The 44,158-nt window shown below is 68.8% G+C and carries 32 protein-coding genes and 11 pseudogenes; 23 read left to right on the top strand and 20 right to left on the bottom strand.

Annotation, left to right across the window (positions count from 1 at the left end; genetic code table 11):
• A partial coding sequence (locus GWI24_RS06660) for a lipopolysaccharide assembly protein LapB (protein ID WP_210944964.1) occupies positions 1–1,058 on the top strand: 1,058 nt, incomplete at its 5' end.
• Positions 1,059–1,767: 709 nt separating this feature from the next.
• On the opposite strand, the gene GWI24_RS06655 is transcribed toward GWI24_RS06660, so the two are convergent.
• Entirely contained in the window at positions 1,768–2,064 is a 297-nt protein-coding gene (locus GWI24_RS06655) for a hypothetical protein (RefSeq protein ID WP_210944963.1), read from the bottom strand.
• Between the two features lie 239 nt (positions 2,065–2,303).
• Here GWI24_RS06655 and GWI24_RS06650 point away from each other — a divergent pair.
• A pseudogene (locus GWI24_RS06650) lies at positions 2,304–2,504 on the top strand (IS5/IS1182 family transposase); the annotation flags it as partial.
• A gap of 22 nt (positions 2,505–2,526) precedes the next feature.
• Here the strand turns inward: GWI24_RS06650 and GWI24_RS06645 are convergent.
• Positions 2,527–3,447: pseudogene (locus GWI24_RS06645) on the bottom strand (NADP-dependent oxidoreductase).
• 1,021 nt (positions 3,448–4,468) lie between these two features.
• On the bottom strand, positions 4,469–4,819 hold the full coding sequence (locus tag GWI24_RS06640; protein ID WP_247615974.1) for an integrase: 351 nt from the start codon (positions 4,817–4,819) through the stop codon (positions 4,469–4,471).
• A 756-nt stretch (positions 4,820–5,575) separates the two neighbouring features.
• Here GWI24_RS06640 and GWI24_RS06635 point away from each other — a divergent pair.
• Both GWI24_RS06635 and GWI24_RS06630 read left to right on the top strand, forming a co-directional pair.
• On the top strand, positions 5,576–6,325 hold the full coding sequence (locus GWI24_RS06635) for an RNA polymerase sigma factor (protein WP_210944962.1): 750 nt from the start codon (positions 5,576–5,578) through the stop codon (positions 6,323–6,325).
• Complete coding sequence (locus GWI24_RS06630) at positions 6,322–7,269, top strand: CU044_5270 family protein (RefSeq protein ID WP_210944961.1); 948 nt, start codon at positions 6,322–6,324, stop codon at positions 7,267–7,269. The genes GWI24_RS06635 and GWI24_RS06630 overlap by 4 nt, the downstream gene beginning before the upstream one ends.
• A gap of 55 nt (positions 7,270–7,324) precedes the next feature.
• Here GWI24_RS06630 and GWI24_RS06625 read toward each other — a convergent pair whose 3' ends face one another.
• A complete protein-coding gene (locus GWI24_RS06625) occupies positions 7,325–7,633 on the bottom strand; it encodes a hypothetical protein (RefSeq protein ID WP_247615973.1) in 309 nt (102 codons plus the stop codon).
• A gap of 237 nt (positions 7,634–7,870) precedes the next feature.
• On the opposite strand from GWI24_RS06625, the gene GWI24_RS06620 reads away from it, so the two are divergent.
• The 4 genes and pseudogenes from GWI24_RS06620 (at position 7,871) to GWI24_RS06610 (ending at position 9,621) form a co-directional block, all read left to right on the top strand.
• Positions 7,871–8,506 (top strand): CBS domain-containing protein, encoded by a 636-nt coding sequence (locus GWI24_RS06620; RefSeq protein WP_210944960.1) that lies wholly within the window; start codon positions 7,871–7,873, stop codon positions 8,504–8,506.
• 246 nt (positions 8,507–8,752) lie between these two features.
• Positions 8,753–9,008: pseudogene (locus GWI24_RS44930) on the top strand (transposase); the annotation flags it as partial.
• A 20-nt stretch (positions 9,009–9,028) separates the two neighbouring features.
• Positions 9,029–9,259 carry a hypothetical protein gene (locus GWI24_RS06615; RefSeq protein WP_247615980.1) on the top strand — a complete coding sequence of 77 codons (231 nt, stop codon included), beginning with the start codon at positions 9,029–9,031 and terminating at the stop codon, positions 9,257–9,259.
• A gap of 77 nt (positions 9,260–9,336) precedes the next feature.
• Entirely contained in the window at positions 9,337–9,621 is a 285-nt protein-coding gene (locus tag GWI24_RS06610) for a hypothetical protein (RefSeq protein ID WP_210944959.1), read from the top strand.
• Positions 9,622–9,639: 18 nt separating this feature from the next.
• Here the strand turns inward: GWI24_RS06610 and GWI24_RS06605 are convergent, their stop codons facing one another.
• The 4 genes from GWI24_RS06605 to GWI24_RS06590 all read right to left on the bottom strand — a co-directional run bounded on the left by GWI24_RS06605 (position 9,640) and on the right by GWI24_RS06590 (position 13,655).
• Positions 9,640–9,867 carry a hypothetical protein gene (locus tag GWI24_RS06605; RefSeq protein ID WP_210944958.1) on the bottom strand — a complete coding sequence of 76 codons (228 nt, stop codon included), beginning with the start codon at positions 9,865–9,867 and terminating at the stop codon, positions 9,640–9,642.
• 497 nt (positions 9,868–10,364) lie between these two features.
• The gene (locus GWI24_RS06600; RefSeq protein ID WP_210944957.1) at positions 10,365–11,444 is read right to left on the bottom strand and encodes a LacI family DNA-binding transcriptional regulator; all 1,080 of its coding nucleotides are present in this window, start codon (positions 11,442–11,444) and stop codon (positions 10,365–10,367) included.
• A gap of 28 nt (positions 11,445–11,472) precedes the next feature.
• Positions 11,473–12,531 (bottom strand): Gfo/Idh/MocA family oxidoreductase, encoded by a 1,059-nt coding sequence (locus GWI24_RS06595; RefSeq protein WP_210944956.1) that lies wholly within the window; start codon positions 12,529–12,531, stop codon positions 11,473–11,475.
• Positions 12,528–13,655, bottom strand: a complete 1,128-nt coding sequence (locus GWI24_RS06590) for an FAD-binding oxidoreductase (RefSeq protein WP_210944955.1) — start codon at positions 13,653–13,655, stop codon at positions 12,528–12,530. The genes GWI24_RS06595 and GWI24_RS06590 overlap by 4 nt, the downstream gene beginning before the upstream one ends.
• 302 nt (positions 13,656–13,957) lie before the next feature.
• On the opposite strand from GWI24_RS06590, the gene GWI24_RS06585 reads away from it, so the two are divergent.
• The 3 genes from GWI24_RS06585 to GWI24_RS06575 are packed head-to-tail and all read left to right on the top strand — an operon-like array spanning position 13,958 to position 19,037.
• Positions 13,958–16,018, top strand: a complete 2,061-nt coding sequence (locus GWI24_RS06585) for a hydantoinase/oxoprolinase family protein (protein WP_210944954.1) — start codon at positions 13,958–13,960, stop codon at positions 16,016–16,018.
• Positions 16,019–16,020: 2 nt separating this feature from the next.
• On the top strand, positions 16,021–17,685 hold the full coding sequence (locus GWI24_RS06580) for a hydantoinase B/oxoprolinase family protein (protein ID WP_308343524.1): 1,665 nt from the start codon (positions 16,021–16,023) through the stop codon (positions 17,683–17,685).
• On the top strand, positions 17,685–19,037 hold the full coding sequence (locus tag GWI24_RS06575) for an MFS transporter (protein ID WP_210944953.1): 1,353 nt from the start codon (positions 17,685–17,687) through the stop codon (positions 19,035–19,037). Before GWI24_RS06580 ends, GWI24_RS06575 begins: the two co-directional genes overlap by 1 nt.
• Before the next feature lie 198 nt (positions 19,038–19,235).
• Here the strand turns inward: GWI24_RS06575 and GWI24_RS06570 are convergent, their stop codons facing one another.
• From GWI24_RS06570 to GWI24_RS46780, 4 genes and pseudogenes are all read right to left on the bottom strand, one after another.
• On the bottom strand, positions 19,236–20,111 hold the full coding sequence (locus tag GWI24_RS06570) for an aminoglycoside phosphotransferase family protein (RefSeq protein ID WP_210944965.1): 876 nt from the start codon (positions 20,109–20,111) through the stop codon (positions 19,236–19,238).
• A 141-nt stretch (positions 20,112–20,252) separates the two neighbouring features.
• A complete protein-coding gene (icmF, locus tag GWI24_RS06565) occupies positions 20,253–23,483 on the bottom strand; it encodes a fused isobutyryl-CoA mutase/GTPase IcmF (protein ID WP_210944952.1) in 3,231 nt (1,076 codons plus the stop codon).
• Positions 23,484–23,700: 217 nt separating this feature from the next.
• Positions 23,701–23,874, bottom strand: a pseudogene (locus tag GWI24_RS46785) (Tn3 family transposase); the annotation flags it as partial.
• 112 nt (positions 23,875–23,986) lie between these two features.
• Positions 23,987–24,079 (bottom strand): annotated as a pseudogene (locus tag GWI24_RS46780) (hypothetical protein); the annotation flags it as partial.
• Between the two features lie 45 nt (positions 24,080–24,124).
• Between GWI24_RS46780 and GWI24_RS44920 the strand changes: the two are divergent.
• A pseudogene (locus GWI24_RS44920) lies at positions 24,125–24,322 on the top strand (hypothetical protein); the annotation flags it as partial.
• A gap of 125 nt (positions 24,323–24,447) precedes the next feature.
• Here GWI24_RS44920 and GWI24_RS06555 read toward each other — a convergent pair.
• On the bottom strand, positions 24,448–24,894 hold the full coding sequence (locus GWI24_RS06555) for a DUF1772 domain-containing protein (RefSeq protein WP_210944950.1): 447 nt from the start codon (positions 24,892–24,894) through the stop codon (positions 24,448–24,450).
• A 91-nt stretch (positions 24,895–24,985) separates the two neighbouring features.
• On the opposite strand from GWI24_RS06555, the gene GWI24_RS06550 reads away from it, so the two are divergent.
• The 3 genes from GWI24_RS06550 to GWI24_RS06535 all read left to right on the top strand — a co-directional run bounded on the left by GWI24_RS06550 (position 24,986) and on the right by GWI24_RS06535 (position 27,849).
• Positions 24,986–25,564, top strand: coding sequence for a TetR/AcrR family transcriptional regulator (locus GWI24_RS06550; protein WP_210944949.1), 579 nt, complete (start codon positions 24,986–24,988; stop codon positions 25,562–25,564).
• Between the two features lie 645 nt (positions 25,565–26,209).
• A complete protein-coding gene (locus tag GWI24_RS06540) occupies positions 26,210–27,226 on the top strand; it encodes a helix-turn-helix domain-containing protein (RefSeq protein ID WP_210944948.1) in 1,017 nt (338 codons plus the stop codon).
• Between the two features lie 209 nt (positions 27,227–27,435).
• Positions 27,436–27,849, top strand: a complete 414-nt coding sequence (locus tag GWI24_RS06535; RefSeq protein ID WP_210944947.1) for a hypothetical protein — start codon at positions 27,436–27,438, stop codon at positions 27,847–27,849.
• An 893-nt stretch (positions 27,850–28,742) separates the two neighbouring features.
• Here the strand turns inward: GWI24_RS06535 and GWI24_RS44915 are convergent.
• From GWI24_RS44915 to GWI24_RS06515, 4 genes and pseudogenes are all read right to left on the bottom strand, one after another.
• Positions 28,743–30,044 (bottom strand): annotated as a pseudogene (locus GWI24_RS44915) (SLC13 family permease); the annotation flags it as partial.
• 207 nt (positions 30,045–30,251) lie between these two features.
• Positions 30,252–31,028, bottom strand: a pseudogene (locus GWI24_RS06525) (beta-galactosidase); the annotation flags it as partial.
• A 79-nt stretch (positions 31,029–31,107) separates the two neighbouring features.
• On the bottom strand, positions 31,108–32,028 hold the full coding sequence (locus GWI24_RS06520) for an alpha/beta hydrolase (RefSeq protein WP_210944946.1): 921 nt from the start codon (positions 32,026–32,028) through the stop codon (positions 31,108–31,110).
• Between the two features lie 136 nt (positions 32,029–32,164).
• Positions 32,165–32,641 (bottom strand): non-reducing end alpha-L-arabinofuranosidase family hydrolase, encoded by a 477-nt coding sequence (locus GWI24_RS06515; RefSeq protein WP_247615972.1) that lies wholly within the window; start codon positions 32,639–32,641, stop codon positions 32,165–32,167.
• Positions 32,642–33,514: 873 nt separating this feature from the next.
• Between GWI24_RS06515 and GWI24_RS06510 the strand changes: the two genes are divergently transcribed.
• The 3 genes from GWI24_RS06510 (at position 33,515) to GWI24_RS06500 (ending at position 37,895) form a co-directional block, all read left to right on the top strand.
• The gene (locus GWI24_RS06510) at positions 33,515–34,633 is read left to right on the top strand and encodes an arabinofuranosidase catalytic domain-containing protein (protein ID WP_210944945.1); all 1,119 of its coding nucleotides are present in this window, start codon (positions 33,515–33,517) and stop codon (positions 34,631–34,633) included.
• 185 nt (positions 34,634–34,818) lie between these two features.
• Positions 34,819–36,462, top strand: coding sequence for an RICIN domain-containing protein (locus GWI24_RS06505; protein ID WP_374103276.1), 1,644 nt, complete (start codon positions 34,819–34,821; stop codon positions 36,460–36,462).
• A complete protein-coding gene (locus GWI24_RS06500; protein ID WP_210944943.1) occupies positions 36,459–37,895 on the top strand; it encodes a glycoside hydrolase family 43 protein in 1,437 nt (478 codons plus the stop codon). Before GWI24_RS06505 ends, GWI24_RS06500 begins: the two co-directional genes overlap by 4 nt.
• Positions 37,896–38,003: 108 nt before the next feature.
• Here the strand turns inward: GWI24_RS06500 and GWI24_RS06495 are convergent.
• Together GWI24_RS06495 and GWI24_RS06490 are read right to left on the bottom strand one after the other, a co-directional pair.
• Positions 38,004–38,156: pseudogene (locus tag GWI24_RS06495) on the bottom strand (FCD domain-containing protein); the annotation flags it as partial.
• A gap of 145 nt (positions 38,157–38,301) precedes the next feature.
• On the bottom strand, positions 38,302–39,006 hold the full coding sequence (locus GWI24_RS06490) for a FadR/GntR family transcriptional regulator (RefSeq protein ID WP_210944942.1): 705 nt from the start codon (positions 39,004–39,006) through the stop codon (positions 38,302–38,304).
• 834 nt (positions 39,007–39,840) lie between these two features.
• Between GWI24_RS06490 and GWI24_RS06485 the strand changes: the two genes are divergently transcribed.
• The 4 genes and pseudogenes from GWI24_RS06485 to GWI24_RS06470 all read left to right on the top strand — a co-directional run bounded on the left by GWI24_RS06485 (position 39,841) and on the right by GWI24_RS06470 (position 42,487).
• The gene (locus GWI24_RS06485; RefSeq protein ID WP_210944941.1) at positions 39,841–40,152 is read left to right on the top strand and encodes a hypothetical protein; all 312 of its coding nucleotides are present in this window, start codon (positions 39,841–39,843) and stop codon (positions 40,150–40,152) included.
• A 320-nt stretch (positions 40,153–40,472) separates the two neighbouring features.
• Positions 40,473–41,906: an arabinofuranosidase catalytic domain-containing protein gene (locus GWI24_RS06480; protein ID WP_210944940.1), complete on the top strand. Its 1,434-nt coding sequence runs from the start codon at positions 40,473–40,475 to the stop codon at positions 41,904–41,906.
• Positions 41,903–42,028, top strand: a pseudogene (locus GWI24_RS46775) (hypothetical protein); the annotation flags it as partial. The gene GWI24_RS06480 and the pseudogene GWI24_RS46775, both read left to right, overlap by 4 nt.
• 174 nt (positions 42,029–42,202) lie before the next feature.
• Positions 42,203–42,487, top strand: coding sequence for a hypothetical protein (locus tag GWI24_RS06470; RefSeq protein WP_210944967.1), 285 nt, complete (start codon positions 42,203–42,205; stop codon positions 42,485–42,487).
• 371 nt (positions 42,488–42,858) lie between these two features.
• On the opposite strand, the pseudogene GWI24_RS06465 reads toward GWI24_RS06470, so the two are convergent.
• Positions 42,859–43,089 (bottom strand): annotated as a pseudogene (locus tag GWI24_RS06465) (ISL3 family transposase); the annotation flags it as partial.
• 234 nt (positions 43,090–43,323) lie between these two features.
• On the opposite strand from GWI24_RS06465, the gene GWI24_RS06460 reads away from it, so the two are divergent.
• The gene (locus GWI24_RS06460) at positions 43,324–44,142 is read left to right on the top strand and encodes an IS5 family transposase (RefSeq protein WP_210944939.1); all 819 of its coding nucleotides are present in this window, start codon (positions 43,324–43,326) and stop codon (positions 44,140–44,142) included.
• Positions 44,143–44,158: the final 16 nt, after the last annotated feature.

Raw genomic sequence — 44,158 nt, 5'->3', positions numbered from 1 at the left:
CCGCCCACACCCACCTCACCCACCCCGGCGACATCAACAATCTCGCCGACTCCGCCCAGGACAGATGCCGTCTGCAATGGGCCTATCACCTCCGCCTCCGAGCCGCAGACCGCGGCAACGCCGATGCACTGGTCACCCTGGCAGTGATGCGGAGGGAAGCAGGAGACCGTGAGGGCGCCGAAGCCCTCTACCGCCGAGCCGCTGAAGCCGGAAGTACCGACGCCCAGGCTTACCTGGCACGGGCACGGGAAAAAGCCGGAGACCTTGACGGCGCCGAAACCCTCTACCGCCAGGCCGCCGATGCCGGCGACACCCTCGCCCGAACCCACCTGGCGATGATGCGTGAAGAGGCTGGAGACCACGAGGCCGCCGAAGCCTTCGCTCGCCAGGCCGCAGACGCCGGCAACCCCATCACCCTGGCCATTCTGGCGATGATGCGGGACAAGGCTGGAGACCAGGAGACCGCCGAAACCCTCTACCGCCAAGCCGCCGACACCAGCGATCCCGTCGCTCTGTCCATTCTGGCGATGATGCGGGAGGAGGCCGGGGACCGCGAGAGCGCCGAGACCCTCTTCCGCCAAGCCGCCGATGCCGGCAGTACCGACGCCCTGGGCCATCTGGCAAGGATGCGGGAGGAGGCCGGGGACCGCGAGAGCGCCGAGACCCTCTTCCGCCAGGCCGCCGATGCCGGCAACCTCGTCGCCTTCTCCGACCTGGCATGGATGCGGGTGGAGGCCGGCGACCACGAAGGCGCCAAAACCCTCTACCGCCAAGCCGCCAGCACGGGGAACACACTCCCGCTGACGCACCTGGCCGAGATGCTGGTGACGGCCGGGAATCGTGAGGGAGCCGAAGCTCTCTACCGCCAAGCCGCCGATGCCGGCGACACCCGCGCCTTGGCCAGGCTGGCACGGATACGGGAGGAAGCCGGAGACCACGAGGGCGCCGAAGCCCTCTACCGCCAAGCCGCCGACACCGGTGACTGTTTCTTCCCGTCCGAAGGACGGTGGCCGTACGGATTGGATCCGGACGGTACGCCCACACCCCCTTGGTGGTGAACCAACGGCCCCTTCAACGTGGCTTTCGCGGAGTCGTGCTGTGTGGCGCCCTCATCCTGCCGGCCCACCTCACCGGCCACAGTGCCCTCGAAGTCCAGGACGCCGGCAACGGGTTCGCCATCAAGAGCTGGGCGCCCTTCACCCGGTACCAACACCGGCTCCCGGACCGCCCCTACGACAAGCCGCCGCCCCGGGATCATCCGGGGCCCGCGCCACCAAGCGCCCCGAGCTGGAGGCCGCCGTGAAACTCGCCGGGAGGAGCTGAAGGCCAGCGACGTCGGCCTGGAGTTCCGCACCGGCGAGCTGGCGGGCTCCCACGACCCCTCCGGCATCGTGTTCACCGTGCTCGCTGCGATGTCCGGCACGGAACGGCCGTGACTGATCACCGCGGAGGATTCATTGCGCTGTCGGCTGCGAGTTCCGAACCGACGGCCGAGATGCGGCGCACCAGCGGGCGGTGCCGGCACTGCAGCCGGTCAACGGAAGCGATGTGTCGGGCTATCCCGACATTCAAGCTCCCGGCGTCGGGCCGACCCGGCATAGGGCCGCGCTGTGCCGGGGTATCCCGGCACAGCGCGGCGATCGCGCCCAGGTACGCGGCGATCACCGCACAGGGCCTGCGAACGCACGGAGGCCCTGTGCGGCACATCAGTCGCGGTCTGCCCGCCCCTTGGCGCTCGGATGGCCTTGCACGCAGAGGGTGGCCTGTCTACACCCAGGCCACGGCAGTACCAGAGCAGCGCCGCTCACTGCCGTCGTAGATCGAGTGGTCGCAGATGAAGAACCGGATCTCCTGTCCGGACTTCCAGGTCGAGGGGATGGCCCGGCTCGTGGACTGGCTGGTTTGGCCGATCCAGCCGTGGTTGTGGGTGAACGAGCTGCCGGTGGCCACGTTCGTCACGTACAGGGTCGCAGCGCGGTCATTGTCGTAGGTGTTGCCCCAGATGGTGAACCGGTTGGCAGCGCTGTCGTAGCGCGCACCCGTGGCGTTGCCCGGTGACTGCACGTCGGTGATCGCTCCAGCGGACAGGCCTTCATCACCTGGGGCACCAGCACCGAGATCGTCAGCCGTTCCACAAGGCGGGTCGCGGCTCTGGTCGCACCGGGCCGGGCACCGGGGGCGCTGCCGCAAGGCGCTGGCCTTGGACAACGCGCCCCAGCAGCTCCCCGGCCACGCCGACTACTTCCCCGCAGCGCCCCCTGGCCGTGGGACTCCATCGGATAAGGGCCCCTGCCGCGCGGCGCCGGACGAGGGCGGTCGAGCCGACCTACGGCTGGCTGATGCTCCACCGCCGCCTGGCCCGCGACTACGAAACCCTTCCCGCCCGCTCCGAAGCCATGATCCACCTGGCTATGGCCGACCTCATGGCCCGCCGCCTCACCGGCGAGAACATCACCTCCTGGGACGACCCCGTAAAGACCCACCAACCGCAGATTCCAGGATGAAACGACGGGAGAGAACGACCTCTCAGTCTTCGGTGACGCGGATGATCGTCTTACCGGGGGTGCGCTTGTCCGGCGTGAACGCGGAGGCAGCCCCGGCGAGCGGCCGGACGGCGCCGACGATCGGCTTGAGGCGGCCGTCCCGCAGCCGCTGGGCGAGGTCGGCCAGGCGGGCCCGGTCGGGTTCGACGACGAAGAAGACGGCTCGCCCGTCGCGGGGGTGGACGGTGACCGGCTCGGCGATGGTGACCAGGGTGCCGCCGGGGCGGACCAGTGCGGTGGAGCGTTCGAGGATTTCGCCGCCGATCACGTCGAACACCACGTCGACCTCGCCGATGTCCGCCAATCCCTCGGCCTAGAGGTCGACGAAGGCGTCCGCGCCCAGGCCGAGGGCGGTGTCGCGGTCGCCGGCCCGGCCGGTGCCGATCACCCGGGCGCCGACCTCGCGGGCCAGCTGCACGGCGATGGAGCCGACGCCGCCCGCAGCGCCGTGGATGAGCACGCTCTGGCCGGTGATGAGGTGGGCGTGGTCGAACAGGGCCTGCCAGGCCGTGAGCCCGGAGATCGGCAGTGCGGCGGCCGTGAGGTGGTCGACATCGGCCGGGAGCGGGGCGAGGTTGCGGGCCTCGACCGCCGTGTACTGGGCCAGGGAGCCGTTGCGGGCCCAGTCGGCCAGACCGAACACGCGCTGCCCGACCGTCAGGCCGGTGGTGCCGTAGCCGAGCTCGGTGACCACGCCGGACAGCTCGTGGCCGGGCACGCTCGGGGTCCGGTCACGACCGGCCCGGTCGGTCCAGGTGCCGGGCCAATCCAGCTCGCCCGGGGTGAATCCGGCGGCGTGGACCTCCACGATCACGTCGTTCTCGGCGGCGCGCGGGTGGGGCAGCTCGGAGAGGGTCAGGCCGCTGACACCGGCCTCGCGGTCCTGGACGGTGATGGCTTGCATAAGGGGCACCTCTGAGTAGGGGGACGCTCAGGGAGCGGGCATCGCGCCTGGTGGGCGATGGCATCGGCCCCGCAGAAGGCCACCCGCCCGCCATGACCAATCCCAGCGCCGTCCGCCCCTGTCCGCCACCGCACACAGCGGCGGACGAAGGACGGCTGACAGGCACCGTTGTGGTCACGCCCTGAACCCTAGGAGGGAAGCGGCCCAAACATGTGGGCCACTTACATTGACTTCCCGTGGGCCATTTACGTAACTCCGGTTGCCCCCAGCCACACACGTTCTCGCGACCTCCCCACACCAGGGCGTCGAGACGATGGCCGACATGACACCGGCCTTGGATGGCGCGTACGACTTCGTCCCGGACGGCGACACTCGGCCTCGCCCGCCCCGTCCCGCACGGTCCTTCGGCATTCCGCGGCACCCGCGCGATCGGCGGTCCGCACGCCGATGCGACGGCGCTCTCCGTGCGAGTGGGGTGAGCCGATCAGGATCCGTCCCCGCATGCGACGCCACGAGTTCGGCTTTCTACTCCGTTCGAGTGAAAAACGATGGAGCCCGGACTAGAGCCTTCCCCGGCATTTACCATGCTGCAGGCTGGCTAACGCCTGGTCCCACGAACAGCTGGAACGCGCCCATCCAGCTGATGCCGCTGCTGACCGTCATCCCACCGATGGGCGGCAAACGGGGCCGGACCCGGCAGCGGCCGAGGGAGCTACGCCGACCATGGCCAGGGCGGCGACTGCTACCGCCGCCAGGTCTGGGCGCACGGCGCCAAGCCCATCTTCACCCGTCGGGAACCCGAACGAGCACGGACGAGAATCCGCCTCGCACACCGGCCTCAGCAGGAATTTCAGCGCGACCCGCACGACTCGGCCACGAACAGCGGAAATCGGAAGCGGACTTGACTCCCCCGGTCGGCCAGGCGCGGCAATGGACACCCGGCGTTCCGGGAACGGCCGACAACAGTCCTCTCCCAACTCCACGGCCGGCTCTGCGGGCGCCGATAAATCATCCGGCCTGGTCACCGCGGCACCTGGATCCGCCGGTGCCCCCACGTCGGATTCTCCCTCGCCAGCCGTAGCACGAGCTTCTTGATCGCTGCCGGGGTGGGTGGGCCTCCGGTGCCCCAGCGCGCGGTGTAGTCCCATTTCGCGGCGATGAACCTGCGGTGCCAGGCAAGCAGGGTGCCGGAGGTGACAGGGAAGATCTTGAGCCAGTGGCGCCGGGGTATCAGCCCGGACAGGGCGGCGAACCAGAACCGGTCGGCGGGCTCATAGCGGACCGAACCGGCAAACTGGCGACGCAGGACCGCGTTCTCGTGCCGCAGCGCCAGCAGTTCCGCGTCCTTCGCCGTCCCACGACGGAGGGGCACCGATGGATGCGTCAGCAGCGCCCGGGTCACCTTCTACAACAAGGACACGATCACGGAGGACATGATCCCATCGGCGGGCGGCACCCTGCCCACCAGCGGCGATGACTTTTCGAGCGGCACAGGGTCTTGCCCGCGTCGATGCCGGCCCAGATCGCGGCCATGTGGTGCCTCCGTGCGGTGTGGTGCTGGTGACTCCCGACGGACGACCTCGCTGTCGATTCCTTACGGAGCGATCATTCGCAATTCCTCATTGGCAGCCGAGTCGTCGTGGGACGTCGGGCGGCCAATCGATGCCAGCCACGAGTGGCAGAAGGTTGAAAGCCACACCCGACGTCCCTGGGTGGGTGAACCATACGAGGGGTTCGCCCGGTCCCGCAGAACAACGTAGGGAAGTTTGAGTGGTCGATGTGGCGGCCTCACTGGCCTACCGACAAAATCCGTCTGCCTGCGGTTTTGCCCTTTCCGGGCGTCCGGCTACCTGGGGACCAACGGCTGATTACGCCATCTCCATGAGCATGGGGCGTAGGCCGGTAGCGAGTGCCGGATCGGATCGTCCGAGTTCGTCCGTCGCGGCGGTGAGGGTTGCCCCGGCAACCGCCACGACACCTGTGCACGACGAGACCTGCCGAGACAGCAAGGTCGTGGCGTGTCCGCGTCGACTCTGCCACTAAAAGGAGAAATGCCCCGCGACTCCAAGGTGTGCGGGTGTGAGCGCCGTCACTGGGACGAGGGGCGCCGAGCGGACAGGGCTGGGGCGTGGAACTTTCCCTACGTGACCGGATACGAGCCGGTGACCCGGCGGCGTTCACCGAGCTGTTCGGCGCGCATGCCCGGGCCGTGTACAGCCACGCCGCCCGGCTGACCGGAGACCGGGACGCCGCCGAGGACGTGGTGTCCCTGACCTTCCTGGAGGCGTGGCGGCTGCGGGAGAAGGTGAGACCCGACGCCGCGGCTTTCGAAGGTGACGGCCAGGGTGACGGGCTGCGGCCCTGGCTCTACGGCGTCGCCACCAACGTCCTGCGCAACACCCGGCGCGCCGCTCGCCGTCACAGCGCCGCGCTCGCCCGGCTCCCGGATCGCCCGGCGGACCACGACACGGTGCCCGACTTCGCGGATGAACTCGTCGGCCGCCTGGAGAACGCCGAACGACTCGCCGCCGCTCGCACCGCGCTCGGCCGGCTCCGCAGATCCGAGCGCGAGGTGTTCGCCCTGTGCGTCTGGTCGGGGCTGAGTTATGCGGCGGCGGGCGAGGCCCTGGGCGTACCGGCCAGCACCGTACGGTCGCGGCTCTCCCGGGCCAGGCAGCGCCTGCGGCGCTTGGCGGAGGCGGAGTTGGCCCGGCCCGCCTCCGGGCGACGGCCGCCCGACCGTCTGGGGCCGCCAAGTGTCCCTGAATCAGGAGATATTCGAGCCAATCCAGAAAAACCGAGACTCCGTTCGCGCACCGGACAGGTACCAGGTGGCCGCACCGAAGCGGCCCGGTCGACACAGGAGAAGCACCGATGAACCCCGACGAGCGCGAAGCACTGGCCAGGCTGCTGCCAAGCCCGGGTGAGCCGGTCCTGCCGGACGACCGCCATGACCTGCTGCAGGAGCATCTGATGCGAGAACTCGCCCAGGAAGTACTGGACTCCCGTGAGACCGCGACGGCGCCCGGGGCGCGCAAGCCCGCCCCCCGTCGCCGGTTCGCCCTGATCGCCGTACCCCTCGCCACGGCCACCGCGGTCACCGCCGCGATCGTCGTCGGCACCGCCGGATCCGAGGCCCCGACCCCCGATCGCGAGGCGGCCGACCTCCTGAACCGCATCGCGACGGTCGCCGCCGAGAAGAAGCCCGTGACCGTCCGCGACGACCAGTACGTCTGCATCAGCACCCAGGGCTCCCAGAAGATCGAGGGTGACGGCGAGGACAGCGGCACCCAGATCTTCCGCCGCTCGGACTGGACCGCGGTCAACGGCAAGCGCCCCGGCCTGGCCCGGATCACCAGGCTGTCGGGCCCGCCCCTCCCGGGGCATGACGTCCCCAAGGGCACCCCGGAGGACATGACGCTGTACGCCGACCCGAACGTCACCACCTACCGCGAGCTGGAGGCGCTGCCCACCGACCCCGGCGCGCTGCTCAAGAAGATCTACGCCGACACGGGAGACAAGGGCTCGATCAACCGGGGTCAGGCACTGGAGAGGATCGGCGACATGCTCGCCGACGCGACGCTCCTTCCCAAGGTGAACGCCGCGCTCTACCGCGCCGCGGCGAGGATCCCGGGCGTCTCGGTGGTCGAGCACGCCAAGGACTTCGCGGGCCGCCCGGGCATCGGCCTGAGCTTCAAGGACCGTGATGACCGCGGCACATGGGTCTTCGACAAGAAGTCCCTCCATTACCTGGGCTCGGACGAGGTGGCTCTGCTCGGCGCCGGAGTCGTGGACAAGGTCGGCGAGGCTCCCCGAAACTGAGGCTCCGCCAAGCGGTGGGGCGGAGTCTTATGCGCCGCCCCACCAAAACCACGTGTCACTCGGCCACACCGTGCGACATGTCCCGCATCGCGATTCCACTCACTGTCAAAGGACTGAAGCCCATGGACTCGGCGTCCCCCAGAGGCCGCCGCCGGCACTGACGGGGGTCGTAGGTGGTCTGCAGGCGTAGGCACGGGGTGAACGCGGCGGCCGTGCCTGCGTCGGTCTGGGCGAACGTCCAGCCCTCGTCGAGGGGGAAGGCCCATGCGGTGCGAGGGTCGACGGCGCCGGGCCCGGCGAGGTGGCGGGGAAGGACCTGCACGGTCTGGGCCGGGTCGAGGTTCTCAAAGGGGTGGGTGATCACGGGCAGGGCTTCTGCTGGGAGAGTGCGGAACGCCGGGGACTCCCGGCCGTAGGACCGCCGGCCTTCCCCGCCAGGCCGAACGTCGCTGGTCGCCGGAGCGGCGCGGTGCTGTCATGGGTAGGGTGGGGAAGACGGCGTGGACGAGCCGGCCGGGCCGCGGAGGTCGGCGCACCGCGCGGGGGCCGCCCGGGCGGACCGACGCCGGCGCCCCGTCGCGAAGCGGAGGAGGCCGATGCCATGCTGCACCGCCGCACGGTCGGTGACGTGATGACCGAGGAGGTCGTCACCCTCCGGCCCGACACGCCGTTCCAGGAAGCCGCCGCCCTGCTGGACGCGAACGACATTGCCGCGGCTCCGGTCGTCGATGACAACGGCGCCCCCATCGGCGTGGTGTCCGCGTCCGACGTGCTGCGGCACGAGACCGGCATGCCCGATCCGCAGGGACAGGACGGGAACGACGAGCACGCCTGGGGCAAGGCCCGGGCCCGGACCGCAGGCGCGCTCATGAGCAGCCCCGTCTTCACCGCCCGCGCCGACTGGACCATCCCCCGGGCCGCGCGCGAACTCCGCAGGCGGCACGTCAAGCAACTGCCGGTGGTCGGCGACGACAGGCTCCTTGGCATCGTCAGCCGCAGCGACCTGCTCGACGCCTTCATCCGCTCCGACGTCGAGATCCGCGACGAGGTCGAGCAGGACGTCCTGGGACGCATCCTCGGCCTGGACGAGGGCACCGTCGCGGTCGAGGTCCGCGACGGGGACGTCACCCTTCGGGGCCACGTCCCGCAACCGCGTCTCATCCCGGTGGTCGTGGGCCTCTGCCAGGGCGTCGACGGTGTCGTCACCGTGGACGCCCACCTCGTCGCCACGGGCTAGAACCGTATGGAGGGTCGGCGCCTCGCTCGTAAGTTGGCGCGGGTTGCCGTCACATGGTGGTGACGGTGGAGCCGCAATTACGGGAGGGCGCCGGTGCTGTTCGAGCGTACGTGTGTCGGGCCGGCCGTTCATGCACGATCGATTGTGGCGTGCGCGGTCGACAGCCAGTCGGGGGAAGTCCGGCCGTTGCGGCTGTCGCCGAAGACGGACCTTGTGCTGGCGTGGGTGGCTTCGTTGGACGGTCCGGTAGCGGTGGTTTATGAGGCCGGGCCCACCGGGTTCGGGCTGGCCAGGGCATTGTCGGCGGCGGGTGTGCGGTGTGTGGTGTGTGGTGGTGGCACCGTCGAAGATCGAACGGCCGTCGAGGGACCGGGTCAGGACCGACCGCCGGGATGCCGAGCGGCTGGCGCGGCTGCTGCGGATCGGTGAGCTGCCGTGTGTGCGGGTGCCCAGCGAGGCCGAGGAAGCCGCCCGGCACCTGGTACGGGCCCGCGAGGACGCTCGCTTCAGTACCGGGAGGCCATGGAAGCCGTCACAGAAACCAAAGCCGAGGGGCACGCGCCACCTGAGATGGAGGCGCCGACCGAGCCGAAGGGCAAGGTTGTCGACCTCATGTCCGCCCTCCAGGACAGCGTGCGGGCCGCGAAGCAGGCCCGCGGCGAGGAAGGCGGCGAAGGCGAGGTGCGGGAGATACGGCCCAAGACGAAAGCCCCCGCCAAGAACGCTCCGGCGAAGAAGCGGCCCGCGTCCTGAACCCGTCCTGCGTCATCCGCCGAAGCATGGGCATACGAGGGTGGACCTGAGGGGGGACCTCCCGAAGGAGCACCGCCATGATCAAGAAGCTGCACGACATCGGCCTGCGCTCGGAGCACGCCTACACCGCCGCCGTCGCCTCCATCGGCCTGTCCATCTTCACCTGGGCCACATCCCTACGCGCCGAACCCGGTAAGGGTCTCGATCGGGCAGACCGGTGGGGCATCTTCGTCGGCGAGTGGGCGCCCACGTTTTTCTGCCTCGGCCTCGCCCTGTCCCACTACGAGCAGGAAGAAGGCTCGCTGATGGGCAAGGCGCACGCCGATGGGGAGCGGCAGCGGCAGATGGCGAGCGCCCCGTAACACGATGCTCCACAGCTCTCAGCGTGGGGCGAAGGAGGCCAGTGGCCCCGGCGCGTCAGCGGGCGGCGGCAGGCCGTAGTTCTGGGATCGCGCCCGGGAGCCGGACTCGGCCTTCACCATGCGTGCGCAGTGATCCATCTTGTCGGTGACCCGGCTGACCGCCTGTGGGGCGATGCGCTTCAGCGATGCCTCACAGTCGAAGTCGCTGAACGCGTCGGCCGGGCTTTCCGCCATCGGCAGTGTCACGTCGAATCTCGCGCTCCATCCCCGTCTCCACGGCGACCGAGCAGCAGGACGCGGCCTTCCGTGTCGGCCACTGAGCACCGGAGACCTCGTGTCGCCGCAGGGTCCCGGCGACACCAGCGCGCTCCGGACCAGGCACGGGTCAACTCATCGCCACGTCCGGTGAGGCGTCGGCGGACGTCCTTCCGCTTCCGGCGGCGCAGCGCCGTCCACCAGCTGATCACCCGGTGCCAGCGAAACTGGCCAGGGAGCTCCCCGAAGCGCGTTTCCCTTTCGGCCAGTCGTGCCTGCCGGCTGTCAGCCGGTGCGATCCGGGATCGGCGTGCGCAGCCGTGGCGAGTACATGAGACCGCCGGCGGCCCGTGAGATGGGTCGGTGGCCTGGGTGGTGTCCAAGCACGGCGATGTCTTGCGCCGCCTCCGGACGGCCGCCCACGCAGACTGCCGCCAAATGAATCGATCCCGCGCCACGCCGCAGCGGCCCGGGCGGGCGATGGAAGGTCAGCCGAGGTGGCTCGGGGGCGCGGTGGAGTCCCTGGTGATCAGCCGCGCGGGCAGCAGACGGGTCGCCGGTTCGCGGGTGGGGTCGGCGATGGCGGCCAGCAGGTCCTCCGCGGCGGTGACCCCGATGACCTCCGTCGGCTGGGCCACCACGGTCAGGCGGGGCCGGACCAGGGGTGCCCACTCATGGTCGTCGAAACCGATCAACGATACCTCCTGCGGACAACGCCGCCCGCTGTCCTGCAGGGCCGCGAAGGCGCCGACGGACAGCACATTGTCCGTGCAGTAGATCGCCGTGACCCGGGGCGTGGCCTGCAGCAGCCTGCGGGCCGCCGCATAGGAGGCCGTGCTGGAATAGGCGCTGTGCGCGACGTGCTCGGACCGCACCGTCAGACCCGCGTCGGTCATCGCCCGCACATAGCCGGCGAGCCGCAGGGTGCTGGGCCGGTCGACGGTGGGGGCGGGATCCGCCTTCCCGGCCGACGCGGCGTCGTACCGCGCCTCGCTGATGATCCCGATATGACGGTGCCCCAGCCCGATCAAATGGTTCACTGCCAGCCGGGACGCCTCGATGTTGTTGACGGAGACAAAGCTCGATCCGGTGATCTTCGGAGCCGGGCGGTCCAGCAGGACCAGCGCGGTACCGCTCTCGGCAAGCTGCCTCAGGTGGTAGGCGTCGGCCCCGCTCACAGGTGCCACGATCAGCCCGTCCACCCGCTTGGTGGCCAGCACCTCCACCGACCGGCGTTCCAGCGTGGGCTCCCCGTCGGTGCTGCTGACCAGCAACTCATAACCATGCTGACGGACCGTTCGGGCGATGCTCTGCAGTGCGGCGGAGAAGAACCGGTTGCTCATGTCCGGGATGACGACACCCACGGTCTCGGTGTTTCCCGTGATCATGCTGCGGGCCACACCGTTGGGCCGGTAGCCGAGCTCCGCCGCTACCCGGGCGACCTTCTCCCTGGTCCGCGCGCTGACCTCGCCGGCACCGGTGAGCGCGCGCCCGGCCGTGGACTTCGACACCCCTGCGGCCTTCGCCACATCGACGATGGTGACGGACTGCTGAGCGGGCCGTGTCACGACAGCTCCCACCTCCCTCCCCTACCCGTCACGCGGTCGGCCGCGCAGCCGGACCACATTCAACCACCGATCGCTGATGGATCTGCTCTATCAGCTCGATCACCCGGACCGCCTCCCTCGGGTCCACCGGCAGCGGACTGCCGGAGAGCAGGGCATCGGCCAGCCGGGCGTAGAACTGCGCATAGCTGCCGGCCAGCGTCGGCACGGGCCGGGCCGCGCCGTCGATGCCCAGTAGCCCCCACGCCGACTCCGGTTCAACGCCGAACGACGGGTCGGTGGGGGCGGCGCCGGCCTTGAGCGCCGCTTCCTGCGGATCCAGACCGTACTTGGTGTACGCGCCCCGCGAGCCCAGCACATGAAAGCGCGGGCCGACCTGAGCCGCCAGACCGTTCATCCACAGGTACGAGTGCACCCCCGAGTCGTGCCGCAGCACCACGAAAGAGTCCTCGTCGGCCGCCGCGCCCGGCCGGCGGGTGGCCACCTCGCTGTACACCGGCACGGCGTCACCGAACAGCAGCAGCGCCTGGTCCAGCAGATGCGCGCCGAGGTCATAGAGGATGCCGCCACCCTCCGCAGTGGTCGCGGTCGTCTTCCAGGAGTCCCCCCGGTCCGGCTTCCACCACTCGAAGCGCGACTCGAAACGCCACACCTCGCCCAGCTCACCGCGTTCGATCAGCCCCCGCAGGGTGCGGAAGTCACCGTCCCACCGACGGTTGTGGAACGCCGTCAGCGGCCGCCCCAGCCGTTCGCTCTTCTCCACCAGCGCCCGGCCCTCGGCCGCGGTCACACTGAACGGCTTGTCCACCACCACTCCGACACCCGCGTCCAAAAAGGCGTCCGCCAGTTCGGCATGGGTACCCGAAGGCGAGCCGATCACCACCAGGTCCACCTCGGCCGCCGACGTCAGCAGTGCGTCCACATCCGGCAGCACACGCACGGAGGGATAACGGGCGGCGGCCTCCGCCCGGCGGCCCTCGTCCCGGGTGACGACCGCGCTGAGCGCGTAGTGCGGATCAGCGGCGATGAAGGGGGCGTGGAAGACCCGGCCCGCCGTGCCGAAGCCGATGATCGCGGTACGGATGGTCATCGGCGGAACCTCTCCGGCCGGAAGGCGGCCAGCAGCACGTGCGGGCGGCCGGTGACGATCTCGTCGGCCAGGAGCTCACCGGCGATCAGGCCGAGGGTGGCGCCGCTGTGGGTGAACGCGACATGGCAGCCGGCGATCTCCTCCAGCTGTCCGAGCACGGGCTCCCCGTCCGCGGGAATCGGCTTCGGACCGGCCGCATAGGACTGGAGCGGGAGCCTGGGCGTGCCCGCGAGCACAGCTGACGCCTCAGCGAGAAGGCCCTCCACGGTGGACTGACGCACCTCGAAGGTGCCGTCCTCATGCCGGACGATTTCCTCCTCGGACCATCCCGAGTCCAGTACCAGGGCCCCGTCCGGGGTGGGCCGGATCGATACGCGCGGGGTGTTCAACACGGCGCGCAGCGGGGCGTTCACCCGTTCGGTGCGCACCAGCAGCGAAATGGGAGTGCGGTCACCGAGAGGCACACCGAGCCTGCTCAGCATGGCCGGTGTGCCGGCGCCGGTGGCCAGGACTACCGCGTCGCAGTCCCAGGTCAGCCCGGACCGGGTGGTCACGCCGGTCACCCGGCCGCCCGCGGTCCGTACGGTGGCCGGCCCCGCTTCGGTGACGACCTCGCCGCCGAGTCCGGTGAGCTCCTTGGCCAGCAGCTCGATCAGCGGCGGCAGGTCCACCCAGCCCTCGCCCGGATTGAAGATCGCTCCACATCCCGGCACCGCCGCCGGATTGACACCGGGCGTCACCGCCGCGATCTCCCCCGGGCTCAGCCAGTCCGCCTCGTAGCCGTTGGCCCTCTGGTGGGCGAGCCGCTCACGGAAATCAGCCTCCTGCTCCGCCGTACCCCAGGCCAGCCCGCCGTCGAAGCGCAGCCAGTCCAGGCCGGGCTCGCGGGCGGCCAGCGTGCGGTAGCGGTCGATGCCCAGCACCCGCAGCCGGTGGTACTCGGGCGAGCGGATGGCGGCGGAGTTCAGCCAGGCGAGCGAGCGCCCGGACGCTCCCCCGGCCAGAGCGCCGTCCGACACCAGCGTGACGGCCGCGCCGCGCCGGGCCAGCCGGTATGCCGTGGAGACGCCCAGAATGCCGCCGCCGACAACGGCGACGCGAATCTCCTGTGCTGTGGGAGTCATGCCTCTTCTTCCCTTGTCCGCCGGCTGCGGGACTGCCGTCCGGAAAACCTGTCCTCATTCCGGGAACGTTCCCGGACCCTCTGTGCTGACCATATACCGTCGCCGCCGAGAGCGGTCAAATGGCAGTGCCGTGATCGTTGTGTTATCGACATGTTTCGCTGCCCCACGGGGTCCAGCAAGGGTCTTGACCCCGCAAATCAGCTCTGCCTAAAGTGACGCCCACTCTTCCGGGAACGTTCCCGGAACGGAGGTCGGGCCACCAGTATCCCGGCGCATTGAAAATCTCACGAGGCAAGGCATCCATGAGCCTGAGAATCGGTGTGGACACCGGCGGCACCTTCACGGACGTGTGCGCGTATGACGAGGCGACCGGACAGATCCACGTACGCAAGGTCTCGTCCACGCCAGACGACCCCGGCCGGGCCATCGTGCGCGGACTTCACGAGCTGCTCGGCCAGATCGGCGGCCGGGACATGGCCGAGGTCGGCTATTTCGCGCACGGCACCACGGTGGGCACCAATGCGCTGCTCACCGGGCGAGGCGTGCGTACCGGCCTGATCACCACCCGGGGCTTCCGGGACCTGCTCGAACTCGGCCGCGGGCGCCGCCCGGACATGTACGACGCGCAGGCGGACAAGCCCGCTCCCTTCGTGCCGCGCGATCTGCGCCTGGAGGTGACCGAGCGGGTGCGGCACGACGGCCGGGTGGAGATCCCGCTGGACCCGGCCGAGGTGCGCCAGGCCGTGCGCGTGCTGAAGGAACAGGGCGTGGCAGCCATCGCGGTCTGTCTGCTGTACTCCTACGTCCGGCCGGACCATGAGCGGAAGATCGGCGAGATCATCCGCGCCGAGATGCCCGACGCCCACATCTCGCTCTCCTGTGAGGTGCTGCCGGAGTTCCGTGAGTTCGAGCGGCTGTCCACGGTGGTCACCAACGCCTACATAGGCCCCGTGGTCGCGGACTACCTGGCGCGGCTGCGCGGCGCCCTGGCCGCCTCCGGGCTGCGCTGCGAACCGCATGTCACCCAGTCCAACGGCGGCATCATCCCCTTCGTCACCGCCGAGCGGCTGCCGGTCCGGCTGGTGCTGTCCGGGCCGAGCACCGGGGTGGTCGGCGCCGCTGCGGTCTGCTCGGCGGCAGGCTTCGGCGACATCATCACCTTCGACATGGGCGGCACCTCCTCGGATGTGTCGCTGGTGCAGAACGGCGACCCCAAGGTCACCGCGAGTCTGGAGATCGACGGACGTCCGGTGCGCTCGCCGATGCTGGACATCCACACCGTGGGCGCGGGCGGCGGTTCGATCGCGTGGATCGACAGCGGCGGGCACCTGCGGGTCGGGCCGGCCAGTGCCGGAGCGTTCCCCGGACCGGCCTGCTACGGCCACGGCGAGGAAGCCACCGTCACCGACGCCAATGTGGTCCTGCGGGTGCTCAACCCCGAATATCTGCTCAACGGCCAGCTCAAGATCGATCACCATGCCTCCCACCGCGCCGTGGGGCGCCTGGCGGAGCGGCTCGGTCTGTCCGTACCGGAAACCGCGCAGGGCATCATCGATGTCGTCACCGCCAACATGGCCCGGGCGATCCGGGTGATCTCCGTCCACCGCGGCTATGACCCGCGCGACTACGCGCTGGTGCCGTTCGGCGGGGCCGGCCCGCTGCACGCGGCCCGGCTCGCCGCCGAGCTGGGCTGCACCACCGTCGTGGTCCCCGAGACCCCGGGCGCGCAGTCCGCGCTGGGGCTGCTGATGACCGATGTGCGCAGCGATTTCATGCGTACCTGTCGGCTGCCCGTGCACCAGGGCACCGCCGGTCAGCTGTCCGAGGTGCTGGACGAGCTGGTCGCGAGCGCGACGCAATGGTTCGACAGCGAGGGCATCGACCCCGCCCGCCGGTGCATCACCCGTGCGGTGGACATGCGCTACCGCGGCCAGAACTACGAACTCGGCGTGGACCTTCCGGACGACGGCCCGGTCACCGTGGACACGGTGCGCCGACTGCTGGCGGACTTCGGCGACGCGCACGACCGGATGTACGGCTACCGGCTGGCGGATGAGTCCGTCGAGGCGGTGACCTTCCGGGCACAGGCCGTGGGCGCGGTCTCCCGCGCCGAGCTGGTGCGCTCCGCCCCCCGGGGCGGCACACCCGAAGAGGCCGTCACAACCCGCCGCCGAGTGCATCTCAAGGAGGCCGGCGCCGAAGTGGACTGCCCCGTGTACGACCGGGCCCGGCTCGAGGTGGGACACCGCCTTACAGGGCCCGCGGTCATCGAGCAGATGGACAGCACCACCCTGCTGCTGCCCGGCGACATCTGCGAAGTGGACGAACTACGCAACCTGATCATTCGAACCCGAGGGGTCTGACCGTGACGACGCAGCGGGAACTGGACGGTGTGCTGGTCGAGGTTATCGGCTCGGCACTGGCGACCGTCGTGGAGGAGATGAGCGGCACCCTCGTCCGGGCCGCGTTCTCCACCAACATCAAAGAGCGCCGTGACTGCACGGCCGGGCTGTTCGACACCGCGGGCAACGGAATCGCCCAGGACGAGGGCGGCTCACCACTGCACCTCGGTTCGCTGATGGGAATTGTCGGCAGCATTCTGGAACGCTACCCGGTCGGGCAGATCGAGGACGGTGACATCTTCATCGGCAACGACCCGTACAACGGTGGCGGCTCACATCTGCCGGACATCGTGCTGGCCACCCCGGTCTTCGTGGACGGCGAGCTCACCGCGTGGGCGGCCACCCTGGCACACCACGCCGACTTCGGCGACCGCGGGCACGCGCACATCTTCCAGGAGGGGCTGCGCATTCCGCCGGTGCGGCTGGTGCGCGCGGGAGTGCAGCAGGACGAGTTGCTCGCGCTGATCCTGCTCAACTGCCAGGTGCCGGACGAGCGCCGCGCGGACCTGCGTGCGCAAGCGTCGGCGAACCGGCTCGCCGTGCTGCGCTACCGCGAGCTGTGCCACCGCTATGGCCGGGACATGGTGATGCGTGCCGGGGATGAGCTGCTCAACTACACCGAGCGGCGTACCCGCGCCGCGATCACCGCCATCCCTGACGGCTCCTATCGGTTCACGGATCTTTTCGACTGCCCGGAGCTGGACGAGGAACTGGAGCTGCAGGTGGCCGTGCGCGTGGCCGGCGACGAGATCTTCTTCGACTTCGCGGGCAATCCGCCGCAGGTGCGGGCGAGCGTCAACGTGGTGTGGACCGCGCTCTACGCCACGGTCTACTACTCGGTCAAGAGCCTGATCGACGCCGACATCGTGCCCAATGCCGGCATGTACCGGGCCATCCATATCGATGCGCCCACTGGCTCGATCGTGAACTGCGGCTACCCCGCGGCGGTGAACGGGCGCAGCGGAACCTGCCAGCGCATCGTCGACCTGATCCATGGTGCCCTGGCAACCGCGGTCCCGGCCCGGGTCACCGCGGCGAGCAATGGTGCGAACACCGGCGTGCACTTCTCCGGACACAATCCGCTGACCGGAAAGGAGTTCGTCTACCTGGAAACCATCGGCGGCGGCTCCGGCGCACGGGCCACCAAGGACGGGCTGGACGGAGTGCAGGTGCACATGACGAACACCTCCAATCTGCCGGTGGAGAGCCTCGAGACGGAGTACCCGCTGCTCATCGAGGCGTACGAGCTGATCGACGACTCCGGCGGCACCGGTGAGTTCCGCGGCGGCCTCGGCATCCGGCGACGGGTTCGCGTGGAGTGCGACGACGTGCACTTCTGGGTGGACACCAGCCGGCAGAAGTCCCACCCGTGGGGACTGTGCGGCGGTACGGAGGGAGCCACCGCGAACGTCGTCCTCAGCGACGGCGCCCGGCCGGTCGACCACGGATACACGGTATTGCAGCCGGGCCAGACCGTGACCATCGAGACGGCGGGGGCGGGCGGCTACGGCCGTCCGGAAGATCGCAGCCCGGAGGCCATCGACCGGGATCTCGCAGAAGGCAAGGTCTCCGGTCGCACCGCAGCACGCCACTACCCCGGGTACCGCACCTCCTCAAAGGAACTCTGATGGGCACCGACATCCCCGCGAAGAGCACCCGCCGCCGGGTGTACGCATCCGCCATGATCGGCAACATTGTCGAGTACTACGACTTCACGCTGTACGGCACCCTGGCGGCAGTGCTGGCCAAGCTGTTCTTCCCGTCCGACGACCCGACAGTCGCGCTCTTCTCCACCTATGTCGGGGTGTCCCTGTCCTACTTCATCCGCCCGCTCGGCGCCCTGTTCCTCGGCCCGCTCGCCGACCGCAGGGGCCGCCGGACGGTGTTGACCCTCACCATCCTGCTGATGAGCATCGGCACCGCCGGGATCGGTGTGCTGCCCACCTACGCGGCGATAGGCGCGGCCGCTCCGGTCCTGCTGCTGTTCTCCCGGGTGCTTCAAGGGCTGGGCGCCAGCGTGGAGTACACCACCGCCTCCCAGTTCATGCTCGAACACGAACCGGGCAGCCGCCGCCGCAACTACCTGGCGGGCCTGATGAACGCCACCTGCTCGGTCGGCTCCCTGCTCGGCTCCGCCGTCTCCTTCGTGCTCATCATCACCATGCCGGCGTCGGCCTTCGAGAGCTGGGGCTGGCGCATCCCGTTCCTGCTCGCCATCCCCATCGCGGCCGTCGGCTTCTACATCCGCAACAAGCTCGATGAGACACCTGAGTTCGAGGAGATGAAGCGCCAGATCGCCGCCGCCGAGGCGAAGCAGGCACCGCTGAAGGACGCGGTGCGCCTCTACTGGCGCGACATGCTCAAGGCCATCGGCCTCGGCGCGGGCCAGCGCATCGGCTCGTACACCATTCAGGCGTACTTCGTCACCGCCCTGATCACTGCCGGCTTCCCCACCTCGCTGGCGCTGCTGGCCTCCATGCTCACCTATGCCGTCGGGCCACTGCCCAGCGTCTGGGGCGGCGTACTCGCGGACCGCTACGGCGCCCGGCTGCCGCTGCTGGTCGGCTACGGCCTGTTCGTGGCGCTGACCGTGCCGACTTTCATGGCCATCAACAGCAAGTCCATCGTCCTTGCCGCCGGCGCCGTCGTGGTGTTCACCATCATCAACAATCTGGTGGCCGCGCCCCTGAACATCGCCTATGTACTGAGCTTTCCGCCCGAGGTGCGCTCCAGCGCGGCCGCGCTCAACTTCAACATCGGCACCTCACTGATCGGCTCGACCGCCGGCCTGGTCGCGGTCTGGCTGCACGACCTGACCGGCGATGACATCAGCTTCGGCTGGTACATGACGGCCGCGTGCGTGGTGTCCATCCTGGTCGCCCTCTTCGCCCTGCCGGCATCGGTCGACTACCGCGAGCCCGACTGGTCGTCCAAGGCCCCCCTGGCGATGCGAAAGCCCTCACTGGAGTCCAACTCCTGAAGAGCCGACCTTTGGGACTCTGCCGCCCGATTGAGTGGTGTGCATCATGAAGTCGCAGGTCACGGGTTCGGTCAGCGGGTGAAATCCGAGCCCTGCACCGAAGCAGGGTATCTGGGAGCGACCCGGCCGGGCGGCACGACACGTGGCTGACGAGAGCCGAGGTCACTCTGACCGGCATGAACTGATATTCGCGTGGGATCAGCAAGACAGGGCGAGTAGTTCGTCGATCACCGGCTCTGGACCGTCATAGGTGAGGTGCGCGATGGCTACCATTGGTGCGATCACTCGGCTCCAGGCATACAACCGGTCCCCATCGAGCCCGCACGCGGTCGCCACCCGCTGGCAACGGGCCTCGACACCCTCTTGTCCGGCGCCGGCCACCACGTAGTCGACGGCGTCGAAGCATGGGTCGCCTATGCATGCCTTGGGGTCGATCGCGATCAGACCGCGCGACGGGCCGCCGTCCAGGACGTTGCCGAGGTGCAGATCGCCGTGCAGCAACACGAGCCTGGCCTGACTGTCCAGCAACGTCTCACAGCGCAGTATCGCCCGCTGCCACGCGGCCTGGTCGATCCGTGCGCCGATGGCCGGCTCGGACAGCCGCCGGCCGATCCGGACGAAGGCCTCGTCACACCGACCACGCAGATCCCGTGGCCAGTGCGCGGGTGGGGCCACGGCGTGCAGTGCGGCAAGCAACTCTCCCCACTGCTGCGGCAATGACGTCTGCGGAATGTCCTCGGCCTCGGTGCCGGGCAGGACCTCCTCCAACACCATCGCCCCGGCCTCCGCGTCGGCGGACAATACGGCCGGCACCCGACCCGACGGCGCGAACACGCGCAGCATCTCCACCTGCTTGGTCAACAGTGTTCGATCCGGACTGAGTTTGAGAACCGCTGGCGTTCCGTCAGGCCATTGACAGCGCAAGACGACAGAGGAGGCTCCACTCCCGAACAGGTCACCGAGCACGAAACCCCACCGCGCGGCCAGCCGCGCAGCGAGGTTCGGAACCTCAGCGAGCCAACCCTCGACCTCGGGGCCGAATCGACCCACCAACCGCGCGCCGACCTCTTCCATATTCACCCCGGCAGCTTGCACCCCGAACTGCCGCCATGCACACACATATCGACAGAAGCGACGTTACGCGACGCGCCAGGCCGTGATCCGTACCCGCGCCACCTGTTCGTCAAGGTCGGTCCCACGTGCCTAACTTGCTGGTCAGACGTTGCGGCGGTACTGGCCACCGACCTCGAAGAAGGCGTCGGTGATCTGCTGCAGCGAGCAGACCCGGGCGGCGTCCATGAGGACGGCGAAGACGTTGCGGCCCTCCATCGCTGCCTCCTTGAGGGCGGCCAGGGCGGCGTGGGCCGTCTCGTGGTGGCGGGCCTGGAAGTCCCGCACCCGCGCCAGCTGGGACTCCTTCTCCTCCTCGGTGGCGCGCGCCAGCTCGATGGCATCGGGCTCGGCGGTGTCCGCGTGCGGGTTGCGGAAGGTGTTGACGCCGATGATCGGGAGGGTACCGTCGTGCTTGCGCTGCTCGTACAGCATCGACTCGTCCTGGATACGGCCGCGCTGGTAGCCGGTCTCCATCGCCCCGAGCACACCGCCGCGCTCGCTGATCCGCTCGAACTCCGCGAGTACGGCCTCCTCCACCAGGTCGGTGAGCTCGTCGATGATGAACGACCCCTGCAGGGGGTTCTCGTTCATCGCCAGACCCCACTCCCGGTTGATGATCAGCTGGATGGCCAGGGCCCGGCGGACCGAGTCCTCAGTGGGGGTGGTGACCGCCTCGTCGTAGGCGTTGGTGTGGAGGCTGTTGCAGTTGTCGTAGATCGCGATGAGGGCCTGCAGGGTGGTGCGGATGTCGTTGAAGTCCATCTCCTGGGCGTGCAGCGAGCGGCCGGAGGTCTGGACGTGGTACTTCAGCTTCTGGCTGCGCTCGTTCGCGCCGTACTTCTCCTTCATCGCCACGGCCCAGATGCGGCGGGCGACCCGGCCGAGGACGGAGTACTCGGGGTCCATGCCGTTGGAGAAGAAGAACGACAGGTTCGGGGAGAAGGCGTCGATGTGCATGCCCCGGGCGAGGTAGGCCTCGACGTAGGTGAAGCCGTTGGCCAGGGTGAAGGCCAGCTGGCTGATGGGGTTCGCGCCGGCTTCGGCGATGTGGTACCCGGAGATGGACACCGAGTAGAAGTTGCGGACCTTGTTCGCGATGAACCACTCCTGGATGTCGGCCATCATCCGCAGGGAGAACTCGGTGGAGAACAGGCAGGTGTTCTGGCCCTGGTCCTCCTTGAGGATGTCGGCCTGCACCGTGCCTCGGACGTTTGCCAGGGCCCCGGCGCGCAGTTCGGCCGTCTCCTCGGGCGAGGGGTCGCGGCCCTCGTCGGCGCGGAACCGCTCGATCTGCTGGTCGATGGCGGTGTTGAGGAAGAACGCGAGGATCGTCGGTGCGGGTCCGTTGATCGTCATGGAGACCGAGGTGGTGGGGGCGACCAGGTCGAAACCGTGGTAGAGGGCCTTCATGTCGTCGAGGGTGGCGATGGAGACACCGGAGGTGCCGACCTTGCCGTAGTTGTCAGGGCGTTCGTCCGGGTCACGGCCGTAGAGGGTGACGGAGTCGAAGGCGGTGGACAGCCGGGTGGCCGGCTGGCCCTCGGACAGCAGCTTGAAGCGCCGGTTGGTGCGGAACGGGTCGCCCTCGCCGGCGAACATCCGCGCCGGGTCCTCGCTGTCGCGCTTGAAGGGGAACACCCCGGCGGTGAACGGGAAGTGGCCTGGCAGGTTCTCCCCGCGCCAGAACCGCACCAGTTCCCCGTGGTCGGTGAAGCGGGGCAGGGCGACCCGGGGGATCTTGTTGCCGGACAGGGACTCGCGGGTCAGTTTGGTGCGGATCTCCTTGTCCCGGATCTTCACGACCTGCTCGTCGCCGGAGTAGGAGGCCACGACGGCGGGCCAGTTCCCGATCTGCTCCGTGATGTCGTACGGGAGCTGCCTGCGGGCGTCCTCGAGCAGCGACCGTACGTTCCCGGCGTCGGAGCCCGCCTCGACGAGCTCGGCCCCGACCGCCTCCAGACGCTGCACGCGCCTTGCCGCTTCGGCCAGCCGGGCGGTCTCGGCGTGGTATCCGCGGACCGTCTCGCTGATCTCGGCGAGGTAGCGCACCCTCTCCGCGGGAACCACCTGCCGGATGCCGGAGGAGTGGCGCACGTCGACCGGCACCAGCGTGCCCTCGGCCAGCGGCAGCCCCTGCTCGGCCAGGATGCTCTTCAGGTGCTGGTAGAGCGCGGTGACGCCGTCGTCGTTGAACGTGGCCGCCGAGGAACCGTACACCGGCATGTCCTCTGGCCGCATGGCGAATGCCTCGCGGTTGCGGACCAGTTGACGGCCCACGTCGCGCAGCGCGTCCTTGGCGCCGCGCCGCTCGAACTTGTTGATCGCCACGACGTCGGCGAAGTCGAGCATGTCGATCTTCTCCAGCTGCGAGGCGGCGCCGAACTCGGGCGTCATCACGTACATCGAGGTGTCGACGAACGGCACGATCGCGGCGTCGCCCTGGCCGATGCCCGGCGTCTCCACGATCACCAGGTCGAACCCGGCGGCCTTCACGACGTCGATCACGTCGGACAGGTGCTCGGGCAGCTCACGGCTGCCGCGGGTGGCCAGACTCCGGAAGAACACCCGGTTTCCGTCGAGGGAGTTCATGCGGATGCGGTCACCGAGCAGGGCCCCTCCCCCTCGGCGGCGGGTCGGGTCGACCGCGATCACCGCGACCCGCAGCTTGTCCTGCTGGTCGACGCGGAACCGGCGCACCAACTCGTCGGTGAGCGACGACTTGCCCGAGCCGCCGGTCCCGGTGATGCCGAGCACCGGCGTGACCCGCGCCCCGGCCGCGGCGCGCAACTGCTCCAGGAAGTCGGCCGGCAGCTGGCCGAGTTCGGCGCCGGTGATGGCGCGGGCGATCGCGAACCGGTCACCCGCCAGCACGGCGGCGACATTGGCCGGTTGACGATCCCAGAGGTCGAAGTCGCAATCCTTCATCACCGAGTTGACCATCCCGGCCAGGCCCATCCGCTGCCCGTCCTCCGGAGAGAAGATGGTCACTCCGCTGCCGCGCAGCCGGTCGATCTCCTCGGGCACGATGACGCCGCCACCACCGCCCACCACGCGGACGTGCTCCGCTCCCCGCGCACGCAGCGACGCCACCAGATACTCGAAGTACTCCACGTGACCGCCCTGGTAGGACGAGACCGCGACACCGTGTGCGTCCTCCTCCAGCGCCGCGTCCACGACCTCTTGCACCGACCGGTTGTGACCGAGATGGATCACCTCCGCGCCCTGGGACTGGAAGATCCGTCGCATGATGTTGATCGACGCGTCATGCCCGTCGAACAGCGCCGAAGCGGTGACCAGGCGGACGGGGTGCACGGGACGGTGCAGATCGCTCATGAGGGCCTTTCCAGACAGGTCAGAGGCGTCGGCTAAAGAGATAGTAGGACGTCCTAGTAAATTACTGGAGGCGAGGAGAGTGTGAAGAGGAGCACAGAAGCAGGGCGAGTTGCGCCCGCTCCTTCAGGGCACCGCGAACCAGCTCACCGCGTGGCGCAGAGCTGTTTCCGCATGTCGTGTGCCAGCAGCGGTGACGGGTGGTACCAGGCGATCAGCCGATGTCGGAATACGAGGCGGCATCCGTGGTGACGGTCTCCGGCTTCGGACCGCCGTGGCCGGGCGTGGATGGCATCCAGGATGAACAGCGAGTCGCGCAGCATGCCCGGCACGACCACCCCCCGCCCAGCCCCATCACCTGGTCGTTTACCACGTTCAGCCAGGTGGCGCCCTTGTGCCGCGGGCCGGAGTACGGGGATTCGAACCCGCGTTCTCCCCGGCAAGCAGCTTGGCACGGGGATCGCATCGGCGACGAACCGCACCACGGAGGCCGGGACCGCCGTGGGGTTCTCGATCAGGAAGGTGCCGAGCATCCGCACCGTGCCCCACCACACCGCCCACCCCAACCGGGTCGCCGGGCGGCGCTTTGCCCGCGCCAGGCCCAGGGCCTTGGCGTCCAGGCGGAAGAGCCGTTCCAGCCCCCTGACGCCGAGCTCTGCAAGGAGGGGAACACCGTCGAGCGCCTGATCAACAAGCTCAAGGCGTGGCGGGGCATCGCGACCCGCTACGACAAGACCCCGGAAAGCCACCTCGCCGGGCTTCAGCTGCGTGTCTCGGTGATCTGGATCAAAGACCTCACCCGAACCAGAGCCGAGAGCCGCGCAGGTCATCGAGGGGCGTAGCTTGTCGGGATCGCAGTTGTGGGCTGTCTGCGGCAGCCGCGTTCCCGGATGTCGGGAGTTCGGTGGCCCGCTGCCGCCCGGGGAGTGGGGATCGTGCGCCACCAGCGCGGTGTCGGCCCGCGGGCTCAGGCGAGGGCGGCGGCCAGCAGGGTGAAGGCGGCGATGATGACGGCGACGCGGACGTAGTGGAAGCGGTCCCAGCGGTTCATCTGCTCCTTCCAGTCGGCCGGGCGGCTGCCGGCGGTCCACGTCTTGACCCGGTTGTTGATCGGGACGAGCACCAGGATCGACATGAGCACGCTGACGATCAGCAGCGCGGCGGCGGTCATGACGAGGCCGGTGCCGTCGTCGTCCCATCCGGCGACGGCCCAGACCCCGACGAGGACGAGCGAGCCGATGTACCAGAACGGCATCACGGCGCCGCCCAGTCGGGCCCCGTGGACGCGGCCGCGCAGGCCGTTGTCGCCGGGGAGTGCGTTGAGGATCGGGTTGCTGAAGAAGGGGACGGAGAACTCCACCCCCACCATCACGCCGACGACCACGATGGTGACGACCTCGAGTGCATTGAGCATGATGACCCCTCCAGGGATCTAGCGCTGCTAGCCGATGAGGCAACGCTAATACTACTGCCGCTCGATTGTCTAGCGGTGCTAGGATCGAATCATGTCGGTACAGGAACGCAAGGAGCGCGAACGGGCGGGCCGCGAGCGCCTCATCGTGGCCACGGCCCGCGAACTCGCCGAGCAGCAGGGCTGGGACGCGGTCACCACCCGGCGGCTCGCCGAACGCATCGAATACAGCCAGCCCGTCCTCTACAGCCATTTCCGCGGCAAGCGCGAGATCATCGGCGCCGTCGCCCTCGAAGGCGCCACCGAGATGGCCGTGGCGATGCGGGCCGCGACCGCCGCCGCCGACGGCCCCCGCGCCCGGGTCACCGCGCTGGCCCGTGCCTACCTCGCCTTCGCCGAACGCCATCCGGCGGTCTACGACGCCCTGTTCCAGCTCGACGGCGGCCTGGCGTACGCGCAGGAGGACACCCCCGAACCGTTGAAGGACGCCTTCGCCGCGCTGCTGGAGTGCCTCAGCGAGGTCGCCGGGGACGGCGTGCGCCCGGAGCTGTTCACCGAGACGTTCTGGGCGGCCCTGCACGGACTGGCCACCCTGACCCGGGCTCGACGGCTCCCGCCGGAGGACACCGAGCGCAGGGTGGAGCTGCTGGTGAACCGGCTCGCCATGGTCTGACAGTCCATCGACAGCACCGAGCAGGCAAGCCCCTCACGCCACATGGGCACCTGCGACTTGGGCTTCGCCGCATCTTTGGGTGCCGACGGCGCGTCCGCATCCTGTGGATCCGGGGTGACCTCCGTGTCGGCGGTCTTGCCGCCGTCCGGAGCCAGCACCGTGTCGACCCGCCTGGGGGCGATCGCCCACTCCTGTCATTCCTGCTCGGCCGCGGCCGGCTCGGCCTGCATACGGTCGGCCTCCTCGCGCAGCCCATCCACTCGACGGCGAGCTGCGAGCTCGTGCTGTTCCAGCAGTCCGACAACCGACGGCATCCGCGACCTCCCGGAGAGCGACGACACGACAGGCCACGACTCCCACGGAATCGCCGATCCTATGCCTGACCAGCGGAAATGCCGTTCTCAAGTCCGGAAAGGCAACAGCTTCTCACACGGACCCGAGCCCCGCAATCGAAGACCGCGGTGACCCTCTACGACCACTTCCCAAGATCTGCGCCAGAACCCAGGTTCCATCAACAAAACCAGCAGCCGCCTCCGCCAGGGCATTCATCAGATGTGTATCTGTGGATGGTGTACTCGCGCCTTGCCCTCATCAAGTGGCAAGAGGAAAACCGTTCAGGGACTCGCAAGACGGGGAGGACGCGAGATGCTGATCGAAAGGGTATTCCGCAGTGCGGACTTGGCCCCGGCGGACCGGTTCGACTGCTGGCGTGAACTGGTCGGTCAAACGCATGCCCCACTGGAGCTGCGCAGTGACCACTGGGCGGATTTTCGGGCTTCTCAGCGCGTGCTGGACCTCGGTGCCGTATCGGTGTGGCCGACGACCTTCCAGCCAGTGTGCTTTCGGCGTACGCCAAAACTGATCCGGCAGTCCGATCCCGAGGGGCTGCACATCTCGCTGCCTTTGAGTGGGGCGCTGCGCGCCGTCCGGGGTGAGGAGGAGGCCGTGTACGGCCCGGACAGCCTGTGCGTCGTCGACACCTCGCGGCCCGTCGACATCCACGGGGGTGACGACGCCACTCCGCACACGGGAGTTGGGCTGGAGGTCCCCAAAGCACTGCTGCCACTGCCCCGGAACCAGCTGGACCAGGTGGCCCATCTGCGGCTGTCAGCGCAGGACGGGTTCGGCTTCCTGCTGGCACAACTGCTCACCCAGCTGGCGAGAGGCACGGATTCGTACCAACCGCCCGATGGGCCCCGGCTCGGGACTGTCGTGGTCGACCTGTTGTCCGCACTGATCGCTCATGCCCTGGACTCGGACAACTCGCTCCCACCGGACACCCGTCGGCAGGCGCTCGTCCTACGCATCCGTGCCTTCGTCCAGCAGCACCTGCACGACCCGCAACTGACCCCGCGCAGCATTGCCGCCGCACACCACATCTCCACCAGCTACCTGCACCGCCTCTTCCAGCACGAAGAGGAGACGATCTCAGCCTGGATACGCCACCAGCGCCTGGGCCACGCCCGCCGCGGCCTCGCCGACCCGGCTCTGCGCACCACCCCCATCCATACCATCGCCGCCCGCTGGGGCTTCCCTCGCGCTGCCGACTTCACCCGAGCCTTCCGCGCCGCCTACGGCATGCCGCCCAGCGACTACCGGAACCAAGCAGACGCTTCAGTCCGAGTAGACGCATCGACAAGCCAATCGAGGACTCAGCGCTAACGACGCCCCGCTGATCGCCCGGCATCCTGTAGGTGACTCCGATACGGACTCCCGGCCGCTCCAGCCGTGACGATGCCCTTCTTCCAGAACGCGCAGCGGATTCACCTCGAAGCCGCGCTCCGGATACCGCGGCGGTAACCCGCCGCCGTCCGGGCCACGGTCTGCTCAGACGCCTATGGCTGATTCAAAAAAGGGAAGGAAAGAAGAATATGCTTCGACTCTCTCGCCGGACGGTCGGCACCGCTCTGGTCTCCGTGCTCACCGTGGCCGGGCTGGCTTTCGCGCAGAGCCCCGCCGTGGCCGCGCCGGAAGAGGTCAGTGTCTACACGACCGACGACAACCCCGGCGGCATGTCCAACTGGAACGGGGACAAGAGCTCCAGCAGCTCAGCCGAAGTCTGGAACGCGTGCGACCACGACACGGACGGCTATCGGGCGGTGACGTTCATCACCTACTCGGGGACGAGGTGGGAGATCCAGGACGCCGACGGCGACAACGGCAACTGTGCGATCACCGATGACGTCAACTTCCCCGAAGGGGTGACGGTGACGGTGACGGCGTGTCTGCGTAACGGCGCCAATGGGACGCCGAAATTCTGCGCCTCGAAGCAGGGCCACGCCTGACCCAGAAACGACAAAGGCTCGCCGGTTTTCGGTGAGCCTTTTTCTGTTGGCCGATTTTCAGAGCCTTTTCCGATACGGACGGGGTACAGACCCGCGTCGGGCACAGCGTCATCCCACGCACGCCGAGCCCGGTCAGGTAGTCCACCGACTCCACGACGTTTGGCGTCGAGCTTCGCTGTGCTGTCGATCTCCTGGAAGTCCAGCAGGACCACTAAGCTGTAGAAAACGCCGCCCGCGCCCAGGATCGCAGCGACGAAGGTGAGTCAGGGCCCGGCCGACCTTCCACAGAGGCAGCTCCCGGTCATTACAAGTGAGGAAGACCCGGCGAGAGCGGGTCTCGCCGGGCCACTCGGTTGTCAGGGACGGTCAGTACAGCTGGATGCGGGTGAGGACGATGTACAGAGGATTGGCGTCAGCAACGATGCCCTACTCGGCGAGGCCGAGTACCCTGTCCCGGCCGAGCGGCATGCGTCTCCGCTGAGGACACTTCACCGAAGCGGTGCTGCCCGGCACTCCGCTCCCGCGTCTCCCGCCAGATCGGTGGGGCGCAGCTTTGTGCGGCCGGGTGCTGGATTGCGCCATGGTCGTCGGCCGGTTCCGGGGTGCGCGCGGCGGCGGGTCTCTGCCCCGTGGCGCAGCGTGACCTGCAGGGGCGTGACTGTGCGGGACGCAGCTACTGACCACTTGCCCCACGCCGCCGTTCTGGCCCGCACGATGGCCGCTTTCCTCGACCAGGAGGGCCACTTGGGCTGGGTGCGGCGGCGGACGGGCAACTCTCCAGAAGCTGACGAACTGGCCCAGCGGGCCTACGACCTCTACCACACCCTCGGCAACCGCCAGAACGAAGCCTGGGCTCTAGTTGAGTTAGGGCAGGTCAACAGAGATACGAGGGACTATCGGCTGCCGATCTTCTCGAGCGCTCCCGCGTCCGCTTCCACGAGCTCGGCGACCGTAAAGGGGAGGCGGAGGCCCTTACCGCCGCCGGCGACCCGCAGGCTGCCACTATCGGGCCGGTGCCCGCACTGGCCACCTACCAGCAAGCCCTCGCCCTCGCCCGCAAGATCCACAGCCCCCTGGACCTCCCATGTGCTCGTGCGGTCCGGAACCGGGGGGACGCGCCCAGAGCACGCCGCCCGCGTCGTGTCGCCCGGCGCGGAGCACCGAGCAGCCGGCCAGGGATGTTCCGCCGTCCCGCTGCCGGGACAGCCACTCCCAGCGGTCCGTTCCCCCGCTGCCGGGGACGTCGAAGAAGGACAGCAGCGGGCCCAGCGGCCGGGCGGGGCCGCCCGGCGCGGGCCCGTGCGGGAGGAGGACCAGTGCGCCACCGTCGAGGCGGGTCTCGACGCCCCACGGCACCGGCCCCTCCTCGACGCCGTGCCGGGCGGCCAGCTCCGCGGCCAGTTCTCCGTGCACCGAGAGCGGCCACGCGGCGAGCAGCTTCGCGCGCCACCGCGCCTTGGCGCGGGCGAGTTCCGCGTCGTCGGGGGCGTGCCAGTGCTCGCGCAGGAAGTCTGCGGCGTGCCCCGGTCGCGCCGCGTTGGCCGGGGCCGCCAGGCGGTGTCGAGGTCGTCCCGGAGGGTGCGCCAGGAGACGCCGTCGACCGCGAGGTGGTGCACTGTGAGGGTCAGCGCGCCCGCCGTCCCGGATCCGGGGTCCGACCAGCGCGCGTGCACCATCCGGCCGCGCTCCGGGTCGGTCGGCGGGCCCGGCCGGTTCAGCTCGACCGGCACGGTGGGCAGCACCTCCAGCGACCAGATCGGGCCCGTGGCGGTCAGGGAGAGCCGCAGCATGGGGTGGTGGTCGACGAGGGCCTGCACCACCGCGCGGACCTGCTCCTCGGAGAGCAGCAGCGGTACGGCGATGGGGATGATCGCTGCGAGAATCGCGGTGGAGGAGGCGAAGGCGGAGGGGATGGCCACGGTGAAGCACAGCAGCAGGGCGACGACGACTGGGGCGCCGAGGCCCGCCGCGTGTTCGGAGATCTCCTCGATGATGCCGGCCTTCTCCAGCATCGCGATGTACGTCATCATGCCCGCGACCAGAAGCAGGGTGGACCAGCTGACACCGTCCACGGCCTTCACCTGCCGCTCCATGTCCACCAGGGCCAGCAGCGCGCCGGCAGCCAGCGCAAGGAAGCCGATCTCCAGGTCGAAACCGAGCGCGCCGACGGCGAGGGCCACCAGACGGGCGAGGGTGAGCCACTGCCGCCAATCGGGCCTGCCGGAGACGGCGAGGTCCTCGTCGTCGGCTGCCTCCGCGGCGCCCTCGACCAGCGGGGCGGGACGCTTGGCGGACCGGGCTCGGCATCGGGAAGGCGACCTGGCCCCATGACCAGTTTTGCATGACGCGCAGCCGACTGCCGTCCCTGACGGTGGCCCCGGTCGAGGTGACCGGCGGGTGGCGGAGACGCCGGCCGCCGCAGCCAGGTGTCCGGGCTGGACGCCGGAACGCGCCCTGGCCTCGTGGTCGGCGTAGCCGGTGCGCGGACCGAGCAGGAGATGGCCGTCGGCTTGCGCGTATGCCGGCAGCCGGTCGAGGACCTGGTCCTCAGCGACGTAGTCCCACATGCTGCGGTGGTCGAAGAGGAAGGCCGCGTCGGTGTCCGGGTGCAGGCCCGCGACGAGACCGCCGACCGCATCCAACTCCTCCCCCCAGCACGCCAGTTCCCGGTAGACCCGGCCCGGGCGGCCGATGTGCGGGAGGATCCCGCCCCAGAAGGTGTCCGTGCCGAAGTGCAGGGTGTGCCAGTGCCAGTACTCGATCATGCACGCGCCGCGGGAGATCAGTGCCCAGGCGGCCTGGCGCCACTGACCGTCGTAGGCCGGGTAGTTCACGGTCCGGCAGCGGTCCTAGGAGATGCAGGTGGTGACGGACTGCCCCGGCCTGGCGTACTGCCGTACGAGGTCGGCCTGCCGGGCGATGAACTCGGTGGTCTGGCGGGTCCGGAAGTGCCGCCAGGCCAGGTCGTACTGCGGCTGTGCGTTGCCGTCGGGGCGCCACAGGTCCGCCCAGTCGCTGAGCCGGTGCGACACTCGCTCGGCGTGGAAGCGGAACGCCGGGTGGGTGAAGTCGACTTCGTGCCGGTGGCCCCACGCGATCCGCTCCCCCGCGATCTCGGGATACTGGCTGGCCGGCCACGGCGGAACCGCGTAGGTGGGAATGCCGATGATCACCGCTACAGGTTCTGCTCGTTGCCGTCCGGCAGCCGCGAGGCCATGGCCCCGAACAACCCCGACAGCAAGGCCTGACGGAGTCGTGTCAGGTGAGGGCTGCTTGCCAGGAGGTGCCGTTGCTGGTGGCGTCGCTTCGCAGGCGGTCGCGGGCGGCGGTGTCGCCGTACAGGCTCCAGCGGAACCAGTCCAGGAAGGTGTTCTTGGTCTGGGCGTAATACCGGTAGTCCGGGACCAGGTACTGGCCGTGGTCCGCCCCCACGTGAGTGAGGAACGCCTTGGGCGACGGGAGCTCCGCGTATGCGGCGCGCGCCGAGTTGTAGTCGCAGGTCGGGTCGTGGTCACCGTGGATGAACAGCACATTGGCGTGGAGGCCGGCGGGGTTGCCCATGTCCACGCAGGCGACCGGGACGGCGGCGACGATGCGGTTGTCCGGCCAGGCGGTGAGCAGGCCGTGGGTGGTCATCCCGCCCATCGAGTGACCGGACACACCGACACCGGCGCGGGTGTCGATGTGCCCGGCGAACGGGTCGCCCGCGGTGTTGTTGAGCGCCAGTGTCCGGGTGAGGACCTCGGAGACGTCCTTCGACCAGTTGCCGTTGTAGACGCTGCCGATGTTGGTGTTGTCGGAGAACGAGGGGGCGGGGCAGATGAAGCCCGCGGAGGCCAGATCGTGGGTCTGGGAGGAGTAGCAGTCGGAGTTGCACCCCATGCCGTGGCTCCATTCGGCGATGGGAAAGATGCCGTTCGCGATGGGCGCGTTCGGGATCGGGTTGCCGCCCGCGGTGCCGGAGGCCGGGTAGAAGATCTTCGTGGTCAGTTGGCGGTTGCCGCGCGACCAGTTGAACTGGCGCACGCCGATGGCGAACTGCGCGGTGGGAGCCTGCCGCGGTGAGGCCATCCGGGGTGACAGGGTGCCGGCGACCGCGCTGCCGCCGAGCAGGGACGTTCCCACGCCCGTGGCCGCGGCCGCGCCGAGACCCAGTAAGGTACGCCGTCGCATCGACATGGGTGACTCCTTGTTGTTGTAGGGGTGAGTGGGTCACACAGGCGGGTGCACCAGTGTGAGGGGATCGCGCGGGGGTTGCTCAGGGGGCCGAGCCCTCTGAACGGTCCCTGCCCCCATGAGAGAGGGGCCGGGGCGCTCAGCATCTGTTGTTGGTCTGGAAGTCCTTGGGTGCGGACCAGCTCTTCGGGTTGCCCGGGTCGCTGCTGGTGGAGTACGAGGGGCGGCCGGTCTGGTGGACGAGGTACCACTGGTTCTTCGGCGCGAAGTGGAACACCTGCGGTGCGGCGCGGTAGCCGGTGCCGATGTTGGGGTTGGTGTCCAGGTAGGTGAGCGGCGCCGAGGAGGCCCGCGACCAGTCGGAGAAGCTGGTGTAGGCCATGCTCCAGCCACGCGCGGTGTTCGCGGTCGTCATGAAGACGTGCCACCTGCCGTTCGCGTAGACCACGGACGGGTCCTTGACCGAGACGACGTTATGGCTCGCGTCGGGCTCGGGGGAGATCAGCCGGCCGCTGGAGGACCACGGGAAGCTGGAGGGCAGCGCCTGGGTGCCGGCTGCGGCGGTGTGCGATACGGGACCGGCCTCGGCAGGAGCGGCCAACAGCGCCGTCGTCAAGACGAGCAGGAGAGTTACCGCAGCGCAAACGTATCGCGAACGCGGTCGGCGTCCTGGACGCATGGAAAGCTCCATGGGGTCGGCCGGAGGTCCGCCACCGAATGTCGCCTGTGTCCTCGGTAACCAGCACGGCGGCAACGCATGGGGGCCTTACCGGTACGGATGGTGCGAGTACTGTCGTGGGCGATCTGGAGGAAGGGCATCGCGAGCGGGTCCAGTTCACCAGGGGTTCGAAATGTCGAGCTGCGATCGGCGCGCTGAACAGGAAGCGATGGCAGGCGCCCCCAAGGGCCGTCAGTCCGGCGGCGGCGCGGCAGCCGCCACCGTCGGAGGCGCGACCCCGGCGACAGGCCGAAGTGGCCGCCGTCCAGGGTGGTGATGGTCGTCGCGGTGCGGCCGACCCGGCATTGTCGCGCCCGAGACGGCATGGAAGACGCGCCTGTTCATCGTCATGACATGACCTTCCGGCGGCATGTGCGGAGGCGGGGAGTGCGGGCGCGGGACGGGCAGCAGGGCGCGCCGATACATCCCATGTCTCTCTAGGGGTCCCATGGGATCTTGGGGGCTGTCAAGAGGCTTGACGTCGAACGATGCGAGGGTCTGCCGCGGAACTCGGGACGACAGTCCTGCGGCATGGATGGCGGGATAGGTCAAACATCACATGTCGCCGACGATTCCGCCCCGCAGGACCACCTCCGGACTGCGGTTTTCGTCGCGGTCTCCACGCCGGTCCGGTGTGCGGTATTGACAGCCCCCGGGGCTCCCCTATCATCCATCTTTGTCCGATGCTTCGACAGTAGTCCGAGATATCGAACCACTGATTCCCGCACCTCACGCCATCCAGCGGGGCCTACAGCGCCGTATGTCATGTCCATGATCATTCTCCAGGAGGAGCCGGTGCAGTCTTCGTTGGTTTCCGTTCCGGGCGGGGCGTCCCGCGGACGGCGTTCACCCACCGCCATGGCCACGGGCTCGGCGCTGATGTTGATTGCGGTACTGGTGGCGGTGTTCGGCCGACCGGGGCCGGCGTCCGCCGCCGGCACCGGCCCCTGTGACATCTACGCGTCGGGCGGCACGCCTTGTGTGGCCGCGCACAGCACGGTGCGGGCGCTCTACGGCTCGTACACCGGCAAGCTGTACCAGGTCAGGCGCTCGTCCGACAACGCGACCCGGGACATCGGCGCCCTGACGGCAGGCGGCGTCACCGACGCCGCCGCCCAGGACTCGTTCTGCGCGGGTACCTCATGCGTCATCACCTGGGTCTACGACCAGTCCGGGCACGGCAACGACCTGGGCTACCAAGGGCCGGGCGGAGTCGGTGGCTCCGACACCGCCGCGAACGCGACGAGTGAATCGCTGACGGCCGGGGGCAACAAGGCCTACTCGCTGTACATCAATCCCAGGAACAGCTACTGGCGTGACGGCCACACGACGGGCGTCCCCACCGGCAGCGCACCTGAGGGCATGTACATGGTGACCAGCGGCACGCACGTCAACGGCGGCTGCTGCTTCGACTACGGCAACAGCGAGACCACCCGCAAGGCCGACGGCCCCGGAGCCATGGACGCGATCAACTTCAGCACGCAGTGCTGGTTCGGCGGATGTTCCGGGAACGGCCCATGGGTCCAGGCAGACCTCGAATGGGGCCTGTACTCCGGGGGCAGCCAGTCCTGGAACCCGAACCAGAGGGCCTTCACCAGCAAGTTCGTCACCGCGACACTGAAGAACAACGGGACGAGTCGGTTCGCGATCAAGGGCAGCAACGCGCAGTCCGGGAGCCTGACCACGCTGTACGCCGGCTCCCTCCCCAGTGGGTACAACCCCATGAAGAAGCAGGGGGCCATCATTCTGGGCAGCGGCGGTGACTGCTGCAACGGCAACACCAACCTCAGCGCCGGAACGTTCTACGAGGGAGCAATGGTCTCCGGCTACCCCTCCGACCAGACGGAGAACGCCGTACAGGCCAATATCACCGCGGCCGGCTACCGCTGAACCGGGGTGCTCCCCGTTCCCGATGACCGCTGCCCCCATCCGTGGCCATCCGCGGAAGAGGCCACCGCGCACCACCCGGTGCGACGGCCGTCATGCCGGATCAGCAGCTGCCCGGCATCCTCGGCCGCCGCATCGCGCACCGCAGGCGATCGCCTCTCCACACCCTTCCGAGAAGGAGCCATCTCGTGTGGAAACCATGCGGACGACTACTCCGCTTCCTCACGGCTGCCGCGCTGATCGGCACCGTCTTCACCACGGCCTCGGTCCACTCGACCGCCCAGGCGGCCCCGGGCAGTCCGGCGCTCACCCCGCCCCTGGGGTGGAACAGCTGGAACAGCTTCGGGTGCGGGGTCACCGAGGCACAGGTCCGTCAGGCCGCCGACGCGATGGTCTCCTCGGGCATGCGGGACGCCGGTTACCGATACGTGGTGGTCGACGACTGCTGGTTCGACCCACAACGCGACACCACAGGCAACTTGCGGGCCAACCCGACAAAATTCCCGAGCGGGATGAAGGCGCTCGGGGACTACATCCACGGGAAAGGCTTGAAGTTCGGCATCTACCAGGTGCCCAACGAGCGCACGTGCGCGCAGGGCGGGGGCAGTTACCCGGGGTCCACCGGCAGCAAGGGTCATGAGACCCAGGACGCTCGCACATTCGCCTCATGGGGTGTGGACTATCTCAAGTACGACTGGTGCTCCTCCGCCGGCACCCGGGACGAGCAGGTCGCGCAGTTCACGCTCATGCGCGACGCACTGCGCGCGACCGGGCGCCCGATCGTCTACAGCATCAACCCGAACAGCTACCACGCCATCACCGGCGACACATACAACTGGGGTGAGGTCGCCGACCTGTGGCGGACGACCGAGGACCTGCTCGACATCTGGCAGAACGGCAACACCAACAGCTACCCGATGGGCGTGGGCAACGTCGTGGACGTCACCGCGCCGCTGGCCGCGCAGTCGGGTCCGGGCCACTGGAACGACCCCGACATGCTCGTCGTCGGCCGCCCCGGGCTGTCGCTGACCGAGTCCCGCTCCCACTTCGCCCTGTGGGCGCTGATGGCCGCGCCGCTCATGGCGGGCAACGACATCCGCACCATGTCAGCCGATGTGAGCGCGGTCCTGCGCAACCCGCGCCTGCTGGCGGTGAACCAGGACCCGCTGGGCGCGGGCGGGCGCAGGGTGCGCGACGACGGCGACACCGAGGTGTTCGCCAAGCCCCTGTCCGACGGCTCGGTCGCCGTGGGCCTGTTCAACCGGGGGAACAGCACGGCGACCGTCGCCGCCACGGCGGCCCAGATCGGTCTGTCCGGCGGGTCGTTCACCCTCACCGACCTGTGGACCGGCGGCACATCGAGCACGACCGGACAGGTCTCGGCGAGTGTGCCCGCACACGGCGTCGCCGCGTTCCGGGTGACCGGCGGCACTCCGCTGGCCGCCACCACATCCCGGCTGCGCGGTGACGGGTCCGGCCGTTGCCTGGACGTGGAGAACGCCTCGACCGCGGCCGGGGCGAGGGTGCTGATCCGGGACTGCCACACGGCCGCCGGCCAGCTGTGGACCACCTGGGCCAACGGCGAGATACGCGTCTTCGGCGACAAGTGCCTGGACGCCTACGACCAGGGCACCGCCAACGGCACCCGCATCATCACCTGGCCCTGCAACGGGCAGGACAACCAGAAGTGGACACTCGACGCGAACGGTTCGATCCGCAACGTCCACGCCGGCCTGTGCCTGGACGTCGACCAAGCCGGCACCGCCAACGGAACCCCGCTGATCCTTTGGACCTGCAACGGTCAGGGCAACCAGAGGTGGACCCGCGCATGAGGAGACGACCACAATCCACTCGTACGAGACTCACGCGAGCGATCGCCTGGGCGGCGAGTCTCCTGCTGGCCTTCACCCTCGTGCCCGCCGCGGTGTCTTCCACGGAGGCCAGGGCGGACAACCCGATCGTGCAGCACGTCTACACCGCCGACCCCGCGCCTTTGGTCCATGACGGCCGCGTCTACCTCTACACCGGGCACGACGAGGACAACTCGACCAACTACACCATGAAAGAGTGGCGGGTGTGGTCCTCCGCCGACATGGTCAACTGGACCGACCACGGCTCCCCGCTCAGTGTGGCCTCCTTCAGCTGGGCGTCCGCCAACGCCTGGGCGGGCCAGGTGGTCAACCGCAACGGAAAGTTCTACTGGTACGTGCCGACAACGGAGCGCGCGACCGGCCGCATGGCCATCGGCGTGGCGGTGTCGGACAGCCCGACCGGACCGTTCCGTGACGCCCTCGGCCACCCGCTGGTGGGGAACGGCGAGATCGATCCGACCGTCTTCATCGACGACGACGGACAGGCGTATCTGTACTGGGGCAACCCGAACCTCTGGTACGTCAGACTGAACGCCGACATGATTTCCTACTCCGGCAGCCCGGCCAAGATCCCGCTCACCACGGCGGGCTTCGGCACCCGCACCGGTGATCCCAACCGGCCCACGCTGTTCGAGGAAGGGCCCTGGGTCTACAAGCGAGGCGGCCTGTACTACATCGTGTACGCCGCCAAGTGCTGCTCGGAGTTCATCGCCTACTCCACCGCCCCCGGCCCGACCGGGCCGTGGACCTACCGCGGAACGATCATGCCCACGCAGGGCGCCAGCTTCACCAACCACCCGGGCATCGTCGACTTCAAAGGCAATTCATATTTCTTCTACCACAACGGCGCGCTTCCGGGCGGGAGCGGCTACACCCGCTCGGTCGGCGTGGAGAAGTTCTCCTACAACCCCGACGGCACCATCCCGACGATCAACATGACCAGTACGGGGGCGCCCCAGGCCGGCACGCTCGACCCATACATCCGTCAGGAGGCCGAAACGATCGCCTGGGAATCCGGGATCGAGACCGAGCCGTCCAGCGAGGGAGGCATGAACGTCGGGTACACCGAGAACGGCGACTACATCAAGGTCAAGGGTGTCGCTTTCGGCACGGGACCGTCCTCCTTCACCGCACGCGTGGCCTCGGCGACCGGCGGCAGCGCCATCGAACTGCGCCTGGGCGGCCCCAACGGAACGGTTGTGGGCCGGTGCGGGGTGCCGAACACCGGCGGCTGGCAGACCTGGACGACGGTGTCCTGCCCGGTCGGCGGCGCCACGGGCACGCAGGACCTGTATCTGCGGTTTGCTGGCGGCAGCGGCTACCTGGTCAACGCGGACTGGTGGCGGTTCACCGCCGGCGCCACCACTGCCCCGCCGGGACGGCCAGGCGGGTGATGGCTGACGCGCGGCCAGGCCCCGCCGCGCGACGGCCTCGTCGTGGCGGCGGTGGGCGCGCCGGCCCCGCCTGGCCGCGTGCCGCGGGTGCGGCACCGATTCCGCGAATCAGCCGAGAACTCTGCGCTGGATCTCGCGGCGGTAGTCATCGAGCGTGTTGTCCAGGTGGACCATGGCGGCCTCGGCCGCCGCCTCCGGGTCGCCCTCCCGGATGGCCCGGTACATGGCGGCGTGCTCCTCCACCGCTTCCGCCGCATCGGCGCCGAACGGCGCCGCCAACAAGCACCGGACCTCCTGAATCCCGTCCGGCTGGATGCGCAGCACCATCGACGAGCCAGGTGCTGCGCATCTTCGAACAGCCGGTTGGCGCGCCCCGTCCGTGGCGAGGCACGTCCCCGGCACGTCATCACCCCGGTCGGCCTGCGGTCGCGTCATGGCCCAGGTGCTGACGCAGCCACTGCTCCGTCGTGCTCACATGCATCAGTGCCGCGGCCTCGGCCAGTGGGGCGTCCCTGCGCAGCAGGGCGGCGTAGATCGCCTCGTGCTCGGCGATGGTCCGGTCACCGGCGTGGTCGTCGACCATGCCGCGCCAGACCCGGCCGCGCACGGTGCGGCTGGAGATGCCCTCCAGCAGCGTAGCCAGCGTGCTGTTCCCAGCGGCTGCGATCACCGCCCTGTGGAAGGCGGCGTCGTGCTCGTTGAGCAGCTCGACATCGTCGCGGGCGGCCCTCATCGCGTCAAGGTGGTGCCTGACCCCGACGAGATCGTGGTCGGAGATCCGGGTGGCGGCGAGGCTCGTCGCAACGGGCTCGAAGAGCCTGCGCACTTCGGTCAGTTCCAGCAACGTGTCACCGTGGAGCAATTCCACCGCCGCGCCCAGCCCCTTGAGCAGCAGCGCGGGCTCCAGACTCGTCACATAGGTCCCGTCGCCCCGCCTGACATCCAGGACCCGCGCGACAACAAGCGCTCTGACCGCCTCACGCATCAGGTTCCTGGACAGACCGAGCTCCGTGGCCAGCTGCTGCTCGGGCGGCAGCTTGGCGCCCGGCGGCAGTTCGCCGGACTGGATCAGCTCCCTGATGCGGGCGATTGCCTTGTCGGTCAGTGACATAGGCGGACTCCACACTCCCTGCTCGCGCCATGCCACGCTAACAGGACCTCCCATGTTCCAAAAGGGACGGGAAGTCCATCATGGGCACCCAGCTCGCCGATGGCCACACTCCTCGGCCTTCACCTGCGAAAGCGCGTTCCCGCCAACCGATCCAAAGATGGTGGTTCGACCGCACTCGAATGAACACATCCCATGTCACGGCCTTGATGCGTCAGGTGTGCCGCTGTCCGCCGAGAGGGGCAGGTGATGAGGGAAAGCCACAGAACCGCCGGATCGTCGCTGAGGATGTGCGGGGCAGCGAGGCATGCGGACGCCGGTCCGGACTCCCTGGATGCCCTCGACGTTCTGGCTGGATGGACTCTGCCGGGCGGGAGGAGGCTTCTTCTTCGCGGCGAGCAAGGCGGCCGATGCGGAGTCGCTTCGCCAGTTCGGGGCGGCGCCGGCCCGATTCGAGGAACGCCGGGTGCCTCGCGCCGCGGCGCCGCGCCTCCTACGGGGTGATCAGCACTCGCCACGGCAAGGGCGCGCTGCCCGGCGAATACCCTTGCGTCCCGCCGGACTGCCTGACGACGCACCGGCGCCCCCGGTCAGCCTGGTCGCCACCGTCTCCCCCGACGGTCTCGGTCGACTACCCGTCGGCGACCGCGGACACATCACCTTCCCTCTGCGCCCCTTCCTCGGCACCATGGGCATGGCCCCGAAACACCGACTCGGCCGTCCACTCGGTACCGCCAGGCGCTCACGGGGGCAACCTCGACGTCCGCCACCTCGGTACCGGAGCCCGCCTCTTCCTTCCCCTCCGCACGACTGCGCGCTCCCTCCGCCGAAACGGAGATGGAACACCTCGTGCTCGGTCTCGACACCGACCTCGAGGAGGCGATGCGACAGGCCGTCCGGGATGCACTGACACTGCTGACCGACGGCTATTCCATCCCTGGACACATCGGCCTGGCGCAACCGGTCAACAGGACCTGGGTGGTTGAGGCGGTTGACGCCAAACGCGCGCGCCGGCCCACGGATCGTTCCGGGACCGGAACGAAGACCCGCGCTCGACACGGCGGCCGTCGCCGGGCGCGAGTTTCGGCGTACCGTCACGGCGGGCTGACCAGCGCAAAAGAAACATGGGATGGATCGGGTTCTGATTGACGGAGACATGCCTATTGACAGTGCGAAGGACCGGTGGAATCACTATGGAACATGGGATGTCTGAGGGTTCTGTGTGGATGCTCTCGGGCGCCCTTGCCCTCAAGGGAGAGTCGCCCCATGTCCTCATCCGGATCGCACCTTCGCCCGCGCCCGCCACCGTCGACCGCACCCTGACGGGAGTGGTCGACGGCTACGCGCAGCACGCCCTCTTTGTCCCCTTCCTCACATATTCAAGGAGCAGAATGCAGCTTTCATCTGTTTCGCTCCGGAGCCCTGCGGCTCGTGGACCACGCTTACCGGCAGCCGCCGCCGTATGCGTGATGGCACTGCTGACCATGTTGCTGGCGACCGCGCCGACATGGTCGGCATCAGCGCCGGCGGTGACGACCCCGCTGGTGAGCTCGGCGTCGGGGCGGTGTCTGGACGTCAAGGGCAACGCCGGCACGCTGGGTACGGCGTTGGACATCTGGGACTGCAACGGCCAGGGGAACCAGGTGTTCGAGTTCACGTCGGCGGGTGAGCTGAGAACGATGAGCGGCACCCGGTGCGTGGACGCCCGCGACAGCCAGACGGCTCCGGGAACTCCGGTGTTCATTTGGTCGTGCGACGGGCGGTCGACCCAGATGTGGCGGCAGAACTCCGACGGGTCCATCACCGGTGCCCAGTCCGGCTTATGCCTGGACGTCAACGGGGCGGGCACCAGCAATGGCACCGCGGTCATCCTGTGGACGTGCAATGGCCAAAGCAACCAGAAGTGGAGCACACCGACACCTCCGCCCGGGCCCGGCGGGTCCGGCCCGTGCGACATCTACTCCGAGGGCGGTACGCCGTGCGTGGCCGCGCACAGCACGGTGCGGGCGCTCTACGGTTCGTACAGCGGCACCCTCTACCAGGTCAGGCGCTCCTCGGACAACGCGACCAGGGACATCGGCGTGCTGGCGCCCGGCGGTTTCGCCAACGCGGCGGCGCAGGACTCGTTCTGCGCGGGTACCTCGTGCGTGATCACGGCGGTCTACGACCAGTCCGGACATGGCAACGACCTCTGGTACCAGGGATCGGCCCAGGTTCCGGGCTCGAGTCAGAGCAGCCCCGCGAAGGCGACTTCCGAGTCGCTGACCGCCGGGGGCACCAAGGCGTACTCGCTGTACATCAATCCGGGGAACAGCTATTGGCGGGACGGTCACCTGACGGGCGTGCCGACCGGTGCCGCACCCGAAGGGGCGTACATGGTGACCAGCGGCACCCACGTCAACGGCGGCTGCTGCTTCGACTACGGCAACAGTGAGACGGACAGGAAAGCCGACGCCGCCGGAGCGATGGACGCGATCAATTTCGGCACCGAGTGCTGGTTCGGTGGCTGCTCGGGAGGCGGTCCCTGGGTGCAGGCCGATCTCGAATGGGGCCTGTACTCCGGAGGCAGCCAGTCCTGGAACACCAACCAGCGGGCTTTCCCCAGCAAGTTCGTCACCGCGATGCTCAAGAACAACGGGACGTCGAGATTCGCCCTCAAGGGCGGCAACGCGCAATCCGGCGGCCTGACCACCTTGTGGAACGGCGGGCTTCCCAGCGGATACAGCCCCATGAAGAAACAAGGAGCCATCGTCCTGGGCAGCGGCGGCGACTGTTGCAAGCCCGGCGGCGGGGCCAACCTGAGCGCCGGCACCTTCTACGAAGGAGCCATCGTCGCCGGCTACCCCTCCGATGCGACCGACAACGCGGTACAGGCCAACGTCACGGCGGCCGGCTACCGCTGAGCTGCTTTCAGCGAAGACTCTCCAGCGCCGACCGGCGAGCCCAGCTCGTCGGCATTGCCCGTGACGTCATCGCCACTGAAGGTACAGACGCGCTCACGCTCACATACCTGGCCAGCAGGGCAGGGATCTCCAAGCCCGTCGTCTACGATCACTTCTCCTCGCGCTCGGCACTTCTCCTCTCGCTGTATGAGGACTTCGACCATCGACACATCGCTGACCTGCGTGCCGCGATAGCGCACACCCCGTCGGATCTGCGGCAGCGGATCGAAGCGATCGCGACGGCTCATGTTGCGTGCATGGTCTCCCAAGGCGCCGAACTCAGTGGAGTGGTGGCCGCGCTGGTCGGCACACCAGACCTCGAGAAAGCTAGGCGAGAATCTGAAAGCCGCTACGTGGACATCTGCCGACAAGCCGTGCGAAGCGCCGACGGCAACGCGGACCTCGACAAGGAAGCAGCGATCGCATTCATAGGCGCCGCGGACGCACTTGGCCATGCGGCAGCTCGCGGAACGATCAGCCCGGAAAGCGCCCGAGCAACCATCACCACCGTGCTGCTCAGCCTTGTCAACTGCTCTGACTGAAGGACTCGAAGCTATGTAGTCGCTCTCGCGTCACAACCTCATGGCCCGCAATACCCAGACCTGCTGCGTCAGGACGGCACACTGGTGAATGTGGCCCCGTCAGACGGACCGACATTGTGGCTCCGTTCTCCTTGCTCACCAATCGCGCAGCATGGCCGGTTCCAAGGTCGGCGGAATCATCGAGACACAGGAAATGCTCGATTTCTGACCGCCGCTTCGAAGGACGTGGCGGTCTCGGCTCTCCAGTGACCTATGCCGTGTCGCTATAGGTTGGCTGTCCTGAGTGCATCGCGTCATGGCAGACGGCGCAGACGATCAAAGTCTTGTGCCGCTTCTTCGCCATGATCTGACGCCATCCAGTAGGTGACCCTCAGCAGCGTCGCGGGGCGGTGCCCGAACGGCTCATACGCCAGCCGCCGCGTGACTGTGTCGCGCACCACGCCCTCCGACCCGCACTTCCGGCACCACGGATCCGGCTCGGCGACTCGGCACTCGATCACCGCCTGATCCGGCTCAACGCGTCGCCCGACGGCTTCCAGACCGAGTTCATCGAGACGGCAGAACGTGGTCAGACAGGGCGCGGCGAAGATAGCGTGGAGCATGTCGAGGTCTTTCGGATGGGCAGTGCAGGAAGAACTTCCATCCTGGAAGACCTCCACGCCTACCCGCCAACACCCCCGACGGCGAAGAGCCGATGAACGTCGCCGATCAGTAAACGTAGACATACTGATTGAGGATATTGATCGAAGGCGACGGATGGCCCTTAGGAGTCCTTGCAGAATGATCTTCGTGTGGCATGGTGGGAGGGCAGGTGATCTCGTTTCTCGGGGGTGAGGATGCCCCGGCCGAAGCCGTGGGAGATCAGTGACGAGTTGTGGGCGGTGATCGAACCGCTCCTGCCCCGACGTGAACGCCGCTTCCGGCATCCGGGGCGCAAGCGGATCGACGACCGCAAGACATTGCAGGGCATCTTGTTCGTGCTCTACACCGGCGTCCAGTGGGAGTTTCTGCCGCAGGAGTTGGGCTTCGGTTCGGGGCCGACGTGCTGGCGGCGCTTGGCCGAGTGGCAGGCGGCCGGCGTGTGGGATGAGCTTCAGCAGGTGTTGCTGGACCGGTTGCGGGCGGCGGACCGCCTGGACTTCTCCCGCGCCACGATCGATGCGTCTTATGTGCAGGCCAAGCGGGGGCGAAGTCGCCCAAAAGTCGGCCCGAGTCCGGTTGACCGCGCACGGCCGGGCTCGAAACACCATGTGCTTACCGATGGAAGGGGCACCCCGCTGCGGGTGTCGTTGACCGGCGCCCACCGCAACGACGTCACCCAGCTCCTGCCGCTGGTCGATAGTCTGCCGCCGGTGCGGGACAAGCGGGGCCGGCCCCGGCGTAAGCCCGCGGCGGTGTATGCCGACCGCGGGTACGACCACGACATCTACCGCCGACGGCTCCGCGAGCGGAACGTCACTCCGAAGATCGCGCGTCGCGGTCAGCCGCACGGCTCGGGGCTGGGACGGGTCCGGTGGGTCGCCGAATCCGCGATCGCCCACCTCCACGGCCCGCGTCGCTTACGTGTGCGCTGGGAATCTCGGGACGACATGCACGACGCGTTTCTCCAACTCGCTCAGTGCATGCTCCTCGCCCGCAGACTCCCAGCTTTCTGAAAGCACTCCTTAGAGG

Source organism: Streptomyces sp. MK37H, assembly GCF_018035285.1.
GTDB classification, from domain to species: Bacteria; Actinomycetota; Actinomycetes; order Streptomycetales; family Streptomycetaceae; genus Streptomyces; species Streptomyces endocoffeicus.
This window is presented reverse-complemented; position numbering and strand designations above follow the sequence as displayed.

What these genes read in the sequence shown, in the direction of transcription:
- GWI24_RS06630 (WP_210944961.1), top strand. Translation starts at nt 6,322, where the DNA reads ATGAACCCCGACGAGCGCGAAGCACTGGCCAGGCTGCTGCCAAGCCCG.
- GWI24_RS06620 (WP_210944960.1), top strand. Translation starts at nt 7,871, where the DNA reads ATGCTGCACCGCCGCACGGTCGGTGACGTGATGACCGAGGAGGTCGTC.
- GWI24_RS06615 (WP_247615980.1), top strand. Translation starts at nt 9,029, where the DNA reads ATGGAAGCCGTCACAGAAACCAAAGCCGAGGGGCACGCGCCACCTGAG.
- GWI24_RS06610 (WP_210944959.1), top strand. Translation starts at nt 9,337, where the DNA reads ATGATCAAGAAGCTGCACGACATCGGCCTGCGCTCGGAGCACGCCTAC.
- GWI24_RS06595 (WP_210944956.1), bottom strand. Translation starts at nt 12,531, where the DNA reads ATGACCATCCGTACCGCGATCATCGGCTTCGGCACGGCGGGCCGGGTC.
- GWI24_RS06590 (WP_210944955.1), bottom strand. Translation starts at nt 13,655, where the DNA reads ATGACTCCCACAGCACAGGAGATTCGCGTCGCCGTTGTCGGCGGCGGC.
- GWI24_RS06585 (WP_210944954.1), top strand. Translation starts at nt 13,958, where the DNA reads ATGAGCCTGAGAATCGGTGTGGACACCGGCGGCACCTTCACGGACGTG.
- GWI24_RS06575 (WP_210944953.1), top strand. Translation starts at nt 17,685, where the DNA reads ATGGGCACCGACATCCCCGCGAAGAGCACCCGCCGCCGGGTGTACGCA.
- GWI24_RS06570 (WP_210944965.1), bottom strand. Translation starts at nt 20,111, where the DNA reads ATGGAAGAGGTCGGCGCGCGGTTGGTGGGTCGATTCGGCCCCGAGGTC.
- icmF (WP_210944952.1), bottom strand. Translation starts at nt 23,483, where the DNA reads ATGAGCGATCTGCACCGTCCCGTGCACCCCGTCCGCCTGGTCACCGCT.
- GWI24_RS06555 (WP_210944950.1), bottom strand. Translation starts at nt 24,894, where the DNA reads ATGCTCAATGCACTCGAGGTCGTCACCATCGTGGTCGTCGGCGTGATG.
- GWI24_RS06550 (WP_210944949.1), top strand. Translation starts at nt 24,986, where the DNA reads ATGTCGGTACAGGAACGCAAGGAGCGCGAACGGGCGGGCCGCGAGCGC.
- GWI24_RS06540 (WP_210944948.1), top strand. Translation starts at nt 26,210, where the DNA reads ATGCTGATCGAAAGGGTATTCCGCAGTGCGGACTTGGCCCCGGCGGAC.
- GWI24_RS06535 (WP_210944947.1), top strand. Translation starts at nt 27,436, where the DNA reads ATGCTTCGACTCTCTCGCCGGACGGTCGGCACCGCTCTGGTCTCCGTG.
- GWI24_RS06520 (WP_210944946.1), bottom strand. Translation starts at nt 32,028, where the DNA reads ATGTCGATGCGACGGCGTACCTTACTGGGTCTCGGCGCGGCCGCGGCC.
- GWI24_RS06510 (WP_210944945.1), top strand. Translation starts at nt 33,515, where the DNA reads ATGATCATTCTCCAGGAGGAGCCGGTGCAGTCTTCGTTGGTTTCCGTT.
- GWI24_RS06500 (WP_210944943.1), top strand. Translation starts at nt 36,459, where the DNA reads ATGAGGAGACGACCACAATCCACTCGTACGAGACTCACGCGAGCGATC.
- GWI24_RS06490 (WP_210944942.1), bottom strand. Translation starts at nt 39,006, where the DNA reads ATGTCACTGACCGACAAGGCAATCGCCCGCATCAGGGAGCTGATCCAG.
- GWI24_RS06485 (WP_210944941.1), top strand. Translation starts at nt 39,841, where the DNA reads ATGGAACACCTCGTGCTCGGTCTCGACACCGACCTCGAGGAGGCGATG.
- GWI24_RS06480 (WP_210944940.1), top strand. Translation starts at nt 40,473, where the DNA reads ATGGCACTGCTGACCATGTTGCTGGCGACCGCGCCGACATGGTCGGCA.
- GWI24_RS06470 (WP_210944967.1), top strand. Translation starts at nt 42,203, where the DNA reads ATGGTCTCCCAAGGCGCCGAACTCAGTGGAGTGGTGGCCGCGCTGGTC.
- GWI24_RS06460 (WP_210944939.1), top strand. Translation starts at nt 43,324, where the DNA reads ATGCCCCGGCCGAAGCCGTGGGAGATCAGTGACGAGTTGTGGGCGGTG.